At 67.7% G+C, this 54,702-nt stretch carries 54 protein-coding genes (1 of these 54 only partly in view); 25 read left to right on the forward strand and 29 right to left on the reverse strand.

Going from position 1 to position 54,702, the window contains the following annotated elements; translation table 11 throughout:
* Positions 1-233: 233 nt before the first annotated feature.
* Positions 234-1,433, reverse strand: a complete 1,200-nt coding sequence (locus tag BMZ69_RS06970) for an MFS transporter (RefSeq protein ID WP_092155862.1) — start codon at positions 1,431-1,433, stop codon at positions 234-236.
* A gap of 117 nt (positions 1,434-1,550) precedes the next feature.
* Here BMZ69_RS06970 and BMZ69_RS06975 point away from each other — a divergent pair, with 117 nt between their 5' ends.
* Positions 1,551-2,438 carry a LysR family transcriptional regulator gene (locus BMZ69_RS06975; protein WP_092155863.1) on the forward strand — a complete coding sequence of 296 codons (888 nt, stop codon included), beginning with the start codon at positions 1,551-1,553 and terminating at the stop codon, positions 2,436-2,438.
* 31 nt (positions 2,439-2,469) lie between these two features.
* On the opposite strand, the gene metH is transcribed toward BMZ69_RS06975, so the two are convergent.
* The 4 genes from metH to BMZ69_RS06995 all read right to left on the reverse strand — a co-directional run bounded on the left by metH (position 2,470) and on the right by BMZ69_RS06995 (position 9,675).
* Positions 2,470-6,219 (reverse strand): methionine synthase, encoded by a 3,750-nt coding sequence (metH, locus tag BMZ69_RS06980; protein WP_092155864.1) that lies wholly within the window; start codon positions 6,217-6,219, stop codon positions 2,470-2,472.
* A 4-nt stretch (positions 6,220-6,223) separates the two neighbouring features.
* Positions 6,224-7,135: a methylenetetrahydrofolate reductase [NAD(P)H] gene (gene metF, locus BMZ69_RS06985; RefSeq protein ID WP_092155865.1), complete on the reverse strand. Its 912-nt coding sequence runs from the start codon at positions 7,133-7,135 to the stop codon at positions 6,224-6,226.
* Complete coding sequence (locus BMZ69_RS06990) at positions 7,135-8,148, reverse strand: ArsR/SmtB family transcription factor (RefSeq protein WP_175506697.1); 1,014 nt, start codon at positions 8,146-8,148, stop codon at positions 7,135-7,137. Before BMZ69_RS06990 ends, metF begins: the two co-directional genes overlap by 1 nt.
* Positions 8,149-8,307: 159 nt before the next feature.
* Positions 8,308-9,675, reverse strand: coding sequence for an aminotransferase-like domain-containing protein (locus BMZ69_RS06995; RefSeq protein WP_244543253.1), 1,368 nt, complete (start codon positions 9,673-9,675; stop codon positions 8,308-8,310).
* A 316-nt stretch (positions 9,676-9,991) separates the two neighbouring features.
* Between BMZ69_RS06995 and BMZ69_RS07000 the strand changes: the two genes are divergently transcribed.
* Positions 9,992-10,855, forward strand: a complete 864-nt coding sequence (locus BMZ69_RS07000; protein ID WP_092155868.1) for a DMT family transporter — start codon at positions 9,992-9,994, stop codon at positions 10,853-10,855.
* Between the two features lie 169 nt (positions 10,856-11,024).
* Here BMZ69_RS07000 and BMZ69_RS07005 read toward each other — a convergent pair whose 3' ends face one another.
* Together BMZ69_RS07005 and BMZ69_RS07010 are read right to left on the reverse strand one after the other, a co-directional pair.
* Positions 11,025-11,228: a cold-shock protein gene (locus tag BMZ69_RS07005; protein ID WP_057190882.1), complete on the reverse strand. Its 204-nt coding sequence runs from the start codon at positions 11,226-11,228 to the stop codon at positions 11,025-11,027.
* 137 nt (positions 11,229-11,365) lie between these two features.
* Positions 11,366-13,567, reverse strand: coding sequence for a glycoside hydrolase family 3 N-terminal domain-containing protein (locus BMZ69_RS07010; RefSeq protein WP_092155869.1), 2,202 nt, complete (start codon positions 13,565-13,567; stop codon positions 11,366-11,368).
* Positions 13,568-13,765: 198 nt separating this feature from the next.
* Between BMZ69_RS07010 and BMZ69_RS07015 the strand changes: the two genes are divergently transcribed.
* The gene (locus tag BMZ69_RS07015) at positions 13,766-14,911 is read left to right on the forward strand and encodes an alpha-hydroxy acid oxidase (protein ID WP_092155870.1); all 1,146 of its coding nucleotides are present in this window, start codon (positions 13,766-13,768) and stop codon (positions 14,909-14,911) included.
* A 174-nt stretch (positions 14,912-15,085) separates the two neighbouring features.
* Here BMZ69_RS07015 and BMZ69_RS07020 read toward each other — a convergent pair whose 3' ends face one another.
* Both BMZ69_RS07020 and BMZ69_RS07025 read right to left on the reverse strand, forming a co-directional pair.
* Positions 15,086-16,099 carry a DUF2891 domain-containing protein gene (locus BMZ69_RS07020; RefSeq protein ID WP_092155871.1) on the reverse strand — a complete coding sequence of 338 codons (1,014 nt, stop codon included), beginning with the start codon at positions 16,097-16,099 and terminating at the stop codon, positions 15,086-15,088.
* Complete coding sequence (locus tag BMZ69_RS07025; RefSeq protein WP_092155872.1) at positions 16,096-17,019, reverse strand: hypothetical protein; 924 nt, start codon at positions 17,017-17,019, stop codon at positions 16,096-16,098. Before BMZ69_RS07025 ends, BMZ69_RS07020 begins: the two co-directional genes overlap by 4 nt.
* 90 nt (positions 17,020-17,109) lie before the next feature.
* Here BMZ69_RS07025 and BMZ69_RS07030 point away from each other — a divergent pair, with 90 nt between their 5' ends.
* The 3 genes from BMZ69_RS07030 to BMZ69_RS07040 all read left to right on the forward strand — a co-directional run bounded on the left by BMZ69_RS07030 (position 17,110) and on the right by BMZ69_RS07040 (position 19,638).
* Positions 17,110-18,015, forward strand: a complete 906-nt coding sequence (locus BMZ69_RS07030) for a LysR family transcriptional regulator (RefSeq protein ID WP_092155873.1) — start codon at positions 17,110-17,112, stop codon at positions 18,013-18,015.
* A gap of 86 nt (positions 18,016-18,101) precedes the next feature.
* Positions 18,102-18,671: a TetR/AcrR family transcriptional regulator gene (locus tag BMZ69_RS07035; RefSeq protein ID WP_092155874.1), complete on the forward strand. Its 570-nt coding sequence runs from the start codon at positions 18,102-18,104 to the stop codon at positions 18,669-18,671.
* 85 nt (positions 18,672-18,756) lie between these two features.
* Entirely contained in the window at positions 18,757-19,638 is an 882-nt protein-coding gene (locus BMZ69_RS07040; protein WP_092155875.1) for an SDR family NAD(P)-dependent oxidoreductase, read from the forward strand.
* 79 nt (positions 19,639-19,717) lie between these two features.
* Here the strand turns inward: BMZ69_RS07040 and BMZ69_RS07045 are convergent, their stop codons facing one another.
* From BMZ69_RS07045 to ettA, 3 genes are all read right to left on the reverse strand, one after another.
* Positions 19,718-20,095: a type II toxin-antitoxin system VapC family toxin gene (locus tag BMZ69_RS07045; protein WP_175506698.1), complete on the reverse strand. Its 378-nt coding sequence runs from the start codon at positions 20,093-20,095 to the stop codon at positions 19,718-19,720.
* Positions 20,092-20,379 (reverse strand): type II toxin-antitoxin system Phd/YefM family antitoxin, encoded by a 288-nt coding sequence (locus BMZ69_RS07050; protein WP_092155877.1) that lies wholly within the window; start codon positions 20,377-20,379, stop codon positions 20,092-20,094. The genes BMZ69_RS07045 and BMZ69_RS07050 overlap by 4 nt, the downstream gene beginning before the upstream one ends.
* Before the next feature lie 72 nt (positions 20,380-20,451).
* Positions 20,452-22,104 (reverse strand): energy-dependent translational throttle protein EttA, encoded by a 1,653-nt coding sequence (gene ettA / locus BMZ69_RS07055; RefSeq protein WP_092155878.1) that lies wholly within the window; start codon positions 22,102-22,104, stop codon positions 20,452-20,454.
* 195 nt (positions 22,105-22,299) lie between these two features.
* Between ettA and BMZ69_RS07060 the strand changes: the two genes are divergently transcribed.
* Positions 22,300-23,103: an MBL fold metallo-hydrolase gene (locus BMZ69_RS07060; protein WP_092155879.1), complete on the forward strand. Its 804-nt coding sequence runs from the start codon at positions 22,300-22,302 to the stop codon at positions 23,101-23,103.
* 12 nt (positions 23,104-23,115) lie between these two features.
* On the opposite strand, the gene BMZ69_RS07065 is transcribed toward BMZ69_RS07060, so the two are convergent.
* Positions 23,116-23,856, reverse strand: coding sequence for an SDR family NAD(P)-dependent oxidoreductase (locus tag BMZ69_RS07065; RefSeq protein ID WP_092155880.1), 741 nt, complete (start codon positions 23,854-23,856; stop codon positions 23,116-23,118).
* Between the two features lie 100 nt (positions 23,857-23,956).
* On the opposite strand from BMZ69_RS07065, the gene BMZ69_RS07070 reads away from it, so the two are divergent.
* On the forward strand, positions 23,957-24,568 hold the full coding sequence (locus BMZ69_RS07070) for a TetR/AcrR family transcriptional regulator (RefSeq protein ID WP_092155881.1): 612 nt from the start codon (positions 23,957-23,959) through the stop codon (positions 24,566-24,568).
* A gap of 111 nt (positions 24,569-24,679) precedes the next feature.
* Positions 24,680-25,006 (forward strand): hypothetical protein, encoded by a 327-nt coding sequence (locus tag BMZ69_RS07075; RefSeq protein WP_092155882.1) that lies wholly within the window; start codon positions 24,680-24,682, stop codon positions 25,004-25,006.
* 7 nt (positions 25,007-25,013) lie between these two features.
* On the opposite strand, the gene BMZ69_RS07080 is transcribed toward BMZ69_RS07075, so the two are convergent.
* A complete protein-coding gene (locus tag BMZ69_RS07080; protein ID WP_092156133.1) occupies positions 25,014-25,898 on the reverse strand; it encodes an AraC family transcriptional regulator in 885 nt (294 codons plus the stop codon).
* On the opposite strand from BMZ69_RS07080, the gene BMZ69_RS07085 reads away from it, so the two are divergent.
* A complete protein-coding gene (locus BMZ69_RS07085) occupies positions 25,897-26,307 on the forward strand; it encodes a DUF2000 family protein (protein WP_092155883.1) in 411 nt (136 codons plus the stop codon). The two genes, BMZ69_RS07080 and BMZ69_RS07085, sit on opposite strands and share 2 nt — an antisense overlap.
* A 173-nt stretch (positions 26,308-26,480) precedes the next feature.
* On the opposite strand, the gene BMZ69_RS07090 is transcribed toward BMZ69_RS07085, so the two are convergent.
* Positions 26,481-27,491, reverse strand: a complete 1,011-nt coding sequence (locus BMZ69_RS07090; protein WP_092155884.1) for an aldo/keto reductase — start codon at positions 27,489-27,491, stop codon at positions 26,481-26,483.
* 118 nt (positions 27,492-27,609) lie between these two features.
* On the opposite strand from BMZ69_RS07090, the gene BMZ69_RS07095 reads away from it, so the two are divergent.
* From BMZ69_RS07095 to BMZ69_RS07120, 6 genes are all read left to right on the forward strand, one after another.
* Positions 27,610-29,175 (forward strand): flagellar hook-length control protein FliK, encoded by a 1,566-nt coding sequence (locus tag BMZ69_RS07095; protein WP_092155885.1) that lies wholly within the window; start codon positions 27,610-27,612, stop codon positions 29,173-29,175.
* A complete protein-coding gene (locus tag BMZ69_RS07100; RefSeq protein WP_092155886.1) occupies positions 29,172-29,450 on the forward strand; it encodes an EscU/YscU/HrcU family type III secretion system export apparatus switch protein in 279 nt (92 codons plus the stop codon). Before BMZ69_RS07095 ends, BMZ69_RS07100 begins: the two co-directional genes overlap by 4 nt.
* Positions 29,447-30,574 carry a GNAT family N-acetyltransferase gene (locus BMZ69_RS07105; protein WP_092155887.1) on the forward strand — a complete coding sequence of 376 codons (1,128 nt, stop codon included), beginning with the start codon at positions 29,447-29,449 and terminating at the stop codon, positions 30,572-30,574. Before BMZ69_RS07100 ends, BMZ69_RS07105 begins: the two co-directional genes overlap by 4 nt.
* Before the next feature lie 63 nt (positions 30,575-30,637).
* Positions 30,638-31,645, forward strand: a complete 1,008-nt coding sequence (locus tag BMZ69_RS07110; protein WP_092155888.1) for an NAD-dependent epimerase — start codon at positions 30,638-30,640, stop codon at positions 31,643-31,645.
* A gap of 9 nt (positions 31,646-31,654) precedes the next feature.
* Complete coding sequence (mog, locus tag BMZ69_RS07115; RefSeq protein ID WP_092155889.1) at positions 31,655-32,200, forward strand: molybdopterin adenylyltransferase; 546 nt, start codon at positions 31,655-31,657, stop codon at positions 32,198-32,200.
* Between the two features lie 103 nt (positions 32,201-32,303).
* Positions 32,304-33,719 carry a mannose-1-phosphate guanylyltransferase/mannose-6-phosphate isomerase gene (locus tag BMZ69_RS07120; protein WP_092155890.1) on the forward strand — a complete coding sequence of 472 codons (1,416 nt, stop codon included), beginning with the start codon at positions 32,304-32,306 and terminating at the stop codon, positions 33,717-33,719.
* Between the two features lie 140 nt (positions 33,720-33,859).
* Here the strand turns inward: BMZ69_RS07120 and BMZ69_RS07125 are convergent, their stop codons facing one another.
* From BMZ69_RS07125 to BMZ69_RS07180, 12 genes are all read right to left on the reverse strand, one after another.
* Positions 33,860-34,417 carry a glutathione peroxidase gene (locus BMZ69_RS07125; protein ID WP_092155891.1) on the reverse strand — a complete coding sequence of 186 codons (558 nt, stop codon included), beginning with the start codon at positions 34,415-34,417 and terminating at the stop codon, positions 33,860-33,862.
* Positions 34,418-34,548: 131 nt separating this feature from the next.
* The gene (locus BMZ69_RS07130) at positions 34,549-34,935 is read right to left on the reverse strand and encodes a response regulator (protein WP_057190857.1); all 387 of its coding nucleotides are present in this window, start codon (positions 34,933-34,935) and stop codon (positions 34,549-34,551) included.
* A 113-nt stretch (positions 34,936-35,048) separates the two neighbouring features.
* Positions 35,049-36,161, reverse strand: coding sequence for a chemotaxis-specific protein-glutamate methyltransferase CheB (gene cheB, locus BMZ69_RS07135; RefSeq protein ID WP_092155892.1), 1,113 nt, complete (start codon positions 36,159-36,161; stop codon positions 35,049-35,051).
* Positions 36,161-36,754, reverse strand: a complete 594-nt coding sequence (locus BMZ69_RS07140) for a hypothetical protein (RefSeq protein ID WP_092155893.1) — start codon at positions 36,752-36,754, stop codon at positions 36,161-36,163. The genes cheB and BMZ69_RS07140 overlap by 1 nt, the downstream gene beginning before the upstream one ends.
* Positions 36,751-37,608, reverse strand: a complete 858-nt coding sequence (locus BMZ69_RS07145; RefSeq protein ID WP_244543254.1) for a CheR family methyltransferase — start codon at positions 37,606-37,608, stop codon at positions 36,751-36,753. Before BMZ69_RS07145 ends, BMZ69_RS07140 begins: the two co-directional genes overlap by 4 nt.
* Before the next feature lie 15 nt (positions 37,609-37,623).
* Positions 37,624-39,546 carry a methyl-accepting chemotaxis protein gene (locus BMZ69_RS07150; protein ID WP_092155894.1) on the reverse strand — a complete coding sequence of 641 codons (1,923 nt, stop codon included), beginning with the start codon at positions 39,544-39,546 and terminating at the stop codon, positions 37,624-37,626.
* Positions 39,547-39,625: 79 nt separating this feature from the next.
* On the reverse strand, positions 39,626-40,129 hold the full coding sequence (locus BMZ69_RS07155; RefSeq protein WP_057190852.1) for a chemotaxis protein CheW: 504 nt from the start codon (positions 40,127-40,129) through the stop codon (positions 39,626-39,628).
* A gap of 3 nt (positions 40,130-40,132) precedes the next feature.
* On the reverse strand, positions 40,133-42,457 hold the full coding sequence (locus tag BMZ69_RS07160) for a chemotaxis protein CheA (protein WP_092155895.1): 2,325 nt from the start codon (positions 42,455-42,457) through the stop codon (positions 40,133-40,135).
* Between the two features lie 7 nt (positions 42,458-42,464).
* Positions 42,465-42,824: a response regulator gene (locus tag BMZ69_RS07165; RefSeq protein WP_092155896.1), complete on the reverse strand. Its 360-nt coding sequence runs from the start codon at positions 42,822-42,824 to the stop codon at positions 42,465-42,467.
* 7 nt (positions 42,825-42,831) lie between these two features.
* Positions 42,832-43,113 carry an STAS domain-containing protein gene (locus BMZ69_RS07170; protein WP_175506699.1) on the reverse strand — a complete coding sequence of 94 codons (282 nt, stop codon included), beginning with the start codon at positions 43,111-43,113 and terminating at the stop codon, positions 42,832-42,834.
* A gap of 115 nt (positions 43,114-43,228) precedes the next feature.
* Positions 43,229-43,696 (reverse strand): response regulator, encoded by a 468-nt coding sequence (locus BMZ69_RS07175; RefSeq protein WP_092155898.1) that lies wholly within the window; start codon positions 43,694-43,696, stop codon positions 43,229-43,231.
* A gap of 58 nt (positions 43,697-43,754) precedes the next feature.
* Positions 43,755-45,209, reverse strand: coding sequence for a methyl-accepting chemotaxis protein (locus BMZ69_RS07180; RefSeq protein WP_092155899.1), 1,455 nt, complete (start codon positions 45,207-45,209; stop codon positions 43,755-43,757).
* Between the two features lie 241 nt (positions 45,210-45,450).
* Here BMZ69_RS07180 and BMZ69_RS07185 point away from each other — a divergent pair, with 241 nt between their 5' ends.
* The 4 genes from BMZ69_RS07185 to BMZ69_RS07200 all read left to right on the forward strand — a co-directional run bounded on the left by BMZ69_RS07185 (position 45,451) and on the right by BMZ69_RS07200 (position 49,231).
* Positions 45,451-46,326, forward strand: a complete 876-nt coding sequence (locus BMZ69_RS07185; RefSeq protein WP_092155900.1) for a LysR substrate-binding domain-containing protein — start codon at positions 45,451-45,453, stop codon at positions 46,324-46,326.
* An 87-nt stretch (positions 46,327-46,413) separates the two neighbouring features.
* Positions 46,414-47,598 carry a cystathionine beta-lyase gene (metC, locus tag BMZ69_RS07190; RefSeq protein ID WP_092155901.1) on the forward strand — a complete coding sequence of 395 codons (1,185 nt, stop codon included), beginning with the start codon at positions 46,414-46,416 and terminating at the stop codon, positions 47,596-47,598.
* An 89-nt stretch (positions 47,599-47,687) separates the two neighbouring features.
* The gene (locus tag BMZ69_RS07195) at positions 47,688-48,707 is read left to right on the forward strand and encodes an amino acid ABC transporter substrate-binding protein (RefSeq protein WP_092155902.1); all 1,020 of its coding nucleotides are present in this window, start codon (positions 47,688-47,690) and stop codon (positions 48,705-48,707) included.
* Between the two features lie 77 nt (positions 48,708-48,784).
* Positions 48,785-49,231, forward strand: a complete 447-nt coding sequence (locus tag BMZ69_RS07200; protein ID WP_092155903.1) for a hypothetical protein — start codon at positions 48,785-48,787, stop codon at positions 49,229-49,231.
* Positions 49,232-49,243: 12 nt separating this feature from the next.
* On the opposite strand, the gene BMZ69_RS07205 is transcribed toward BMZ69_RS07200, so the two are convergent.
* Entirely contained in the window at positions 49,244-50,155 is a 912-nt protein-coding gene (locus BMZ69_RS07205; RefSeq protein WP_092155904.1) for a LysR family transcriptional regulator, read from the reverse strand.
* Positions 50,156-50,280: 125 nt separating this feature from the next.
* On the opposite strand from BMZ69_RS07205, the gene BMZ69_RS07210 reads away from it, so the two are divergent.
* From BMZ69_RS07210 to BMZ69_RS07230, 5 genes are all read left to right on the forward strand, one after another.
* Positions 50,281-51,162 carry a pirin family protein gene (locus tag BMZ69_RS07210; RefSeq protein ID WP_092155905.1) on the forward strand — a complete coding sequence of 294 codons (882 nt, stop codon included), beginning with the start codon at positions 50,281-50,283 and terminating at the stop codon, positions 51,160-51,162.
* A gap of 62 nt (positions 51,163-51,224) precedes the next feature.
* A complete protein-coding gene (ycaC, locus tag BMZ69_RS07215; protein WP_092155906.1) occupies positions 51,225-51,854 on the forward strand; it encodes an isochorismate family cysteine hydrolase YcaC in 630 nt (209 codons plus the stop codon).
* A 73-nt stretch (positions 51,855-51,927) separates the two neighbouring features.
* The gene (locus tag BMZ69_RS07220; protein ID WP_092155907.1) at positions 51,928-52,608 is read left to right on the forward strand and encodes a hydrolase; all 681 of its coding nucleotides are present in this window, start codon (positions 51,928-51,930) and stop codon (positions 52,606-52,608) included.
* Between the two features lie 101 nt (positions 52,609-52,709).
* Positions 52,710-53,309: an NAD(P)H:quinone oxidoreductase gene (wrbA, locus tag BMZ69_RS07225; RefSeq protein ID WP_092156135.1), complete on the forward strand. Its 600-nt coding sequence runs from the start codon at positions 52,710-52,712 to the stop codon at positions 53,307-53,309.
* Positions 53,310-53,434: 125 nt separating this feature from the next.
* Positions 53,435-53,713, forward strand: a complete 279-nt coding sequence (locus BMZ69_RS07230) for a GNAT family N-acetyltransferase (protein WP_092155908.1) — start codon at positions 53,435-53,437, stop codon at positions 53,711-53,713.
* A gap of 7 nt (positions 53,714-53,720) precedes the next feature.
* Here BMZ69_RS07230 and BMZ69_RS07235 read toward each other — a convergent pair whose 3' ends face one another.
* Positions 53,721-54,702: the 3' portion of a TRAP transporter permease gene (locus BMZ69_RS07235; RefSeq protein WP_092155909.1), read on the reverse strand. 974 nt of this gene lie beyond the right edge of the window; 982 of the gene's 1,956 nt are visible here — the last part of the coding sequence; its start codon lies beyond the right edge, outside the window; it ends in the stop codon at positions 53,721-53,723.

The raw sequence follows: 54,702 nt of genomic DNA on the forward strand, positions 1-54,702 counted from the left end.
TCACCCACGGGCTTGGTGTCCCTCAGGGCTGTCGGTCTTCCACCTGCCACCGCAACCGCTGGTATAGCAGATGAGGCAAAATGAGAGTTACAAGGTGTTCGGAGCGGAAACGTTGGCGTGAACCTCACCGCGCGGTCGGGCCTCGCGGAGCTGGTCAGGCAGCCTACACCTCACCCTGCCCTCTCCTTCCAGGAGAGGGTTCCCCGCGCCTCCCCTTCACGGCGCCAATGGGGTCATCTGGGCGTGGCGGCGCGGAAGCCATGGCTCTTCGCAGCCCACGCAACCGCGAAGGTGGCGATCAGCAGCGCCGCCAGCACCCAGGGGAACGGGGCAACGCCGAACCCGCTCAGCAGCAATCCGCCGAGGATGCCGCCGCCTGCGATGGCGAGATTCCATGTGGTCACCAGCATCGACTGCGCGACGTCGGCGGCATGGCCCGCCGCCTTGGCGGAGGCGGTCTGGAACAGCGTCCCTGCGCCGCCGAAGGCTAGCCCCCAGATGGCGACCGCACCGTAGATCACGGCGGGCATTGTCCCTGCGAGCCCGAGCGCCAGGGCCGAGAAGCCGAACAGCGCGACGCTTGCCAGGACCAGCTCGCGCAGCAAGCGATCGATCAAGGCTCCAGTGATCCAGATGCCGAGCAACGAGGCCAGGCCGAAGACCAGCAGCACGACATCGGTCCGCTCCTTAAGGCCGGCCGGCTCCAGGAAGGGCGCGATATAGGTGTAGAGCGTGTTGTGGGCGAGCACATAGGCGAAGACCACGAACAGGACCGGCCGCACGCCCGGCAGCGTGAAGACCGCCTTCAGCCCGAACTCCTGACCCCGCTTCTGGCCGGGGAAATCCGGCACCTTGGCCAGAACCCAGAAGACGAGCAGCACAGTCAGCCCGCTCATCACGCCGAAGGTCCAGCGCCAGCCCAGCAGCGTGCCGAGGAAGGTTCCCGTCGGAATGCCGAGCGAAAGGGCGAGCGGCGCGCCGACCATGGCGATGGCGATCGCGCGGCCCTGCAGATGGTCTGGCACCATGCGCGCCGCATAGCCGGCCGCCAGCGCCCAGAGCAGCCCGGCGCTCATGCCGGCGACGAAACGGGCAACCAGCGTGACAGCATAACTGTCGGAGATCGCGGTCACCGTGTTGACGACGGCAAAGCCACCTATGGCGAGCAGCAGCAATGTGCGCCGCCGCCAGTTCTGCGTGGCGATCGTCAGGGGGATGGCGGAGAGGAGCGAGCCGACCGCATAGGCGGTAACCAGCTGGCCGATCAACGCCTCGGATCGTCCGAGGCTCTGCGCCATTTGCGGGAGCAGGCCCGACGGCAGGATTTCGGTCAGGAGGGTGATGAAGGCCGCCATGGCGAGCGCCAGCAGGCCGCCCAAGGGTAGCCTCGCTTCGCTCGTGCCGGCCGAGATCGTATCTGTCGCTGATGTCATGGCTATAGCGCCTTCGAAGATGGGTTGGCGCTTCAGGTAGCTGGTTCCCAATGAACGAAAAACAGGACACAACTCATGACACTTTGGACATTTCCGTCATGACCGGGTGACCGCCGCATGGATAGTCTCGGAGCGCTCTTCGCCTTTGTGCATGCGGCCGAAGCCGATGGTTTCACCGAAGCTGGCCGCAAGCTCGGCATCTCCGCCTCGGCCGTCAGCAAGGCGGTGGCGCGGCTGGAGGATCGGCTCGGCGCCAGGCTGTTCCACCGCTCGACCCGCAGCGTCACGCTGACGCCGGAAGGCGCGATGTTCCTCGAACGCTGCCGGCGCATCCTCTGCGAATATGAAGCGGCGGAACTGGAACTCTCTCGCAGCCGGGCGACGCCGCAAGGCAAGCTGCGCGTCAGCCTGCCCTCGATGAGCATGATCCCGATCGCGAAATTCACCGCCTTCAAGCAGCGCCACCCCGAGATCGAGCTCGAGCTCGATGCCACCGACCGAGTGGTCGACGTCATCGGCGAAGGCTTCGATGTGGTGCTCCGCACCGGCGAGCACGCCGATTCCCGGTTGATGACCCGCACCCTCGGCCATTTCCGCCAGGCGCTGGTCGGCTCACCGGACTATTTCCGCCGGATGGGCAAACCGGAGACACCGGAGGACCTCGCCCGGCATGCCTGTCTCGTCTATCGCTATGCCAATACCGGCAAGCTCCACCAATGGCCCCTGTCGAGAGGCGGCGAGCTCGCGCAGGTCGAGATCCGACCCAGCGTGGTGACGAACGCGCTCGAAGCGCAGATCGGCCTCGCCGAAAGCGGGCTCGGCATCGCCTGCGTTCCCGACCTGTCCGTCGCCGAACATCTTCAGCGCGGCTCGCTGGTCCGCATCCTCGCTGGCTATGTCGAGGCGCAGACCAAGTTCAGCGTGATGTGGCCGGCGAGCCGCTACGCCTCGCCGAAGCTGCGCGCCTTCGTCGACTTCGCGGCGGAGGAATTCCTGGCCGCGTGATCCCGCTGCCTTGCCGGCAGCGGGCCAGGGATCACTCCGCCGCCTCCGCATAGGCGCTCGGCTCGTAGTTCAGGATCGGCGCCAGCCAGCGCTCGACCTCGCGGATATCCATGCCCTTGCGGACCGAATAATCCTCGACCTGGTCGCGCTCGACCTTGGCGACGCCGAAGTAATAGGCGTCGGGATGCGAGAGATAGAGGCCGGAAACCGAGGAGCCTGGCCACATCGCGTAGCTCTCGGTCAGCTTGACGCCGACGCGGCGCTCGGCCTGGAGCAGCTCGAACAGGGTCGCTTTCTCGGTATGATCGGGCTGAGCCGGATAGCCCGGCGCCGGGCGGATGCCCTGGTACTCCTCGCGGATCAGCTCCTCGTTCGAGTAGGCCTCGTCCGGCGCATAGGCCCAGAACTCGGTGCGCACGCGCTGGTGCATGCGCTCGGCGAAGGCCTCGGCGATGCGGTCGGCCAGCGCCTTGACCATGATCGAGCGGTAGTCGTCATTGTCACGGGCGAAGCGCTCGGAAATGCGCTCCTCTTCCGCGCCCGAGGTCACCACGAAGGCGCCGATATAGTCCGGCGAACCGCCTTCCGGCGCGACGAAGTCCGAGATGCACATGTTCGGCTTGCCGTCGCGCTTGGAAAGCTGCTGGCGCAGGCCGTGGAAGGTCGCGAGCGTCTCCTGCCGGCTCTCGCCGGTATAGAGGCGGATGTCGTCGCCGACGGCATTGGCCGGCCAGAAGCCGATCACCGCCTTCGGATTGAACCAGCGCTCCTCGACGACGCGCTTCAACATCGCCTGCGCATCGTCCCAGAGCTGGCGCGCCGCCTCGCCCTGCTTCTCGTCCTCCAGGATCGCAGGGTACCGGCCCTTCAGCTCCCAGGTCTGGAAGAAGGGCGTCCAGTCGATCAGCGGCACGAGCTCGGCGAGATCGTAGGTCCGGAAGACGCGGGTGCCGAGGAAGTTCGGCTTCGGCGGCTGGTAGCCGGCCCAGTCCGGCTTGAAGGCGTTGGCGCGCGCCTTGGCGAGCGGCAAACGCTGCTTGTCCGCCTCGGAGCGGCGATGGGCGGCGGCAACCTTCTCGTATTCGGCCTGGACGCCTTCGATATAGGCGGGCTTCTGGTCCTGCGAGAGCAGGCTGGAGACGACGCCGACCGCGCGCGAGGCGTCGGTGACATAGACCGCCTGGCCCTGGTTGTAGGCCGGGTGGATCTTCACCGCGGTGTGGACACGGCTCGTCGTCGCCCCGCCGATCAGCAGCGGGATGTCGAAGCCCTCGCGCTCCATCTCGGAGGCGACGGTGACCATCTCGTCGAGCGAGGGCGTAATCAACCCGGAGAGACCGATGATGTCGACCTTCTCCTTGCGCGCGGTGTCGAGGATCTTCTGGGTCGGCACCATCACGCCGAGGTCGATCACCTCGTAATTGTTGCACTGGAGCACGACGCCGACGATGTTCTTGCCGATGTCGTGGACATCGCCCTTCACCGTCGCCATCAGCACCTTGCCGGCGGCCTGGCGCTCGGCGCCGCCATTGAGGCGTTTCTCCTCTTCCATGTACGGCATCAGATAGGCGACGGCCTGCTTCATCACGCGAGCCGACTTCACAACCTGCGGCAGGAACATCTTGCCGGCGCCGAACAGGTCGCCGACCACGTTCATGCCGGCCATCAGCGGCCCCTCGATGACGTGAAGCGGCTTCTCGGCCTGCGCCCTCGCCTCCTCCGTATCGGCCTCGATGAACTCGGTGATGCCGTTGACCAATGCGTGCTTGAGGCGCTCGTGCACATCGGCCTCGCGCCAGGCGAGATCCTTGCCGGACGAGGCGGTCGAACCGTCGCCCTTGAAGCGCGGCGCCGCATCCAGCAGGCGCTCGGTCGCATCCTTGCGGCGGTTGAGGACGACGTCCTCGCAGAGCTCGCGCAGTTCCGGATCGAGGTCGTCATAGGAGCCGAGCTGGCCGGCATTCACGATGCCCATGTCCATCCCGACCTTGATGCAGTGGTACAGGAAGACCGAATGCATCGCTTCGCGGACCTTCTCATTGCCGCGGAAGGAGAAGGACAGGTTCGAGACGCCGCCGGAAATGTGCGCGTGCGGCAGCGTCTCGCGGATCGTGCGGGTCGCGTTGATGAAGTCGTTGCCGTAGTTGTCGTGTTCCTCGATGCCGGTCGCCACCGCGAAGATGTTCGGATCGAAGATGATGTCCTCGGGCGGGAAGCCCGCGACCTCGGTCAGGAGCTTGTAGGCGCGCGTACAGATCTCGATCTTGCGCTCATAAGTGTCGGCCTGGCCGGTCTCGTCGAAGGCCATGACGACGACGGCCGCGCCATATTGCCGGCAGATGCGGGCATGCTCGAGGAAGGCTTCCTCGCCCTCCTTCATCGAGATCGAGTTGACGATCGGCTTGCCCTGGATCGTCTTCAGGCCCGCCTCGATCACATGGAACTTCGAGGAATCGACCATGATCGGCACGCGGGAGATGTCCGGCTCGGAAGCGATCAGGTTGCAGAACTCGGTCATCGCCTTCTCGGAATCGAGCAGGCCCTCGTCCATGTTGATGTCGATGACCTGCGCGCCGTTGGCGACCTGGTCGCGCGCGACGTCGAGCGCCGCGGCATAATCGCCGGCGGTGACGAGCTTGCGGAACTTGGCCGAGCCGGTGACGTTGGTGCGCTCGCCGACATTGACGAAGGGGATGGTCTCGTCGAGCGTGAACGGCTCGAGGCCGGCGAGTCTGAGATAGGGTTTCGGCGAGGGAATGGCGCGCGGCGCCTTACCGGCGACGGCCTCGGCGATGGCGCGGATATGGCCTGGCGTCGTGCCGCAGCAGCCGCCGACCATATTGACGAAGCCGGCATCGGCGAATTCGGCCAGCATCCTGGCGGTCGCTTCCGGCCGCTCGTCATAGAGGCCGAATTCGTTGGGCAGGCCGGCATTGGGATAGGCGCAGACCAGGGTGCCGGCGACGCGCGACATGTCCTTGATATGGGCGCGCATCTCGCGGGCGCCCAGCGCGCAGTTGAGGCCGATCGTCAGCGGGTCGGCATGGCGCACCGCATTCCAGAAGGCCTCGACCGTCTGGCCCGAGAGCGTGCGGCCGGACAAGTCGGTGATCGTGCCGGAGATCATCACCGGCAGCTTTGTCGCCTTCTCGCGGAAGACCTCCTGGATCGCGACGATCGCCGCCTTGGCGTTGAGCGTGTCGAAGATCGTCTCGATCAGCAGCAATTCGGAGCCGCCATCGATCAGGCCGCGCACCTGCTCGGCGTAGGACTCGCGCACCTGGTCGAAGGTGACGGCGCGGAAGCCGGGATTGTTGACGTCGGGCGAGATCGAGAGCGTGCGGTTGGTCGGGCCGATCGCGCCGGCGACGAAGCGGCGGCGGCCGTCTTCCTTGCGGGCGATCTCGGCCGCCTCGCGCGCGATCCGGGCGCATTCGACGTTGAGCTCGTAGACGATCGCCTCCATGCCGTAATCGGCCTGGGCGATCGAGGTGCCGGAGAATGTGTTGGTTTCGACGATGTCGGCGCCGGCCCGGTAATAGGCGAGATGGATGTCGCGCAGCGCATCCGGCATGGTCAGGGCGATCAGGTCGTTATTGCCCTTGAGATCGTGGTTCCAGCCCTTGAAGCGCTCGCCGCGGAAATCGGCCTCGGTCAGCTTCAGGTCCTGGATCTGCGTCCCCATCGCGCCATCGAGGATGAGGATGCGCTCGGAAGCGGCCTGACGCAGGGCGCGCTCGATCTCGGCGCCGTCGGCGGGTGTGGGCTCGTAGTCGGACATCCGCTTACTCCGCCGCCACCTGCTGCGCCTGCGTCTTCTCCGGCTTCAGGCCAACGAGATGGCAGATCGCATAGACCAGGTCGGCCTTGTTCATCGTGTAGAAGTGCAGGTCGGAGACGCCGCGATCGATCAGGTCGAGCACCTGCTCGGCGCAGACGGCGGCGGCGACCAGCCGGCGCGTCGCCGGATCGTCCTCCAGCCCCTCGAAGCGGTCGGCCAGCCATTGCGGCACGCTCGCCCCGGTCTTGCGGGCAAAGCCGGCGGTCTGCTTGAAGTTCTGCACGGGAACGATGCCCGGCAGGATCGGGATCTCGATGCCGCGCGAGCGGACCTTGTCGAGATAGCGGAAATAGACGTCGTTATCGAAGAAGAACTGGGTGATCGCCCGGGTCGCGCCGGCATCGACCTTCTTCTTCAGCGCGTCGATGTCGGCATCGAGCGAGGCCGCCTCCGGATGCTTCTCCGGATAGGCGGAGACGGTGACCTCGAACTCGCCGATCCTGCGGATGCCTTCGACCAGGTCCGAGGTCTGGTGATAGCCTTCCGGATGCGGCTCATAAGTGGTGCCGAGCCCGCCGGCCGGATCACCGCGCAGCGCCACGATATGGCGCACGCCCGCCGCCCAATAGGAGCGGATCACGTCGTCGACCTCGGCGCAGGACGCCGAAACGCAGGTCAGATGCGCGGCGGGCTTGAGGCCCGTCTCGTCGATCATGCGCTTGACGGTGTTGTGGGTGCGCTCGCGGGTCGAGCCGCCGGCGCCATAGGTCACCGAGACAAAGGCCGGCCCGAGCGGCTCCAGCCGGCGCACGCTGTCCCAGAGATTGACCTCCATCTCCTCGTTCTTCGGCGGGAAGAACTCGAAGGAGACACGCGGGCGGCGCGAGCCGTGGCGGCTGGGACGGAACGCGTTCATCACGCAACCTCACGATCGAACTGGCGAATCGGGAAATCACCCTGGAGGCGCCGGTCGCGCCCGCGCCAGAGCATGACGCCGAGCTGACCGGACGCCCCGTCGGACGCCGTGATCTCCTCGGCGAGATCGCAGTCGAGGCCGGCCTCGGCGAACCAGGCGACGATCTCCTCCTTGTCGAAGCCGAGCCGGCGATGGGCGTGCTCGGTCCGCAGGAATTCCATCTCGTGCGGCGCGAAATCGACCAGGATCAGCCGCCCGCCGGGCGAGAGCAGCGCCGCCGCCTCGCGCAGGGCGCGGGCGGGATCGTCGAGGAAGTGCAGCACCTGGTGCACGATCACGAGGTCGAAGGAGCCGCGCGCGAAGGGCAGCGCGTAGATGTCGCCCTGACGCAGCTCGACCCGGGACAGCCCGGCCTTTTCGAGATTGGCGCGCGCGACCGCCAGCATGGCGTGGCTGGCATCGACACCGACCGCACGGGTCGCCTTGGGCGCAAGGCGCTCCAGCATGCGCCCGGTGCCGGTGCCGAGATCGAGCAGCGCCTGCAGAGGCGTCCCGCCGACGGCGGCCTCGACCGCGGCTTCGACGGCGGCATCGGGAACATGCAGCGTGCGCAGTTGATCCCACTCGCGCGCGACATTGGCGAAATAGGACTGCGCCGCCGCGGCTCGGGTCGCACGGACGGCGGCGAGGCGCTCGCGATCGGCGGCGAGAACCGGATCGGCAGGATCGAGGTCGCGAGCGAGCGCCAGGGCGAGCGCGCCGCCCGGCGTCGCATCGTCGAGCCGGAAGAAGGCGAAGGCGCCCTCGCGCGAGCGGCGCAGCAGGCCGGCCTCGGCCATCAGCTTGAGATGCCGCGAGATGCGCGGCTGCGACTGGCCGAGGATGTCGGTGAGGTCGGACACCGAAAGCTCGCCCTCCGCCAGCAGCGCCAGGATTCGCAGGCGAGTCTCCTCGCCCGCCGCGCGCAGCGAAGCCAGTAGGGTCGGCAGCGAATGGTGGAAGCGGCTGGTCACCGGCAAACGCCTCGAAATTCTGTGAAAGATATAAAGATATCTTTATGTCAGAACGACGGAGATGGCAAGCCTGCTTGTCCGATATTTCAGTCGGAAGCGACGGTTCAAACAAACGCCGGCCTCTCTGCTCCCCGGGGAGAAAGGCTCCGCATACTCTCCTTAAACAGGCTTGCCTGACGGAGCCGCCCGCATTGCCCCGCGCAGCACGCTGAAGATACGCGGATCGGCGCATTGCGCCGCGTTGAAGCGCATGAACTGCCGCGCCGTCCCCGACAGGCTGAAGGCGTTGCCCGGCGCGAGCACGACACCCTCGCCCAAGGCATGCCGCGCAATCGCCCCCGCATCGCGCTCATCAGGCAGACGGCACCACAGGAACAGCCCACCGCGCGGCGTCAGCCAGGGCTCGATGCCGAGCGCTGCGAGCCGGCCACGCGTCTCCGCCATGGCCCGCCCCAGCCGCTGGCGCAGCGTCTCGACATGCCGGCGATAGCTGCCGTCCTTCAGGATATCGAGCACCAGCTCGGCCGCGAGCCGCCCCCCGCCGAAGGAAAGCGCGACCTTGAGATCGGTCAGCCCCTCGACCCAGTCCGGCTTTGCGGCGATGTAGCCGCAGCGCACCGAGGCCGAGAGCGTCTTCGAGAAGCTGCCGATCTGGATCACCCGCTCCAGCCCGTCGAGCCCGGCAAGACGCGGCGCAGTGTCCGGTTCGAGATCGCCGAAGATATCGTCCTCGACGATGGTCAGGCCGGCCTGCTCGGCGAGCTTGAGCAGGCGATGCGCGGTCGCGGCGGAGAGTGTCGCGCCGGTCGGGTTATGCAGGGCTGAATTGGTGACATAGAGCCGCGGCCGGTGCTCGCTCAGCGCCTGCGCGAACAAGGCGAGGTCCGGCCCCGACGGCGTATAGGGCACGCTGACGACACGGGCGCGATGGGCGCTCAGCAGCGCCTGGAAATTGAAATAGCAGGGATCGTCGACCAGCACCGTATCGCCGGGCTCGAGCAGGAAGCGGCAGACGAGGTCGATCGCCTGCGTGCCCGACTCGGTCAGAACGATCTGGTCCGGCGAGGTCTCGACGCCGCGCTCGGCCAGGCGATGGGCGAGCAGATGGCGCAGCCCGGCTAAGCCGAGCGGCGTGCCGTACTCGGCCAGCGTCGCCGCATCGGCCCGGCCGAGCTTGCGCAGCGCCTTGCGGATCGAGGCTTCCGGCATCCAGTCCGGCGGCAGCCAGCCGCAGCCCGGCCTGAGGCTGTCCACGCCGGCATCGAGCGACTGCCGCGAAATCCAGAGCGGGTCGACGGCCCGGTCGAGCCTCGGCGCGACATCGGCGAGGCAGAGCGGCGGCAGGCGCCGGACATAGAAGCCCGAGCCCTGCCGCGCCTGGATCGCGCCTTCCGCCGCCAGCCGCTCATAGGCCTCGACCACCGTCGACTTCGACACGCCCATGCTCTGCGCCAGACCGCGGATCGAGGGCAGCTTGGCGCCCGGCGCCAGCGTCCGCCCGGCGATCCGCTGCCGGATCGTTGCCATGACGCGTCCGACCAGCGTGTCGGCTGCTGCCGCATGATCGGCCGAAGCCTTAATCTGTACGGTTTCCTGCATCAGGACAGTTTGCCGGAACTGTACCGGACTGTCTCTGGAAATCGACCGTGACTCCCCGCAAGCAGAAGGGCGAAAGAGTCTGTCTGCCCTTCCACAACCCTCATCCTGAGGAGCGATCGCAGATCGCGTCTCGAAGGATGCTCCAGTTGGCTCCGGAGCCTCCTGGATCATCCTTCGAGACGGCCGCCGTGCGGCCTCCTCAGGATGAGGGCTGGAGGTGTCGGGCGGGCTCACTGGAGGTATCATGGACAAGACTGCGAACGGCCTGCTCAACGGTTTCATCGGCGTCGTCATCTTCAGCGGCTCACTGCCGGCGACGCGCGTCGCCGTCGCCGATTTCGACCCGGTGTTCCTGACCGTCGCACGCGCCGCCATCGCCGGCCTGCTCGGGCTCGCCTTGCTGCTTGCCCTGCGTGAGAAGCGTCCCGCCACCGCCGACTTGCTGCCGCTCGCCGTGGTCGCGCTCTGCGTCGTCGTCGGCTTCCCGCTGCTGACCGCTCTGGCGCTGAAGCACGTCACCTCCGCCCATTCGATCGTCTTCATCGGCCTCTTGCCGCTCGCGACCGCGATCTTCGGCGTGCTGCGCGGCGGCGAGCGCCCGCGCCCGGCCTTCTGGCTCTTCGCCATTCTCGGCAGCCTCTGCGTCGTCGGCTTCGCCTGGACGCAAGGCATCGCCGCCTCTCCCGTCGGCGACTTGCTGATGCTCGCCGCCGTCATCGTCTGCGGGCTCGGCTATGCCGAAGGCGCGCGGCTCTCGCGCCATCTCGGCGGCTGGCAGGTGATCTCCTGGGCGCTGGTGCTGTCGCTGCCGATCATGGCCGGCCTCTCGCTGGCGACGCTGCCGGCCTCGTTCAGCCAGACAGGCGGGCCCGCCTGGCTCGGCCTCGCCTATGTCTCGCTGTTCAGCATGCTGATCGGCTTCGTGTTCTGGTATCGCGGCCTCGCCCAGGGCGGCATCGCGGCGGTCGGGCAGCTGCAACTGCTACAACCCTTCTTTGGCCTGGCGCTGGCGGGGCTGCTGCTCGGCGAAACCGTCGGCTGGCAGATGATCGCGACCTCGGCCGCCGTCGTGCTCTGCGTCGCGGGCGCACGGCGCTACGCGCGATAGGTTCGGAACGCCGATCACTCGGCATCAAGCATGGCGGCGGGTTTGGTCGCGAACGCGTAGTTGCCGGACCAATGAGGGCCGGATGGAGCGCGCCCTGTCGGCTTAGGGCGCAATGCTTACAACCGCAGGCCTGCAGCCTTCGTCACGCCTACCAGTCCTTCGGCTGCGTTCAGAGCAGCTTCAGGTCGCCTGCAGCGGTCTTGCCGCGCTCGGTCTTCAGGTCGAAGGAGAGCTTCTGTCCCTCGGTCAGGGACATCAGGCCCGCTTCCTTGACGGCAGTGATGTGTACGAACACATCCTTGCCGCCGTCAGCAGGCTGAATGAAGCCGTAGCCCTTCTCGGTATTGAACCATTTGACGGTTCCGGTCGCCATCGCCGCATCCCTTGGAGCATCCGTGGTCGTAACGGAGCCCCTCGGCAACACTGTCGAAAAGGCCCCGCGAAGCTGAGGATTGACCGAAAACGCAAGCTTGTCGAGATGAAACCGCCGGCAGTTGCCGTTACGTCCGCTTAAGGCTTAGCCAGCTCGAATTCCGTCCTTACCGTAGCGAGTGAAGAGCCTCCGAGATAAACCTCGACGATACCCGGATCGAGCTGGTAGCGGCCGTCATCGTCATGACCGCCGAGCGCCTTGCCCTCCAGTTTGAACCGAACCGTCCTGGTCTCGCCGGCCTTGAGCGTGATCTTCTCGAAGCCCTTGAGCAGGCGCAGCGGCCGCGAGCGCTCCGCCACCGGTTGGCGGATATAAAGCTGTACCACCTCCTGGCCGTCGCGATCCCCCTGATTGGTCACGTCGACGGCGACCTCGGTCGCGCCATTGAACGGCACCTTCGCGTTCGTCACCCGCGCATTGGCATAGGCGAAGCGGCTATAGGACAGGCCGAAGCCGAACGGATAGAGCGCCTCATTGGCCTCGTCCATGTAGATCGATTCATAGCGCTGGCGGATCTTCTGCGGCCGCCCCGTCGGCAGCTGGTCGTAATAGACCGGGATCTGCCCGACCGAGCGCGGGAAGCTCATCGGCGTCCGCCCGGCCGGATTGACCTTGCCGGCCAGCACCTCGGCGATCGCGGCGCGTCCCTCGGTGCCGCCATGGAACGTCTGGACGATCGCGGCGACATGCTTGTCGGCCCAGGTCAGGACCAGCGGCCGGCCGGTCGCCAGCACCAGGACGACCGGCTTGCCGGTCGCGACCAGCGCCTCCAGCAGCTCCTGCTGCACGCCGGGCAGCCCGAGATCGGTGCGCGAGGCGCCCTCGCCCATGAACTCGCAATCCTCGCCGAGCATGGTGACGATGAGATCGGCCGCGGCCGCCACCTTCAAGGCGGCATCCTTGTCCTTGAACTCGGTGCCGCAATTCTTGGCGAAGCCCGGCTCGTAGGTGATCGTAACGTCGGACGGCAGCTGCTCGCGCAGCGCCTCCGGCAGCGGCTGCACGACGCGGCGGCCGAGCCCGGCCGGATCAGTCCAGACCCGCTCGTCCTCCGGCACCGCCATGGCGCCGATCACCGCGACCGACTTGACGGACGGCGCGATCGGCAGCGTCTGCCTGTCGTTCCTGAGCAGGATCACACCCTCGCGCGCCGCCTGGCGAGCAACCTTACGGGCCTCCTCCGTCTGCATCAGCGACGGCGCCGCAGCGACGTCGACGTCCTGCCGCTCGAACAGGCCGAGATGGTACTTGACCCGGAGCACACGCCGGACGGCCTCGTCGAGCGCCTTCACCGGCACGCGGCCGGCCTTCACCTCATTGGCGAGGTGCTTGTGGTAGACATCGCCCATCATGTCCATGTCGATGCCGGCGAGCAGCGCCTTGCGCGCCGCCTCGGCGTCGTCCTTGGCGATGCCGTGCAGGCGCAATTCGGTGATCGAACCGAAATCCGAGGTGACGAAGCCGCGGAAGCCCCATTTCCCGCGCAGCAGGTCGGTCAGCATGCCGCGATGGGCCGTGGCCGGCATGCCGTTGAGGGCATTGAAGGCCGCCATCGCCGTCATCGCGCCGGTGTCGAAGGCGGCCTTGAACGGCGGCAGGAAGAGGTCGTGCAGCTGGCTCGTCGGGATCCAGGTCGAATTGTAGTCGCGCCCGCCCTCGGCCGCGCCATAGCCGACGAAGTGCTTGACGCTCGCCGCGACGCCGCCGCGCTGATAGCCGCGCGTCCGTGCAACTGCGATCACACTGGCGAGGTGGGCGTCCTCGCCCGCTCCCTCCAGCACCCGTCCCCAGCGCGGATCACGCGAGATGTCGACCATCGGCGCGAAGGTCCAGTTCACGCCGGCCGCCCGCGCCTCGCGCCCGGTCCAGTAGGCCGCCTGCTCGATCAGCTGCGGATTCCAGCTCGACGCCTGGCCGAGTGGCAGCGGAAAATAGGTCGAGAAGCCGTGGACGGCGTCGAGCCCGATGATCAGCGGAATCTTGAGGCGCGACTGCCGGACCGCCTCCTGGACTTGCCGAACCTCGGCCGGCACGACGAAGTTCATCACCGCGCCCATGCGGCCGGCCTTGACCTGGCTGATGTCGAAGCCCTCGCCGCGGCCGGAGAGGTGGAGCTGGCCGACCTTCTCCTCCAGCGTCATCCTGCCGATCAGCGCGGTGATCTTGCGCTCGATCTGCGCAGCCTCGCGCCCGCTCTTCCAGCCGACGCCCTCCTGCTGGGCGGAGGCGACGGTCGCAAGGCCGCAGAACAGGAATGCAGCGACGAGCCGCAGAAGCATGGAAAGGTCTCGCTGAAGCGTGAGGTAGGAAGGCCGCCCTACAGGATCGGGCCGCCCGGCTCAACCGCCGGCATCGCCGCAGCGCGATGAACAGGGGCTGAAGCAGGGCCGGCATGCCGGGACTCTCGGCCTCCGCGGTTGCCTCCCGCTTCGTTCCATGCGACCGAGCGAACGGAGAAAACGCGGGATTTGGCGACCATGGCCCAGCTTCTGACCATCGAGGATTTGCGTCTGCAGGCGAAGCGCCGCGTCCCGCGCATGTTCTACGACTATGCCGATTCCGGCGCCTGGACCGAGAGCACCTACCGCGCCAACGAGGCCGATTTCGCCAATATCAAGCTGCGCCAGCGCGTCGCGGTCGACATGACCAACCGCACGCTGGCCTCGACCATGATCGGCGAGCAGGTCTCGATGCCGGTCGCCCTCGCCCCGACCGGCATCGCCGGCATGCAGCACGCCGATGGCGAGATCCTCGCGGCCAAAGCGGCAGCCCGGGCCGGCGTTCCCTTTACGCTCTCGACCATGAGCGTCTGCTCGATCGAGGACGTCGCCCAGAACACCGACAAGCCGTTCTGGTTCCAGCTCTATGTGATGCGCGACCGCGCCTTCATCGAGCGCCTGATCGACCGCGCCAAGGCGGCCGGCTGCTCGGCGCTGATGCTGACGCTCGACCTGCAGATCCTCGGCCAGCGCCACAAGGACATCCGCAACGGCCTCTCGGCTCCGCCCAAGCCGACCATCGCCAACCTGATCAACCTCGCCTTGAAGCCGCGCTGGTGCATGGGCATGCTCGGCACCAAGCGGCGCAGCTTCGGCAACATCGTCGGCCACGCCACCGGCGTCGGCGACATGACCTCGCTCTCGGCCTGGACCGCCGAGCAGTTCGACCCGACGCTGAGCTGGGACGACGTCAAATGGATCAAGGATCGCTGGGGCGGCAAGCTGATCCTGAAGGGCATCCTCGACGCCGAAGACGCCGAGCTCGCAGCCCAGAGCGGCGCCGATGCGCTGATCGTCTCCAACCATGGCGGGCGCCAGCTCGACGGCGCGGTCTCCTCGATCGCGGCCCTGCCGGGGATCGTCGAGCAGGTCGGCGGGCGCATGGAGGTCTGGATGGATGGCGGCGTCCGCTCCGGCCAGGACGTGCTCAAGGCGGTGGCGCTCGGCGCCCGCGGCGTGCTGATCGGGCGCCCCTTCCTCTATGGGCTGGGCGCCATGGGCGAAGACGGCGTCAGGCTCGCCCTCGAGATCATCCGCAAGGAGCTGGACATCACCATGGCCCTTTGCGGCAAGCGCGACATCCAGGATGTCGACGCCAGCATCCTGGTGAAGGGCAAGGCCTGAGCCTGTTCAGGCCTACGATAGCCCTCATCCTGAGGAGCCATTCCCTTGGGAATGGCGTCTCGAAGGATGCTCCAGGAAGCTCCGGATCTAGCTGGACCATCCTTCGAGACGGCCCTGCGGGCCTCCTCAGGATGAGGGCAGAGAGTTTCCGAACATCGACGAGCCCCTAAGCGCTCACGGCTCCTCTTCCAGAGCCAGGACCGCGAAGCTCGCCAGCCAGTGCTCGCCCATATAGTCGCCGGCGATATGCGGAATTCCCGCGGCGAGATGCTCGGCTGCGGCGGCCTCCGCCACCGCGCGGCGGGTATCACCTTCCGGCAGCGCCCCGGCCAGCGCCCGCCAGCACCAGGCGCGGCTGAGATTCAGCCCGTCGAGATGCGCGATCTTGCCATCGCTGCGATCGGTTACGGTCGCGGGGCGGAACAAGGTCGCCGGCTCCCGGCGCTCCAGCCTCGGCAGGAAACGGTCGAACCAGGGCAGGAAAGCTTCCGGCGCCAGCAGCCGGCGCATGCACTCGGCTTCGATCAGCGCCGAGGACTGGAAATCATCGCCACTCGGCTCGCCCCAGGCCGGGCAGTCGGCATCCTCGCCATACCAGCGCTGGGCCGTCTCGCGCAGCAGGACGGCGAACGCGTCATCCGCCATCGCGGTGGCATAGTCGGCCGCCATGCGCAGGCCGAAGGCGGTGTTGAAATGCGTCCCGACCCGCACCGGATAGGTCGCGAGCGGCAGGAAATCGCGGAAGCGCTGCGCGAAGGCCTCGGCCAGCGGGGCGATGGTCCCAGACCAGCTCTTGTCGTCGAGCAGACTGAGCTCCGCCGCCAGCTTCAGGAGCCAGCCCCAGCCATAGGGGCGCTTGAAGCCGCGCGCGGTCGGCGCGGCGAGGTAAGCGCATTCGACCGCGACCTTCTCGGGCGTCAGCTGCCCGTCGAACAGCGCGCGGATATCCGCGGCCGCTTCGAAGTTGGGGTAACGCCGCAGCAAGCGCGCCAGCATCCAGTAGCTGTGGACGCAGGAATGCCAGTCATAGCTGCCATAGAAGATCGGATGCAGCTCACGCGGGGTGCGCGCGTCCTCCGGCCCCGCCAGCGTGTGATCCGGCTTGTTCGGGTATTCGCGCCCGACATGCCCGAGCGCGATGCGGGCGAAACGGAGCGCGAGCTCTTCCGTCAGATGGGCTGCGGTCATGATGGCTTCCTTGCTCTGGCGTAGGTGATTAGCAGGTCGATCAGGCGCGGGGTGAGATAGATCGGCAACTGCGTCGCCGCAAAGAACAGCGCCATGCGCGGCGAGGCGGCGGCGCCGAGCGCCGACCAGACCAGCCCGACATTGCGGTTGCCGAGGATGAGGCCGACGGTCAAACGCTCGGCGAGCGTGCCCGGCAGCAGGACCGCACCGACGCCCTGCAGACCAAGATTGCAGGCGAAGGCGAGCGCGAGGCAGAGCAGCGCTCCCTGCCAATCCGCTTCGATCTGCGCGCGCACCCCGGCCATGGTCGCGATCACGAAGACGAGCAGCGCCGCGATCACGATCCTGTCGACCGCTTCGCCATGGCTCTGCAGCTGCGATCCCGCAAAGCGCCGCAGCATTAGGGCGACGCCCTCGGCGCCGCCGACCAGCAGGGCCAGGCGCAAGGCGAGGTCGAAGGCGCTAAGCCCGATCCCGCCGAACCAGCCGGCCAGAAGCGGCACGGTGAGCGGGGCGAGCGCCATGCACAGCAGCGTGACGGCAAGGGGCACCGTGCCGTCGAGCCCGAGCATCCGCGCCACCGCTGCCGTGCCGCTCGATGGTGGAGCTGCGGTGGCCAGCACGAGCGCCAGCGCGAGCTCGGTACCGAGCTCGAGACGGTGGGCGAGCAAACCGACAAGGATCGGACAGGCGACCATCACGGTGACGGGGAGCAGAACGGAAAGCGCGGGGCGCCCGAGCACGGCGATGACGGCCTTGCCATCGGTCCGCAGCAGCGTGCCGAGCACGATGATGAAGATCATCACCGGCATCGATGGCCGAGTCAGCTCGGCCAGCGCCGGTGAGGCCAGGCCGACGAGGACGCCGAGAGCCAGGATGGTCGGGCCGCGCGGCACGAGGCGCGACAGGGATGCTCGCATGCGCCTCGTCCGGTCGTTTCAAGCGCGCCCCTTTCAGCAGTTCGCACGGCATTGTGGAAATCGATTTTTACTATCGGTATTATTGCTCAGATGAATTTGGCTGCCATCGATCTCAACCTCCTCGTCGCCTTCGAGGCGCTGCTGGAGGAGCGCAACGTCACCCGCGCCGGCCAGCGCATCGGGCTGGCGCAGCCTTCGATGAGCAGTGCGCTGACGCGCCTGCGCGCCTTGTTCGGCGACGAGCTCTTCATCCGCACCGCCGCCGGCATGCAGCCGACCGTCAGGGCATTGGAACTCGCCCGGCCGATCGGCGAGGCACTCGCCCGGATCAGGGCGACGCTGGCGCCGGATACCGCCTTCGAGCCCTCGACCGCCTACCGCCGCCTGACCATTGCCGTGACCGACTATGGCGACCTCGTCGTCGTGCCGCCGCTCGTCGCCCTGCTGCGCCAGGACGCGCCCGGCATCGACCTCGTCGTCAGGCCGATCGGCGATGCCGCCGCCAGCCTCGCCGCCCTCGAACGCGGCGATGTCGATGCGCTGATCGGCGGCCATCTGCCGGACTCTCCCCGCATCGTCAGGCGCACGCTGTTCGAGGAGGATTTCGTCTGCATTCGCGACAAGGCGCACGCTACGCCGCTGACGGCCGACGAGTACCTCCGGCTGCCGCATGCGCTGTTCTCCTCCGCCGGCGGCGACGGCTCGCCCGGCGTTGTCGACGCTATCCTCGCCATGGAAGGCCGCAAGCGCCGGGTCGCGGTCACGCTCGCCCATGTCGTCGCCGTGCCCTTCGCCGTCGCCGGCACCGATCTGGTCGCGACCATGGCGCGGCGCGTCGCCGGGCGCTTGGCCGCGATCGCCGGGGTGACGCTCATGCCCCTGCCCTATGACACCCCGCCCTTCGCCATCGACCTGCTGCATGGCCGCCGCGCCACGGCCGATCCGGCCTTGAGATGGTTCCTGACCGCGATCGAGCGGGTCGGACGCTCGCTTTAGAACGCGAGCGCAGGCGGCCTTGACTCCCGCGCCCATCGCATCCAGATAAATGAGCAATCACTCACTCATTCAGATTTGACCCGTTCATGGCCCGCCCCCTCAGCGAAGCAAAGCGCGAAGCAATCCTGGCCGCCGCCTGCAAGCTGGTGGCGGAACATGGCACCGGCGCGCCCACCGCGAAGATCGCGAAGGAGGCAAGGCTCGCCGAGGGCACGCTCTTCACCTATTTCGCCAGCAAGGACGACCTGCTCAACCAGCTCTATCTCGAGCTGAAGACCGACTTCGCCAGGCTCACCGTGCCATCCTACCCGAGCCATGGCAGCGTGCGCGACCGCTTCGAGCATTTCTGGAACGGCTTCATCGACTGGGGCGCGAAGCATCCCGCCAAGCGCAAGGCGCTGCGCCAGCTCGCCGTCTCGGGCCGGATCACCCAGGAGACCCGCGACAAGTCGGCCGTCGCCTTCGCCGAGATCAGCACCATGTTCGAGCAGGGGCGCCGTGACGGCGTGCTCAAAGGCGAGCCGCAGAGCTTCATCGGCGCGGTTCTCGACGCCATCGGCACCATGACGCTCGACCTGATCGCGCAGGAGCCGCACCGGCACGAGCACTACAGGAAGACCGGCTTTACGGTCTTCTGGGACGGCATCTCCGTCTGAACACAAGTCACAGAAGGGGCCGCCTGGGCTCTTTCGACCAATTTAAATGAGCAAGCACTCACTCACAATATCGAGAGGACAGCACATGACGAAAACCTGGCTGATCACCGGCGCCGCCCGCGGCCTAGGCCGCTCGATCACTGAGACCGCCCTCGCCGCCGGTGACACTGTCGTCGCGACCGCGCGCGATCCCGGCCGCCTCGCCGATCTCGAGGCCCGCTACCCCGACACGCTGCTGTCCTTCGCACTCGACGTCACCGACATGGCGGCAGCGAACGTGGCCGTGACCGTCGCAGTCGACACTTTCGGCCGGCTCGACGTGCTCGTGAACAATGCCGGCTATGGCCACGCCGCAGCCTTCGAGCAGACCAGCGAGGACAGCTTCCGCGCCCAGATCGAGACCAATTTCTACGGGGTCGTGAACCTCACCCGCGCCGCCCTGCCGGTGCTGCGGGCCCAGCGTTCCGGCCACGTCATCAACATCTCCTCGGTCGGCGGTCGCACGGCTACGCCGGGCCTCAGCGCCTATCAATCGGCGAAATGGGCGGTCGGCGGCTTCAGCGAGGTGATCGCCAGGGAGGTCGCGCCCTTCGGCGTCAACATCGTCTGCGTCGAGCCCGGCGGCATGCGCACCTCATGGGGCGAGATCGCCCGCGGCAACACCCCGGCCGTGATGCCGGACTACCAGCCCAGCGTCGGCGCCGTGCTCGACCTGCTCAGGACTTACGTCGGCAAGGAGATCGGCGACCCCGAACGCATCGCTGGGATCATCCTCGACCTCAGCCGGCGCGAAAGGCTGCCGGCCCATCTCGTCCTCGGCAGCGACGCCCTCTTCGTCCTCGCCCAGGCGGAGGCCGAGCGGCAGAAGCAGGCGGCGGATTGGGCGCAGGTCGGCCGGTCGTCGGATTTTGAGGGGACGGACCTCGCGGCTTTGCAGAAGCTGCTCGGCGGGGAGGCGCGGGCGTAAGCTGGACCATGGCGCTCTGCGACCACACGCCATCCAGGATAGCGATAGGCGAGATGTTGAAGGCCGAGGGCGCAGTCTGCTACGCCCTAAGGGTCGCCACACCGTAACCGCTCAAAGTCGCGTCGGCCGTAACAAGCGTCAGGCCGCGTCGCATCGTTTGCGCAACGATCATCCGATCGAACGGATCACGATGGACGAGAGGCAGACGGGCCGCAGCGAATGCATCTTCGAGCTCGATCGCCAAAATGGTCATGCCATGGCTTGGCAGAGCCGCCCAATCGAAAAGGCCGGGGTCGAAGCGACCAGCATTGCGCTTGATTTCGAGTTCCCAGGCCGTCGCGACGCTGACGAAAATGTCTTCGGCAGTGCCGATCGCTTCACAGATTACCGGTGGCAAGCGCTCGAGCCGGGCCGTCGCCCACCAGAACAGGATGTGGCTGTCGAGCAGCAGCCTCACCTTGGCTTCTGCCAATTGCCGTCACGGTCTTCGAAGCTTTCGCTGCCCTCGAAAAGATCAGCAAGCCCATCGTCAGGCTTCCACCAGTCCGGATCGATCTCCCTGATCTGGCCGCTCCAGAAGCCGGGCTGGCGCTTCGGCATCGTCTCGGCCTGCGCCTCGACCTGTACCAGCTTGACCGCCGGCACGCCGTTGCGCGCGATGACGACCTCCTCGCCTCGCAGAGCCTGCTCGATCAGACGCGAGAGGTTGGTCTTGGCCTCATGGACGTTAACGACTGGCATCGACGCCTCCGCGGCGGATCGCGAGTTAGCTAGGCTAGCTAACACGAAATCCGCCGAAAAGCGAGCTGAGGCTTAGCGCGTGAACTTCTTGTACTGGATGCGCTTCGGGATTGTTGAGTCGATGCCCAGCCGGCGCTTCTTGTCTTCCTCGTAATCCTGGAAGTTGCCCTCGAACCACTCGACATGGCTGTCGCCCTCGAAGGCGAGGATGTGGGTCGCGATGCGGTCGAGGAACCAGCGATCGTGGCTGATGATCACGGCGCAGCCGGCATAATCCTCCAGCGCCTCTTCGAGCGCGCGCAGCGTGTCGACGTCGAGGTCGTTGGTCGGCTCGTCGAGCAGCAGGACGTTGGCGCCCGATTTCAGCATCTTGGCGAGGTGAACGCGATTGCGCTCGCCGCCCGAGAGCGAGCCGACCTTTTTCTGCTGGTCGCCGCCCTTGAAGTTGAAGGCCGAGCAATAGGCCCGCGAATTGATTTCCTTCTTGCCGAGATAGATGATGTCGTTGCCGCCGGAGATCTCCTCCCAGACATTCTTCTTGTCGTCGAGCGAGTCGCGGCTCTGGTCGACATAGCCGAGCTGGACGCTCTCGCCGATCTTGATCGTGCCGGCATCGGGCTTCTCGACGCCGGTGATCATCTTGAACAGCGTCGTCTTGCCGGCGCCGTTGGGGCCGATCACGCCGACGATGCCGCCCGGTGGCAGCTTGAAGGTGAGCCCGTCGATCAAGAGCTTGTCCTGGAAGCCCTTCGACAGGTCCTCGAAATCGACCACATTGTTGCCGAGCCGCTCGGCGATCGGGATGATGATCTGGGCGGTGTCCGGCCCCTTGTTCGAGGCCTTCTGCACCAGTTCGTCATAGCGCTGGATGCGGGCCTTGCTCTTGGCCTGGCGCGCCTTGGGCGAGGCGGCCATCCACTCGGCCTCGCGCTCCAGCGTCTTCTGGCGCGAGGCGTCCTCGCGGCCTTCCTGGGCGAGGCGCTTCTGCTTCTGCACCGACCAGGCCGAGTAGTTGCCCTCATAGGGGATGCCCTGGCCGCGATCGAGCTCGAGGATCCAGCTGGTGACGTTGTCGAGGAAGTAGCGATCGTGGGTGACGATCAGGATCGCGCCCGGATAGGTCCGCAGATGGCCTTCCAGCCAGGCGGTGGTCTCGGCGTCGAGATGGTTGGTCGGCTCGTCGAGCAGCAGCAGCTCGGGCTGCTCCAGCAGCAGCTTGCAGAGCGCGACGCGGCGGCGCTCGCCGCCCGAGAGCTTGCCGACCGCCCAGTCATCCGGCGGGCAGCGCAGCGCGTCCATCGCCTGGTCGACCTTGGAATCGAGATCCCACAGGCCCTTGGCCTCGATCTCGTCCTGGAGATTGGTCATCTCGTCGGCGGTCTCGTCCGAATAGTTCATGGCGAGCTCGTTGTAGCGGTCGAGGATCGCCTTCTGGGGCGCAACGCCGAGCATGACGTTCTCGCGGACGGTCAGCGCCTCGTCGAGCTTCGGCTCCTGTGGCAGGTAGCCTACGCGCGCGCCCTCGGCGACCCAAGCCTCGCCGGTCCACTCCTTATCGAAGCCGGCCATGATCTTGAGCAGGGTCGACTTACCGGCGCCGTTGACGCCGAGCACGCCGATCTTGGCGTCCGGATAGAACGACAGGTGGATGTTGTTGAGGACCTGCTTGCCGCCCGGATAGGTCTTCGACAGGCCGCGCATATGGTAGATGAACTGACGAGACATGGGGCGTGCGGGCTCCGCTTGCGGCTGGCGTTCGGGCGTTGGGGAAATCTGGCCGCTATGTAGCGGGCCGGATGGCGAGCCGCAACCTTGCGGGGGCACCATCGCTCACAACTCCGCCAGCCTCGCAGATCGGGCCTTCCTCGGGCGCGCTTTTTGCCTCAGCCTGCGGCACTGGAAAAGGGCCGGAGCGGAACGATGGGCATTCTATCCCGAGCCGTGACAGGACTTGCGCTGCTGCTGGCGGCTGCTTTCGCTTCGCCTGCCCTCGCCCAGGCGAACGAGCCCGGTTGCCGGCCGGAAATGGCGAGCTCCCGCCTGCCGATCCAGCGCGCCAACCTCGGCAAGGACGAGGTAAGGCTCACCTTTGTTGGCCATGCCACCTTCCTGATCGAGACGGCCGGCGGCGTGAAGGTCGCGACCGACTACAACGACTATGTCCGCCCGCCGGTGACGCCCGACATCGCAACGATGAACAAGGCGCATTCGACGCATTATTCGCGAGCGCCCGATCCCGCCATCAAGCAGGTGCTGCCGGGCTGGGACCCGTCCGGCAAGGGCGCCGCCCGTCACGACGTCACGATGGGCGACATGCGCGTGCGCAATGTCCCGACCAATATCCGCACCTATGGCGGCGACACCGACTATGACGGCAACTCGATGTTCGTCTTCGAGATCGGCGAGCTCTGCATCGCCCATCTCGGCCATCTCCATCACCCGCTCGAGCCCGGCCATTTGCGGGCGCTCGGGCGTGTCGACATCGTGCTCTTCCCGGTCGACGGCAGCTATACGCTCGACCAGGAGGGCATGCTGGAGGTGCTGAAAGCCGTGCAGGCCCGGGTGATGATTCCCATGCACTTCTTCGGCGGCGGCACGCTAAACCGCTTCCTGGCGCGCTCGCAGGATCTCTGGCCGGTCGAGCGGCGCGAGCGGCCGGAGATCGTGCTGTCGAAGGCGAGCCTGCCGGCCAAGCCGACGATCATCGTCCTGCCCGGGCATTGAACACGTCGGCGCTCACGTATTCACCCCGCCATCGATCGCGATTCCGGCGCCGGTGATGAAGCGCCCCTCCTCGCTGGCGAGATAGGCGATCAGCCCGGCGATGTCCTCGGCCTTGCCGAAGCGCGCGATCGCCATGCGCAGGCGCTGCGCCTCAGCATGATCGCCATCGGCAGGGTTCATGTCGGTGTCGGTCGAGCCGGGATGGACGATGTTGACGGTGATGCCGCGTGGCCCGAGATCGCGAGCGAGGCCCTTGGTGAAGCCGATCAGCGCCGCCTTGCTCATCGCATAGAGCGCGATCCCGGGCTCCATCACGCGCTCGGCCAGGCACGAGCCGGTGGTGATGATCCGCCCGCCATCCGGCAGATGCCTGGCGGCCGCCTGCGAGGCGACGATCACCGCCCGGACATTGACGGCGATGACCTTGTCGATCTCGTCGAGGCCCCAGCTGCCGACCTCGCCATAATGCCAGATCCCGGCATTGTTCACGAGGATGTCGAGACCGCCAAGTTCGGCCACCGCCTTGTCGACGGCAGCCGTCAGCGCCGCCGGATCGGCACTGTCGGCCTGCAACACCACGGCCTTGCGGCCAAGCGCCCGAATCTGGTCCGCCACAGCCTCGGCCTTGTCGCGGGCGCGCTCATAGGTCAGCGTCACATCCGCCCCGTCCTGCGCCAATCTGAGCGCCGTTGCCGCGCCGATACCGCGGCTGCCGCCGGTCACGAGGGCCTTCTTGCCTGCCAGTTTCGTCATGCGTCACCATATCTGTAGTAATTGATACAAATATCGATGCCTCGCTTGCCCCGGAACGTCAAGCGATTTATTTATCGCTTGCTACAGAAAGGTAACAGCCATGGCCGAGCGAGGCCGCCCACGCACCTTCGACCGGGGAGAAGCCCTCCACCGAGCCATGCTGCTATTCTGGGAAAAGGGCTATCAGGGCACCTCGATGAGCGAGCTCACCGCGGCGATGGGCATCAACGCGCCCAGCCTCTACGCCTGCTTCGGCAGCAAGGAGGCGCTCTATCGCGAAACGATGGCGCTCTACGACGACTACGAAGGCGGCGGCTTCGGCTCAGCACTCGCTGCCGCACCGGACGCACGCACGGCGATCGAGACCTATCTGATGGGGTCGGCCAAGCTCTTCACTCGCCCCGGCAAACCGGCAGGCTGCATGGTCGTGCTCTCCGTCATCCAGGCTGCTGGAGTGAGTGAGGAGGCCGCCTGCGAACTGCGCGACGCCCGCGCCGAGATGCAGAGGCTGCTGGAAGCCCGGTTGCAGGCCGAGGCCGCGAAAGGCGCGCTTCCCGCGTCGTGCGACATCTCAGCCATCGCGTCCTTTTACATCACGGTGCAGCAGGGCATGTCGATCCGCGCCCGTGACGGGGCGACCCGCGCCGAGCTTGAAGCCGTGGCGCGGGGGGCGATGGCGGCTTGGACCGGCCTGACCAGGGCCCGCACCTGACACCGCGGCAGCCCGAGGCATCTGCTTAACACCTTGCTCAGGCTGATCTGAGGTCCTGCTGTGCAGGACAGGTCCGTTCAGACACACTCATGCTGTGCAATGGAGCCTGGCATGATCCGTCGTCTCGCTGCAGCCGCCCTCGTCGCCGCTTTGCTGCCGGCGAGCGCCGAAGCCGCCAAGTTCCGCTCGGGCGGTAGCCGCTCGCACACGACCAACGCCAGCCAGCCCCATCGCGACGGCTCGCATGTCGTGGTGACGCCAACTTTGCGTAGCCGCCAGCCGGAAAACGCCGCCGCCATGCCCCAGCCTCTGCGTATCGCATCGCCAGCCTCGATCGCCACCGCTGAAACCGCCAATCTCCGCGGCACGCAGCCGGCAGAACCGCGCGTCTGGTGCCGCTCGCGAGTGGTCGCCGGCGGCTTCTGCGTGATGAACTGAGCGTTGCTCAGGCAGCGTCCGGCCTGTCTCCAACCTGCATCGCCCGCCAGCGCCCCGGGGACTGGCCATAGGCCTTACGGAAATGCCGGGTCATATGGCTCTGGTCGGCAAAACCGCTCGCCGCAGCCGCCTCGGCCAAGGCCTCGCCCTGGCGGATCAGCAATCGCGCCCGTTCGAGCCGGCGCATCACCAGGTAGTGATGCGGGCTGGTGCCGTAGCGGCGTCGGAACTGCCGCGCCAGCGCATAGCGGTCGAGCCCGGTGATCGCCTCCAGCATGCTGGAGTCGATCGCTTCGTCACGGCTCTCGCTGAGGAAATCGCGGGCCCGTTCGCAGGCCTGCATCGCCGGCTTCTCGGCACCCTCAAGCGCGCAGGACGGATCGAGCCTGAGCAGCGCCTCGGCCAGCGCCTCGACAGCCGCATCGCGCTCCAGTGGCTCCAGCCCATGCTCGACATCGCCGAGCAGGCCGACCAGCGCCCGCATCAGGCTGCCGTCGCGGCAGACGGCATTGCCGATGAACGGCATCGCGCCGGCGCGCCCGGCGAGCGCCGCCATGATCAGCCCGGGCTCGACATAGGCCATGCGGTAGCGGAAGCCGTCCTCGATCCCGGCCCGGCCGTTGTGCAGTTCGTCCGGGTGCAGCACGATCAGGTCGCCCGGCGTCGAATCCCGCTGCGCGCCGCGATAATCGAAGCTCTGCACGCCGCTGACCGTGTAGCCGATCGCATAGGTGTCGTGCCGGTGCGTGTCATAGGCATGGCCGCTGAAGAAGGCCTCGATCCGCTCGAGGCCCTCCCCGTCCGGCGCGGTGCGGATCCAGTCGCCGGGCGAGGCGAGCGCGCACGAACGTTCAAGACCCGCCGGGCTGGCGGGCTCTAACGCTATCGGCATGCGCTTCGACACCAAGATTGCCATCATCGTCCATGAAGAGCTCGCCGCCTGGCAGAAGCTCAACGTCACCGCCTTCCTCGCCGGCGGACTGGTCGCCGCCGCACCGGACCTCGGCGGCCAAGCTTACCGCGACGGCTCGGGCAAGGTCTACGGCCCGCTGGTGCGCCAGCCTATCCTGATCTTCGCCGCGACCTCCGCCGACCTCACTCGCGTCCTGCGCCGGGCGGGCGAAGCTGGGCTGACGCCCTCGCTTTACACCCGGGAACTGTTCGCGACCGGCCATGACGAGGCCAATCGCGCCGCGGTCGAGGCTGTCGCGACCGAGGCGCTCGACCTTGTCGGCATCGCCCTGCATGGCGAGCGCAAGGCGGTCGACAAGGCGATCAAGGGGCTGAAGCTGCATCCGTAGAGCGGCGGCAGTACCTCTGCCTTTGCGCGAGGGTTAGGATGAGGGGGGGGCGCGCTGACCTCTCCGTCATGCTCGCCCTTGTGGCGAGCATCCACGTCTTGAACACCGCATTGCACGAAGGAAGACGTGGCTGGTCGGGACAAGCCCGATCATGACGCGGGAAGGCCGCCGCCTCAGCCCGTCTGCGCCAGCCGCCCCTCCAGCGGATAAGCCGGATCGCTGTAACCCGGCGTCGAGGGATGGCCCGCCGGCACCAGGCTATCGACAAGCGCTTCGTCCTCGGCGGTGAAATCGGCCGAGAGCGCCGAGAGATAGCCCTGCCATTGCTCCATAGTGCGCGGCCCGGCCACGGCCGCAGTCAGCAGCTTGTTGTTCAGCACCCAGCGGACCGCGAACTGCACCGGCGTCAGGCCGCGCGCCGCCGCATGGTCTCGGATCGTGCGGGCGATGACCAGCGATTCCTCGCGCCATTCCGTCTGCATCAGCCGCTTGTCGGCGCGCCCTGCCCGCGTGCCTTCCGGCGGCACCTGGCCGGGCTCGTATTTCGCCGTCAGCACACCGCGCGCCAGCGGCGAATAGCTGGCGACGCCGAGGCCGTAATAGCCACAGGCCGGCAGGTGCTCGACCTCGGGCATGCGGTTCATCGCGTTGTAATAGGGCTGGCTGACCACCGGGCGGTCGATGCCGAGTTCGTCGCAGAGCCGGCAGATCTCGGCGACGCGCCAGCCGCGATAATTGGAGACACCGAAATAGCGGATCTTGCCGGCCCGCACGAGGTCGGCGATCGCCCGGATCGTCTCGGCGAGCGGCGTCGCATGGTCTTCCTTGTGCAGGTAGTAGATGTCGATGAAATCGGTGCCGAGCCGCTTCAGGCTGGCGTCGCAGGCATCGAGCAGCCATTTGCGCGAGAGTCCGCGCTGGTTCGGCCCCTCGCCCATCGCATTCGCCGCCTTGGTCGCCAGCACCCAGTCGTGGCGGTTGCCGGCGATGGCGCGGCCGGTGATCTCCTCCGAGCGCCCCTCGGCATAGACGTCGGCGGTGTCGATGAAGTTGATCCCGGCGGCCGCGGCATTGTCGATGATCGCCCGCGCATCGGCCTCGTCCGTCTGCGCCCCGAACATCATCGTGCCCAGGCACAGCGGCGAGACCTTGAGGCCGGAGCGGCCGAGCGCGCGATAATCCATGACGATCTCTCCAGAATGGGTGGGCAACCTGCCGCAGGGCCGGCGCCCGCACCAGCCCAGCTGACGCAACGCTGCCCGGCGCAAGAGAATCCTTAACATTTCGTGCCAGCCTGCGCGGATGGCAGCCATCCCGTCCGATCCGGCGCAGCTCGCGGCGCTCATCAAGAGCCAGAATCTCGCGACCCTGCTCGCGACGATGACCGGCAATGGCGGCCTTGCCGCGGGCAAGACGGTCGAGGCCAAACTCGTTGCGCTCGACAACGAGGGCAACGCCACGGCCCTGGTCAACGGCGTCAAGATCGCGCTCGTGCTTGCCGGCCCCGAGGCCAAACAGGCGGCACTTCAGCCGGGCGCCGCGCTGATGCTCAAGCTCGCCGCCCCCGAGCAGCCTGGCGGGCCGCTGCAGGCGACGCTGGTCGGCATCCGCCCGGCGCAGGCGGGCAGCGCCAATATTCCGACGACGCCCGCACAACAGGCGGCCGGCACCGCGCCCCCGGCGCCACAGCCGATGCCGGCGACGCCCACCACGATCGCATCCCCGGGCGGTTCGCCGCCGTCGACGATTCCGACCGCTCTGCCTGCAACCGCCACCGCCCTGCAGGCCGGCCGCACGCTTCCCGCAGCGGCAGCCGCCGCACCGATCGTCCCCCAGCCTGCCCCCGTTGCTCCGCGCGCGATCGCTGGCCCCCTGCTCGGCGCGGCGCTCGGGCGGCAGGACAGCCTCGCCCCGCTCTTCGCCAATCTCGGCAGCCTGGCGCAGGGTACGGTCGCTCTGACCTTGCCCAAGCCGCTGATGGCGCTCGTCGACCAGATCCTCGCTCAGCGCTTGCCCGTAGCCGAGACCAGGCCCGTCACGGCCGAGGCGCTGAAGGCCGCCGTCGCCCGCTCCGGTGTCTTCCTCGAAGCCAGGCAGGCGGCCGGAGAGGCGCCGACGCCGCAGACCGACCTCAAGGCGGCCTTGCAGAGCCTGCGCGACCTGCTGAAACCGGCGGTCGAAGGCACGCCGACCGCACGGCTGCCGCTCCCCGGCGAGCCCGCGAACGAAACTGCGCCGCAGCCCGGGCGCCCGGCCGTGCGCAGCACGCCAGAGCAGGACGCGGCCGCCTCGACGCCGGCCAAGGCCCGTCCGGCGCCGCCACGCGACGGCCTGCTGACGCCGCAACCGGCCAGCGAGCCGAGCCTCAACAACGCCGCCCGGCCGGCCATGATCGCGCAGACCTTGTTCGGCCAGGCGGAAGCGGCGCTCGATCGCATCGCGCTCGCCCAGTACGCCTCGCTGCCGCAGGAGGCCGCGCGCCTCGACCAGCAACCGCCGGCGCGCTGGCTCACCGAGATCCCGCTGGCCTTGCCGAACGGCACCGCCGTGCTGCCACTCGAGATCGAGCGCGACCCGCCGCAATCGGGCTCCGCCGCGCCCGACGCACCGCTCTGGCGCGTGCGCTTCGCGCTCGACGTCGAGCCGCTCGGGGCGCTGCAGGGCGTGGTGACCTTGCAGGGCCGCGCCATCGGCGTCTCGTTCTGGGCCGAGCGCGAGGATACCAGCCGCCTGTTGCGCCAGGCGACGCCGGATCTGGAGACTTCTCTGCTCCGATCTCGCTTCGACAGCGCCGAGTTCGAGGTCTTCACGGGCCATCCGCAGCAGGCCAAGGCGGCGGCCGGCCAGTTCCTGGACCGCCGCTCATGAGCCAATCGCAGCCCCTACCGCTCGCCGTCGCGCTGGAATATGACGGCCAGGGCGCGCCGCGCGTCACCGCCAAGGGCCATGGCGTCGTCGCCGAAAAGATCATCGAGACCGCGCGCGAACACGACATCGCGATCGAGCAGAACGCAATGCTGGCGCAGGCACTCTCGGCCGTCGAGCTCGAAGACAGCATCCCCGAGGAGCTCTATCTCGCCACCGCGCAGGTGATCGCCTTCGTGCTCGGCCTGCGCCGCCGCGGTGGCCCATCGCTCCCATGACCGCTCCGATCGCGGTCCGCCGCCTGCCGGCCGGGACCTATGGCGCAGCTTACGCCGAGGCCTTCGTCGATCTCTGCCGGCGCGCCGAGGCGCCCAATCTGCATCTGGCTCCGGCGGCCGTCGCGGCGGCGATGAGCTTCGGCATAGCGAGCGACGACATCGTCGTGCTCGCGGCACAGGAGCAAGACGACGAACGCCTGCTCGGCCTCTGGGCGCTGCGCCGGACGCGCGACCTTCAAAGCGGTCTGGCGGCGGTCCTCAGAGCGCCGCTGATGCCGCTCTACGAGGTCTCATCGGCTCCGGTGCTCGATCGCGACCGCGCTGGCGATGTCGCTGTTGCGCTTCTCGCAGCCATCATCGAGGCGGCCGATTTGCCGAAGGTGCTGAAGCTGCCTCTGCTTCCCCTGAAAAGCAGTGTCTTCGTCGCTCTTGAAGCCGCGCTGATGGCGACCGGCGGGAGCATCGCGACCTTCGAACTCTGGCAGCGGCCGATGCTGGTCCCCGAGCCCGGTGACGATGCCGAGCGCTATCTGCGCCGCGCCCTCGGCCAGGGCTACAAGAAACGGATGCAGCAGCATCGCCAGCTGGAGAGGGCCGGCGCGCTCGCCTATCAGCGCCATCGCGGCGCTGATGCCATCACCGCCTTGGAAGCGTTCCTGACGCTCGAAGCCGCCGGCTGGAAAGGCCGCAGCGGGACCGCCCTCGCCAGCCTGCCGCAGCATGGCGCCTATATCCGCGAGCTCATCCGGAACCTCGCCGCAACCGACGCCGCCCGCATCGACCTGCTCCGGCTCGATGGCGTCCCGATCGCCGGCGGCCTGCTGCTCGACCTCGCCGGCCAATCGCATTTCCTCAAGATCGCCTATGACGAGGGCAAGGCTCGGCTCTCGCCCGGCCGGGCGCTCGCGATCGAGATGCTCCGGGCCGATTTTGCCACCGGCCGTCCTTTCCGGCTCGACAGCGGTGCCGGCGACCGGATCGATCCGTCAGCCTATCCCTGGGGCGAGCGGCAGGAGATGGCCAACACGATCGTCGCGCTCGCCGACAGCTCCGCCGCCCTGCCCCGGCTCGCCGCGGCCGCACGCATGCGGCTGCGAGGCTGGCGCGACCGCAGCCCGCGTTGACCGAGACGGCAAGCTGCTCGATAGACGTTTGGACGAAACGCCGCGTCTGGCGCGAGGAGGATCATGCGCGTTCTGGTGACGGGGGCTGCCGGCTTCATCGGCAATGAGACAGCCCGGGTTCTGCTCGAACGCGGTGACGAGGTCGTCGGCATCGACAATCTCAACGACTACTATGATCCCGCCTTGAAGCAGGCGCGCCTCGCCCGCCTCGACGGCCATAACCGCTTCAGCTTCGAACGGCTCGACCTCGCCGATCGCGACGGCATGGCCCGGCTCTTCGCGGAAGGGCGTTTCGAGCGCGTCGTCCATCTCGGCGCCCAGGCCGGCGTGCGCTTCTCGATCGAGAATCCGCAGGCCTATCTCGATTCCAACCTCACCGGCTTCGGCCATGTGCTCGAGGGCTGCCGCCGGGGCGGTGTCGCGCACCTCGTCTACGCCTCCTCCAGCTCGGTCTACGGCGCCAACACCCGCACGCCCTTCCGCGTCGAGGACAATGTCGACCACCCCGTCAGCCTCTACGCCGCGACCAAGAAGGCGAACGAGGGCATGGCCCATGCCTACAGCCATCTCTACGGCTTGCCGACCACGGGCCTGCGCTTCTTCACCGTCTATGGCCCCTGGGGCCGGCCCGACATGGCGCCGATGATCTTCACGAAGAAGATCCTCGCCGGCGAGCCGATCGAGGTCTTCAACGAAGGCAGGCATGAGCGGGACTTCACCTATGTCGACGATATCGTCGAGGGCGTGGTGCGCGTACTCGATCAGGTCGCTGCGCCCGATCCCGCCTGGTCGAGCGACGAGCCCGGCCCCGCCACCTCCTCGGCACCCTGGCGGCTCTACAATATCGGCAATTCCGATCCGGTGCCGCTGATGCAGTTCATCGCCACGATCGAGCAGGCGCTCGGCAGGAAGGCGGTGATGGAGATGAAGCCGCGCCAGCCCGGCGACGTCCTGCGCACCGCGGCCGACGTCTCGGCGCTGGAGGCGGCCGTCGGCTTCCGCCCGCACACCCCGCTCGCCGAGGGCATCGGCCGGATGGTGCGCTGGTACCGCGACTTCTATCGGGTTTGAGGACTGGTCATGGCTGCCCCCGCGAAGATCGGCATCGTCACCATCTCCGACCGCGCCTCGGCCGGCGTCTATGCCGATGAGGGCGGCCCGGCGATCCTCGATTATTTCAGCAAGGCGCTCACCAGCCCCTGGCAGGCGATCACGCGCATCATCCCCGACGAGCGCGCCGGCATCGCCCAGACGCTGGTCGAGCTCGCCGACAAGGAAGGCTGCTGCCTGATCGTCACGACGGGCGGCACCGGCCCGGCCCCGCGCGACGTCACGCCGGAGGCGACGCAGGACGTGATCGAGAAGCTGATGCCCGGCTTCGGCGAGCTTATGCGCCAGGTCAGCCTGACCAAGGTCCCGACCGCGATCCTCTCGCGCCAGCTCGCCGGCATCCGCGGCAAGTCGCTGATCGTCAACCTGCCCGGCCGGCCGCGCGCCATCGCCGAATGCCTCGACGCGGTGATGCCGGCGATCCCCTACTGCATCGACCTGATCGAGGGCCCCTATCTGGAAACCGATCCGGCCGTGATCGTGGCGTTCCGGCCGGGGCAGAAGCCGAAAGGGTGAACAATACCTCGACCGATACCACCCGCCTCTCCTTATGAGCGTTTATCGGATGGTAGCTTCGCTGCTGTAGGACTAGGGGACCAGTTTCCGCCGGAAAACCGATATGGTTGCAAAGATCGTTCCCCTCATCATGGCCGGCGGCTCCGGCACCCGCTTGTGGCCGCTGTCGCGCGACACCATGCCGAAGCAGTTCATCGCGCTGCTGGAGGACGGCCTCTCGACCTTCCAGGCGACGCTGCAGCGCCTCGTCGATCCGGCCTTCGGCGCGCCGATCGTCATCACCAACAACGATTTCCGCTTCATCGTCGCCGAGCAGATGCTGGCGCTCGGCATCAAGGGCGAGATCGTGCTGGAGCCCGAGCGGCGCGATTCCGCCGCGGCCATCGCGGTCGGCACGGTCATGGCCGGCAGGCGCGATCCCGAGGCCGTCTGCATCGCGCTCGCCTCCGACCATGTCGTCGGCGATGCCGAAGCCTTCCGCGAGGACTGCAAGCGCGCGGCGAAGCTGGCCGCGACCGGGCTGATCATGACGCTCGGCATCAAGCCGACGCATCCTTCGACCGCCTATGGCTATCTCGCCCCCGGCGAGGCCCTGCCCGAGTCAGGCGCCAATCGCCTCTCGCGCTTCGTCGAGAAGCCGAAGCGCGATGTCGCCGAAACATACGTCGCCGAAGGCTATCTCTGGAACAGCGGCAATTTCCTGTTCTCGGCCAAGACCATGCGCGACGAGCTCTCGCGCCATGCGCCGGACGTGCTCTCCGCCGCAGAGGCCGCGGTCGACAAGGCGAGCCGCGATCTCGACTTCCTGCGACTCGATCCGGAGAGCTTCGGCAAGGCCACCAAGATCTCGATCGACTATGCCGTGATGGAACGCACCGCCCATGCCGGCATGCTCGCCGCCTCCTTCGACTGGTCGGATGTCGGCTCCTGGGATTCGATCCACGCGATCAAGCCGCAGGACGGCGACGGCAACGTGCTGGAGGGGCCGGCGGTCGCGCTCGACACCCGCCGCTCGCTGATCCGCAGCGAGGAGGTGCTGACCACCGTGGTCGGGCTCGACGACGTCGTCGTGGTCTCGACCCGCGACGCCGTGCTGGTCGCCTCGATGGCGGCAGCCGGCAAGGTCAAGACCCTGGTCGAGCAGATGAAGGCCGAGGGGCGCCCCGAGGCCAGCGAGCATCTGCGCATCTACCGGCCCTGGGGCTGGTATCAGCGCATCGACATCGGCGCCCGCTTCCAGGTCAAGCACATCCACGTCAAGGAAGGCGGCCAGCTCAGCCTGCAGAAGCATTTCCACCGCGCCGAGCACTGGGTCGTGGTCCGCGGCACCGCCGAGGTCACGCTCGACGGCACGGTCCGCTTCGTCCACGAGAACGAGTCGGTCTATCTGCCGATCGGCTGCACGCACCGGCTGAAGAATCCCGGCAAGATAGGGCTGGAGCTGATCGAGGTCCAGGTCGGCAGCTATACCGGCGAGGACGACATCGTCCGCATCGAGGACATCTACGCGCGCAGCTGAGGGTAGACGCAGCGACGTGATATCCGCTCGTCATGCTCGCCCTTGTGGCGAGCATCCACGTCTTGAACACAGCACTCGACGAAAGAAGAGGTGGATGGTCGGGACAAGCCCGACCATGACGGCGTAGGTGGCCTTTCGGCTCAAGCCTTCGCCAACTCCTGCCCGATCGCCCGGATCAGCTCCGGGGAGAGCGGGTCCATCCGCGAGCTGAAGCTGCCGACGAGGCTGCCGTCGCGGCCGATCAGGTATTTGTGGAAGTTCCAGCTCGGCAATTCGCTCGGGCGCTGGTTCGCCGCCCAGCGATAGAACGGATGCGCATCCGGCCCACGCACCACGTTCTTCTGCGTGATCGGATAGTTCGCGCCATGGCTCTGGCGGACCGCCTCGGCGATCGCCGCGCCGTCGAGCGGCTCCTGCCCGCCGAAATCGTTGCTCGGCACCGCGATCAGGACGAGGCCGCGCTCGCGATAGCGCTCCCAGAGCTGCTCCAGCCCCGCGAACTGCCCGGCAAGTCCACATTGCGTCGCGGTATTGACGATCAGGATCGGCTTGCCGCGATAGGCCGAAAGCGGGATGCGCCCGCCTTCCGCCCGGTCGAAGCTGAAGGCATAGGCATTGCCCTCTCCCTGCGCAGCGAGCGCCGGGGCAGCCGGTGCGAGCGCAAGCAAGGCGAGGATCTGGCGGCGATGGAAGCGCATGGGCAAGCTCCGCGATGCTGCGAGGCTAAGGCCGGCAGAGCCTACTCGCAAAGTAAGATATCCGCGAGCGAAAACGAAAAACGCCCCGGCGCGGGCCGGGGCGTCGATCATTCGCCAAGGCCGCCGGCTTCTCAGCAGGCGAGCACCTTCTTCACGCGCACCTCGAGATCGCGCAGCTCATAGGGCTTCACGACATAATGGTCGGCGCCGTTGCTGGTCGCCTCGTCCATCTTGTCGACCGAGCGTTCCGAGGTCGCCATGATGATCTTGATCTGGTTGAGCTCCGGCACCGAGCGGATGGCACGCAGGAGGTCGATGCCGCTCATCCCGTCCATGTTCCAGTCGAGCAGCAGCAGATCGTAGCGCTTGGTCTGCATCTTCATCAGGGCCTCGCGGGCGTTCTCCGCCTCGTCGATGTCCTGGAACTCGATCTGCTTGAGGAAATAGGTGGCAAGGCCGCGCATGCTCTTCTGGTCGTCGACCACGAGGATGCGGTAGTCGCTTCTCGCCTTTGACATGGCACTCTCCTTACGGCTTCTGGCCGAAAAGTGGAGTCCACTTTTCGGAAGAATCCGATGCGATAACAATGCGATAGATCGTCGTGACCGCGTCCGTTCGGACGCGCGATGATCTATGCGGTGCGCTGCTGCGGGCGTTCGCCCAGCAGCCCCGCGATGGCGCCTCCGATCTGGTCGAGCGGTACGACCCGGTCGGCGGCGCCCAACTCGAACGCGGCTTTCGGCATCCCGTTTACCACACAGGTCTCGCCACTTTGGATTAACGTGGCGGCGCCGGCTTTGCGCATGGCTAACAAACCGTCAGCGCCATCGCGACCCATGCCGGTGAGCAGGACGCCGATCGCATGGCTGCCGAGCGCGCGGGCGACCGAATGGAACATCACGTCGACCGAGGGACAGTGCCCGCTGACCAGTGGCGCTTCCTTGAGATGGCAGATGAGTTCGCCGCGGCGCTCCTCGATCTCGAGATGTTTCGTTCCACCCGGCGCGACCACCGCCATGCCCGGCCGCAGCCGGTCGCCATCGGCGGCCTCGCGCACGTCGAGCCCGGTCGCGGCCGAGAGCCGCGCCGCGAACTTGGCCGTGTAGCCGGCCGGCATGTGCTGGACCACGGCGATCGGCAGGCGCAGATGCGCGGCGTCGCGCATCACCGTCTGCACCGCCGGCACGCCGCCGGTCGAGGCGCCGATCGCGATCAGCGAGACCTTGCCATGCGCGGCGGGAGCAGGCGCGGCCAGCGGCCGGACCGGCGCAGCCATAGCCGGCCGTTGCTGGGCGGCAAGCTCCTTGGCGGCGGCGAGCATGCGCCGGCTGGCCGAGGCGCGCTGCAGCGCCGCGGCGACATGCTTCATGAAGCCTTCGAGCGTGTGTGTCGCCCCGTCCGGCTTCTCGATAAAATCAATGGCGCCGAGCTCCAGCGCCTGGATGGTGTTGTCTGCGCCAGGCCCGCCGAAGGCCGAGACGATCAGAACCGGCAGGGGGTCCTGCTTCAGCACCCGCGCCAGCAGCTTGAGCCCGTGCCTTCCGGGCAGCTCGAGATCGAGTGTCAGGATGTCCGGGCGCAGCTCCTGGATCGCGTCCCAGCCTTCCTCGGCGCTGCCGGCGACGCCGATCACCTGGAAGCCGGGCGTCGAGTTGATGATCTGCGTCATCAGCTTCTGCATCAGCACGGAATCGTCGACGACGAGGACCTTTACCGGGCCGGCGGACGAGGTCAGCGGACTCATCACCAGATCTCCACTTCGCCAGCCACCGGCTGGGTCTTGAGACGGTTGAGGTAGGCGATTTCCTGCTCGCGCTCAGGATCGCGCGCGGCCTGCTGGACGTGCTGGACCCAAGCGCGCCCGGTCGCGGGCTGGTAGTGGATGCGGCGCGAACGTGTGCCGCCGACATCCCTCGATACCACTGGAATCCCCTCGCGGGCGAGGAACTCGTTGACGAAGGTGATGTTGCCCTCGCCGATCGCCAGCATGGTGGCGCCCGAAAGCACGCGCGCCCCGCCGAAGACCTTGGCTTCGAGCTGGCTGCGCCGGGCCCCGCGCTTCATCAGCCCGTTGATCAGCACCTCCATGGCGGTGTCGCCATAGCGCTCGCCGGCGCTGGCGTCGGTGCCGCCATTGTTCTTCGGCAGCAGGAAATGATTGAGTCCGCCGACGCCGATTTGCGGGTCGCGCATGCAGACCGAGACGCAGGAGCCGAGCACGGTGGCGACGATCTCGTCCTTGGCCGAGGTGATCTCATGCTCGCCCGGCGCGACCGTGATGATGGTCGCTTCGAAGCGCGGATCGAAATAGCGCCGTGAGGATCGGTTCAGGCTCATGGCGTGCGCTCGTAGATGGTGCGGCCGATCAGCCTGAGCTGGGGATGCGGCTGCGGCAGGGATTCGGAGTGGCCGAGATAGAGGAAGCCGCCGGGCTGCAGCAAAGCGACATAGCGGTCGAGGATCGCGGCCTTGGTCGGCGTGTCGAAGTAGATGAAGACGTTGCGGCAGAAGATCACGTCGAACGGCCCCTTCATCGGCCAGCGCTCGATCAGGTTGAGCCGCTTGAAGGCGATCAGCCGCTTCAGGTCCTCGGCGATGCGGGCTTCGCCGCGGGAGCTCTGGCCTTCCAGCCTGAGCAGCGGGCGCAGGTCCGGCGGCAGCCGGTCGAACTGCTCGGCGGGATACTGTCCGGCCGCCGCCCGGTCGAGGATGTCGGTGTCGATGTCGGTCGCCAGAATCTTGAAGTCGAGGTCGCTGCGATGGCCGATCACGTCGCGCGAGATCGCCGCGGCGCTGTAGGGCTCCTCGCCCGAGGAGCAGGCCGCCGACCAGATCCGGATGCGCCCGCGCCGCCCTGCCCGCTCCTGGACCAGGCGCGGCAGCACGTCCTTGCGCAGATGGTCGAAATGATGACGCTCGCGAAAGAAGGCGGTGTGGTTGGTGGTGACCGCGTTGATCAGCTCGGGGATCTCGTCGACTGCGGCGGCTGTGCGCAGATAGGCGCAATATTCGGCGATCGAGTTGAGGCCGAGCACCTTGACGCGCCGCGCCAGCCGCCCGCGCGCCATCGCCTCCTTGTGCTCGCGGATGACGATGCCGGCATGCTCGTAGACGAGCTTGGCCACCAGGGCCATGTCGTCCCGGCTGAGCGTCGTGTCCGACTGGACGGGTTGCGGCGCAAGCATGCTCATGCCCTGCAAAACCAATTAGTGCTCGGCCCACTCATCCATCCGGCCGCCGCCGGCGATGCGGCGGCGCGGAAGGACGGGGCGGGTTTCGGTTGAACGATGATGGTCCTGACGGGCCGGCACGCGGCGCGGCTCGCTGGGTGACAGTGCGGGCAGTGGCCGGGCATGGGCCGTCGGCCGCTCGAGGCGGAAGACGTCGGCGAGCTCGCGCAGCGCCTGCGTCTGTTCGGCAAGGCTCGCGGCCGCGCCGGCGCTCTGCTCGGCCAGTGCCGCGTTCTGCTGCGTCGCCTCGTCCATCGCCGCGACGGAGCGGCTCATCGCGGCGATGTCGCCGGCCTGCCCGGCGCTCGCCTGCGAGATCTCCGACACGGTCGCCGAGACCTGCTCGACCGCCGTGACGATCTTGCCGAGCGTCTCGCCGGTCCGGCGCACCAGCCGCACGCCTTCGGCGACCTGCGCATTGGAGTTGGCGATCACGCCCTTGATGTCCTTGGCAGCCGTCGCCGAGCGCTGCGCCAAAGTGCGCACTTCGGATGCGACGACCGCGAAGCCCTTCCCGGCCTCACCGGCGCGGGCAGCCTCGACCGCGGCATTCAGCGCCAGAAGGTTGGTCTGGAAGGCGATGCCGTCGATCACGGTGACGATCTCGGCGATGCGCGCCGATGACTCCTCCATTCGCCCGATCGCCGCGATCGTCTCGGCCACGGCCTGCTGACCGCTGCCTGCAACCGACATCGCCTCGTCCGCGAGCTCGGTCGCGGCGCGCGAGCGACTGGCGCTCCCGGTGATCGAGGCCGCGAGCTGAGCGGTGGTCTGTGCCGTCTCTTCCAGGCCGGCGGCCGACTGTTCGGTACGTCCGGCAAGATCGACCGCCCCCGCCTTGATCTCGACCGCTGTCGCCGCGACATGGGCCGCCGCCAGCTGGATGCCGGAGACGGTCTGCGTCAGCCGCGCCAAGGTCTGGTTGAGCCCGGCTTTCAGTTCGCCGAGCCGCCCGTCATAGGCCCCGTCGATGCGACCGGTCAGGTCGCCTTCGCTGAGACCAGCCAGCACGGTGGCGAACTCGTCGGTGGCGGCCTCGACGATCGCATTGATCTCGTTGACGCCGGTGGCAATGCGCTGCAGCGCCTCGGGCTTGCCGGCGAGCGGCACGCGCCGCGAGAAGTCGCCCTCCGCCGCGGCGGCAACCACGGCCGCGACCTCGTCGGCGGCCCGCATTTCTTCGGTCAGCTCGCGCCACTCGATCGTCGAGCCCAGCCTCTGGCCATCGGGCTGCGTCGTGACGGTCAGCGTCAGCGCGACCATGCGCTTCCCGAGCGCGACACGCATGCTGCGCGCCTCGGGGACGCCTTGCGGGCCGGCGAACAGCTCCAGCACCTTGCCGAGCATGTCCTTGGCCGAAACGCCCGGAAAGGCGGCGCGAAAATCCTCCTGCGCCCCGCTGAAGAAGGCGAGCAGCGACTTGTTGACGTAGACGACCTGGCCTTTCGCGTCACAGACCATGACGGCGGTGCGGCAGCCATCGAGCGCGGCCTTGATCCGCGCTGCCTCGACCGAGCTTTCCTGGACCTGGCGCAGCGCCCGCGAGAGCTCGCCGATCTCGTCGCGGCGGTCGAGTTCCGGTACGGCGCCGGGCGCGCCTTCCGAGAGCCTCTCCATGCCCTCGCGTAGCGCGGTGACCGGCCGGGCCAGCGAACGGGCCGCGAGCCAGCCGAAGCCGGCGGCGAGAGCGACACCGGCGACGCCGAACGACAAGGCTGTGCCGGCAAAGCCCGACAGCGCCGCTTCGACCTGCTGGCTGGACAGGCCGAGGGCGCCGAGCCGGGCGCTTGCGCTCTGCTGGACCGCATAAGCGACGAGCGCGCTCGAAACGGCAGCGCCGCCGGCGAACAGTGCCGGCAGCTTGACCGAGAGTTTCGAGAAGGCGCCCAGCTGAGTCATCGGCTCTTTTTGTCTCTCAGGCGGTCCTGATCATCATTCGGCATTCCGGCTGGGCGCCACCGGGCAAGGCCGATCGACGTCAGGCGACGCGCAGTTGCTTGTCCTGGTTGTCGCCACCGTCGCGGATCACCGCGGCGAGGTCGAGCAAGGCGACGATCTCGGTGTCGAGCAGGACGAGGCCTTCGATCAGCCCGTGCTCGTCGCGCTCGAGGTCCGGCGCCGGGCGGACCGCGCTGACGGGCACGTCGACGATGTCCGAAACCGAGTCGACCAGCAGGCCGGCGGTCTTGTCCTCGACGTCGACGACGACGATCACATGGGTCGCGGTCGCCTCGGTGGAGCCCAGCCCGATCGCGGTGCGCAGATCGTAGACCGCCAGGATCACGCCGCGCAGGTTGAGCACGCCGCGGACATGCGGGGCCGCGTGCGGCAGCGGCGTCGTCGCCTGCCAGCCCTTGATCTCGCGGACCATGCCGACATCGATGCCGAAGGTGCGGTCGCCGACCCGGAAGGTGACGATCCGACGCGCCGCGGACTCAGGCTGCGCCGAGGTGAAGTGCTTTTCGCTGAGCTGCAGGGACATGGTTCATCCAGCCAGTTTGAGTTCGGGAGCGGGTTGGCGGGTACCCGAAGCCGCCACGCGCAGCATCGAGTCGACGTCGAGGATCAGCGCGACCAGGCCGTCGCCGAGAATCGTCGCAGCCGAGGCGCCGGCGACAGCGCCATAGTTCGACTCGAGGCTCTTCACGACGACCTGCTGCTGGCCGACGATCTCGTCGACCGCAATGCCGACATTGCCGCCGCGCTCGGTCTCCGCGATGATGATGATGTTCTCGTCGCGCGTCCCAGCCGAGCCCATCACGGCCCCGAGCCGGTGCAGCGGCGTGATCTCGCCGCGCCAGCGCAGCACTTCCTGGCCGAAGGTCAGGTGCTCGATCGGCGTGTTGGCGAGATGCTGTGTCTCGATCACGCTGGCGATCGGGATCACGTAGCGGTCGTCGCCGCAGCGGATCACCATGCCCTCGAGCACGGCGAGCGTCAGCGGCAAAGCGAGCGTGAACTTGCAGCCGCGGCCGGGCTCGGAATCGACGCTGATGCGCCCACCGAGCGATTCGACATTGCGGCGCACCACGTCCATGCCGACGCCGCGGCCGGAGATGTCGCTGACCGCGTCCGCCGTCGACAGGCCGGCGGCGAAGATCAGCTGGTCGATCTCCTCCGGCGCGAGCTTCTCGTCGGCGCCGACCAGCCCGCGGGATCTCGCCTTGGCGAGCAGCCTGTCGCGACCGATGCCGCGCCCGTCATCTGTCACGCTGATGACGATGCGGCCGGCCCGGTGCTCGGCGATCAGCTTGATCGTGCCTTCCGGGTTCTTGCCGGCGGCGATGCGCTCCTCCGGCGTCTCGACGCCGTGATCCATCGAGTTGCGGATCATGTGGGTGAGCGGATCGGCCAGCTCCTCGATGATCGTCTTGTCGACCTCGGTATTCTCGCCTTCGAGGACGAGCTTCACTTCCTTGCCGAGCGTCTGGGCGAGCTCGCGCACCAGGCGCGGCATGCGCTGGAACACCGCCTTTACCGGCTGGGCCCGCACCGCCATGACATGGTCCTGCAATTCGCGCGTCTGGCGCGACAGGGTCAGGATCCCCTCGGCGGTCTTGGCGTAGACGTCGTAGGGCAGCGAGCGCACGCACTCGACCAGCATGGACTGGGTGATGACGATCTCGCCGACCAGGTTCATCAGCCGGTCGATACGGTCGAGATCGACGCGGACGCTGACCGCCTGGCGCTGGCGCGCGGCGGCCTCGTTGGCGACGGGCCGCGCAGCCGCACGCGCCGCCGCCGGAGCAGCCGGGACCGCGGGCGCGGCAGCGGCCGGGGCGGCCGCAGGCGCAGCGGCGGGCTGGATATCGGGCTGCGGCGCAGCCTCAGTTGCCGGCCCGAGCCGGGCAAGGATCGCCGACAGGTCGGCGGCGACAGTCTGCGGCACCTCCGGAACAGCGGCAGGAGCCGCCTCGGCAACAAGCTCAAGCTCGGCTTCCGGCAGGACCTCGACCTCGAACTCCTCATTGGCGAGGGTGAAGTCGAATTTCGAGACGATCTCGTCGGCCGAGAGCTCGGTGCGCATCATCACCGTGAAGCGCATATGGCAGTCGGTGACGTCGAGCGTCTCGAGCGGTGGCACATGGCTGAGATCGCAAGCGACCGAGACGATCTCGTCGGCGGGCAGGATACCGATCGCGACGCGTGGCTCGATCACCCGGCGGAACAGGTCGGCTTCCGGCGTGATCTTGATGCAGACGTCGTGACCGGGCTTGCGGATCGGAGCAGCCGCTGCGACGCCGGGCGCGTCATCGTCCCAGCCGTCATTGGCCGCGGCCGGCGCTGCGGGAGCGAGCGCGCCCATCTTGGCGTCGACCATGGCGAGCAGGTTGCCGAGCGCGGCGATGCCGGGCGGTCCGTCGGAGGCCGGCGCGGCGGCAGCCACCGGCGGCGCGACTGGAGCAGCCGGAGCCGCGGGTGCAACGGGCTTGGCCTGGCCGACCTGTTCGAGCGCAGCGAGAAGGTCCGGGCGAACCGGCGCAGCCTCGTCGTTGCGGGCCGCAGCGACCAGGTCGGCGACGGCGTCCGAGCAGCGCAGGAACAGGGTGAAGGGCGCATCCTCGAGCGCGACCCGGCCGGAGCGCAGATGGTCGAGCGCCGCCTCGAAGACATGGGCGAAGCCGACGAGCTCGGTGCAGCCGAAGGCGCCGGCGCCACCCTTGATCGAGTGGATGGCGCGGAAGGCCGCATTGACGTCCTCGGAATCGGTCGAGCCCTCGTCGAGCGCCTGGAGCTTCTGCTCCAGCGCGCCGAGGAGTTCCTCGCACTCCTGGAAGAAGGTTTGCTTGAGTTCCGCCAGGGGATCCATGGACGCCTCAGTTCTGGTAGCGCGCGACGAGGCCGAGCAGGGTGTTGGGCTCGAACGGCTTGACCATCCAGGCGCTGGCGCCGGCGCGGCGGCCTTCCGCCTTGATCTCGGCGCCGTTCTCGGTGGTCAGCACGATGATCGGCGTGTTCTGCCCGGCCGGGCGGGCCCGGCAGGCGCGCGTGAACTCGATGCCGTCCATGATCGGCATGTTGAGGTCTGTGATGACGAGATCGGGCTTGAACTGGTCGAAGCGCGTCAGCCCCTCTTCGCCGTTCTCCGCCTCGGCCACTTCGTGCCCGGCGTTGCGCAGCGTCATGCTGAGCAGGCTGAGCAGCGTCTTGGTATCGTCGATCGCGAGGATCTTCATCGCGGGATCACTCCAGAACGAGGGCGCTTTGCGCCGGGTCGAACCCGATCGCTTGAAAGGACTGGCGGCACTCGTCCGAGACCGCCTTGAGGGTGACGCTGAGCCCGCGCGCCTTGGCGCTGGTGGCAGCCGCGTGCATAAGCTGGATCCACAGGCTCGGGAACGGCCCGGCCTCCGCGCACTCGACCGCGATGCTTTCCTTCTGCTCCAGCGCGACGAGCAGCTGATTGCGGAAAGCCGCGGCCTCTGACCGGCCGAGGAAAGGCGGAAGTGAGACGGTGATGACCACGGCGGCGCGCCCTGTGTTTGTTGACTGGGAAGCATCCCGGGGATTGGTAAAAATTTCGCTAACCACGCGGTCCACCGGCAAGGATTGTGGCCGTTCCGCGGCACCATTCTTCGCTTTAGAACAGGTTGTTGCTGATCGCGCGCGGCACGAGCGAGATGCTGCCGTTCACTTCCTTGTACTTGCGTGGGATGTTGATGATCCCCGACAGGTGCAGCCAGAGATTGTTCGGCGAGATCGGCTTGACGATGATCTCGTGCGCGCCGAGCTTGGCGGCCTGCACCACCGCGCGCCGATCCGGCTTTTCCATCATCACCAGCACCGGCGCCTTGGCGAAGGGCGAGGTCTTGAACGAGCGGATCGCGGCCAGGCATTTGACGCTGTCGCCATCCGGGAGATCCCAATCGAGCATGACGATGTTCGGCTGCTTCTGGATGAAGGTCGTCGCCGCCGTGGCGAGATCGGCCGCCTCGAACACGCGCTGCAGCTGCGCCTGGTAGAGCATGGTGCGAATGATGCGCCGATAGTGCGGGCTGGGGTCGATCAGCAGCACCGAGAGATTGGGGAAGGATGGCGCGATATGCATGTCCGCAACTCGATACTCAACTGAACTCTGGACGCGACGGCTTCAGCCCCTCCGGCCCTCAGACGCTGAGTCCGAACCGGACGCCGCCCCAGTGCCGGCCCCTGACGAAGATCGGTGCCGACAGATCCTCCATCACCAGAAAATTTCCGCCGCCCATGTCGCGCCGATAGGTCTGCAGCAGGAACGGCTTCTGGTTGCGCGCCGCGGCGAGGCCGGTGCGATCGTTGAAGATGCGCCGGTTGCGGCAATTGGCGTTGTTCCAGACCGGGTCCGGCCCTTGCGGCTGCGAATATTTGCGGTTGTGCGTCGGCAGGTAGCCGTTGCGGTCGACCGCTGCGCAGAAGACGATGCGCTTGTTCGCCGTGAGCATCTTCTCCTGCACCGATGGCAGGAGCCGGTCGGTCAGCTCGGTGAAGCGGCTCGTGAACTGCTGGGGATCGCTGCCCGGGATCGGCCGATAGGCCTCGTCGAACAATTCGGCCTGACCGATCTCGCCCTTCGCCAGCGCCCGCTCGAACAGCTCCGCCATCGTGGCAGCCGCCTCGGCCGCGAGCTCGATCATGTCGGATTGCGGCGTCCGCACGCCCGAGCCTGCGATCGCGCCGAGGATCGCCTCGCTGGTCGAGACCAGGGAGGCCCCGCGCCGTGCCGCGACCTCGAGATTGCGGGCCGATTGGTCGACGCCGTTGACCAGCCCCTTCAGCTCGCCCCCGACCTGCGCGAAGGCGACGGCATTCTCGCGCGCCGGCGCCGAGATTGAGTCGATTTCGCCGATCAGGCCGACGACCGAACGGCCGAAATGGTCGAGCTCGCCGATCTGCTGGGAAATGCCCTGGCTCTCCTCGCTGGCGCGGCGCGCCGCCTGCGCGTTCGCCTCGCTCTGCTTCGCCAGCTGGTCGACGGTTGCGACCAGAGCGTCGAGCTGCTTGGCACTGGCAGCGGTCGCGTCGCGCGTCTGTTCGGCGAGCTGCTTCACGGCCGCGGCGATGACGGCAAAGCCGCGCCCGGCGGCGCCGCTGCGCGCAGCCTCGACGCCGGCATTGATCGAGAGCAGCTGGATTTCGCGCGTGATCGTCTGGATCGCCTCGCTGGCCTCGCGCGCCTTGTGGGCGCGCCCGACGGCCTCGTTCAGGGCCTGCGAGATCGATTGCGCCCCGTCGGACAATTCGGCGATGTCGCTCTGTGCCGCATTCAGCCCCTGCCGGACCGCGCCGGTAACGCGCTCCAGCCCGCTCTTGACCACGGACGCTGCTTCCTGCGCCGTGTCGGCCGCCTGCTGGATCGCCTGGTTGGAGCGCGAGACCTGCTCGACCGAGCTGACGACGCGGTGCAAACCGTCGGTCTGCCGATCGAGCTCGGCATTGACGTCGCCGATGCGGCCGGACATGTCGGTGATCTCGGCGCTGAGCTTGCCGAAGCGCTCGGCGATCTCGCGGACGGCATGGGCCGCCGCCTCTGCGCCCGGCGCATCCTCATTGGCGGGATCAGGCAGCTTCAGGGCCTGGGCGTGCATCGCTCGGCGCTTCCATCTTGGAGTTCTGCCAGCGGAAGTTAAACGAACGCAGTAAAGCCGCGGTTAATGCCGCGGCAGCCCGGGTGATCGGCGGCAGTTCTTTGGTATAATCCGGCGTACAACTAGGGCTTGCTGCAATCGTAAAGCGCCCTCTCGTTAACCTCTGCGCGTGCCGCTTCCAGTTCCCACGACGCTGCATCCGATTTACCCTCCTCCCGTCACGTCATCCCATGGACGCCGCTTGAACAGCCGACAGCTCGAAACCTTCGCCGCGGTGATGAAGGCCGGCACGATCTCGCGCGCCGCCGAGTTGCTCGGCGTCACCCAGCCCGGCGTCAGCCGCGCTATCGCCGAGCTGGAGAAATCGCTCGGCTTCCTGCTGTTCGACCGCATCCGCAACCGCATCGTCGCGACGCCCGAGGCCAAGCTGTTCTACGCCCAGGTCCAGGCCTCCTTTCTCGGCATGGACACGCTGCGCGCCACCGCCGCCCGCATCCGCGACCATGGCGCCGGCCAGTTGCGCATCGGCTCGCTCTCGGCGCTCGGCTCTTCGCTGGTGCCGCGGGCGGTGCGCCGCTTCCGCGACCGGCGCCCGGAGATCGCGGTGACGCTGATGGTCCTGCCCTCGCGCGACGTCCGCGACGGCGTCGCGTCGGGCGCCTTCGACATCGGCCTCGCCGCCGACGAGATCGACGTCTCCGGTGTCCTGCATCAGCTCTTCGTCCAGCCGCGCGTGCTCTGCGCCCTGCCGCTCGGCCACCCGCTCGCCGAGAAGGAGCTGATCGGCCCGGCCGACCTGCACGACCTGCCCTTCGTCGCCTATGTGCCCGAGGATCGCGCCCGCCAGCGGCTCGACCGCATCTTCGCGCAGGCCGGCGTCAAGCCGCGCATCGTCGTCGAGACCATCTACGCCGCGACCGTCTGCGCGCTCGTCGCCGAAGGCGTCGGCGTCGGCCTGGTCAGCCCCTATGCGGTCGCCGGCGCCGATCCGACGCGGCTGGTGCTGCGCCCCTTCGAGCCGGAGGTGCAAAGCCGCAGCCTGCTGATCCTGCCGCTCGACCGGCCGAAATCGCAATTGGTGCGCGACTTCATCGACTGCCTGATGGAAGTGCGCTGACCATAACGTCCCGGCATCGAGTCATGAGTTCTGGCTGATTGCCGGCGGCGCCTCGCGGAGGGAATCTCCCCTTCGAAGGAGCCCCTTATGCACGACGCGACCCGCACCGTTCACCATCCAGCTGTCAACGAGGAGGGCTATGCCAGCCTGACCGTGCCGACGCACCGCGCCTCGACCATCGTCTACCCCGACGCAGCGAGCTTCTTCGCCCGCAGGCATCGCGGCTTCGATGGCTACACCTACGGCCTGCACGGCACCCCGACGCACCGCACGCTCGAAGCGCAGCTCACCGCGCTGCATGGCGGCGTGCGCACCGTGCTCGTCCCCTCCGGCCAGGCGGCGGTCACCATCGTCCTGCTCTCGGTGCTGCTGCCGGGCGACAAGGTGCTGATCCCGGATCAGGTCTACCAGCCGGTGCGCAGCTTCTGCGAGGAGTACCTGAAGCCGCGCGGCATCGACTATGGCGTCTATGATCCTATGATCGGGGCCAGCATCTCCGGTCTGATCGACGACACGGTCAAGCTGGTCTGGGTCGAGTCGCCGGGCTCCAACACGATGGAGGTCCAGGATATCCCCGCCATCGTGAAAGCGGCAAAGGCCAAGGGCGTGCTCGTCGGCTGCGACAACACCTGGGCGACGCCGCTGATTTTCAAGCCGCTGGCCCATGGCGTCGATTTCGCTTGCGAGGCGCTGACCAAATATGTCGGCGGCCATTCCGACCTGCTGCTCGGCTCGATCACCGTCGCCGATCTCGGCCTGCGCGAGATGCTGAAGGTGACGCTGCGCGGCCTGGGCGTCGGCGTCTCGCCCGACGAAGTCCAGCTCGCTCTGCGCGGCCTCGAAACCCTCGCGCTGCGCCTTGCCCATATGGGCACGGTCTCCGAGGATTTTGCCCGGCGCCTGACCCGTTCGCCCGCGGTCGAGACCGTGCTGCATCCGGCCCTGCCCTCCTGCCCCGGCCATGAATTCTGGAAGCGCGACATGGGCCGCTCGTCAGGCGTGTTCAGCGTGGTCCTGAAGCCAGTGCCGCATGCTCAGCTGGAACAGGCGCTCTCTGCGCTCGAGGTCTTCGCCATCGGCGCCTCCTGGGGCGGCACGCGCAGCCTGATCGCGCCGCTGGCGCCGGAGGGCGAGCGCACCGTCGTGCCCTGGCCGCATCAGGGTCCGTCGCTGCGCATCAGCATCGGCCTCGAGGACCAGGACGACCTCTGGAACGATCTCGACGCCTTGCTGATCGCGCTCGAACAGCCGGCGGCCGCCAAGGTCGCCTGAGACGGAAGACCCGGAATGACGAACGCGGCGGAGCAGGCCTCCGCCGCGGCGGGAGAGCTTTGCCTGAAAACAACAACAGGGGATCAACGATGAAACGGACCTTGCTTCGCCTGACTGCTGCACTCGCGCTCGCCGCCGGCTTCGCAGCGCCCGCCGATGCCAATACGCTCAAGATGATCCGCGACCGCGGCAAGATCATCTGCGGCACCAGCCCCGGAGTCGCCGGCTTCTCGACCCAGGATGCCAATGGCCGCTGGGAAGGCTTCGACATCGACATTTGCCGCGCACTCGCCGCGATCATCTTCAACGACACCGAGAAGGCCGGCTTCGTCCCGCTCACCTCGAAGGACAGGCTGATCGCTCTGCAGGCCGGCGAGATCGACGTCTTGCCGCGCACCACGACCTGGACCTTGTCGCGCAATGCCGGCCAGGGCGTCACCTTCACCACCGTCAACTATTATGACGGCCAGGGCTTCATGGTCTCGAAGAAACTCGGCGTTTCCTCGGCGGCCCAGCTCGGCGGCGCCTCGGTCTGCGTCGCGCAGGGCACGACCAGCGAGCTCAACCTCGCCGACTACTTCCGCAAGCTAGGCAAGAAATACGAGGCCGCCGCCTTCGGCACTTCGGAGGAAGCGCTGAAAGCCTATGAATCCGGCCGCTGCGACGCCTACACCACCGACATCTCGGCGCTCTCGGCCGTCCGGCTGAAGCTTCAGGACCTCGACAGTCACGTCATCCTGCCGGAGGTGGTCTCGAAGGAGCCGCTCGGCCCCTGGGTCCGCACCGGCGACGAGAGCTGGTTCAACCTGGTGCGCTGGACCGTGCTTGCCCTGATCAACGCCGAGGAACTCGGCATCACCAAGGCCAACGTCAAGGAGATGCTGAAATCCTCCAATCCCGAGGTGAAGCGCTTCCTCGGCCTCGACGGCAAGATGGGCGAGGCGATGGGCGTCAGCAACGACTGGGTCGTGCGCATCATCTCGGCCGTCGGCAATTACGGCGAGAGCTTCGAGCAGCATCTCGGCGAGAGCTCGCGCCTGAAGCTGTCGCGTGGCCCGAACGAGCTCTGGAACAAGGGTGGCATCCAGTACAGCCCGCCCTTCCGGTAGGCAGCGAGCGGGCGTGATGGAACTGCCGGGCGTTCCGGCGGTTCCTAACTCCGTTGCCTCACCAAGGAGTACCGCCCGTGCCTGCCATCAAATCCCTCTTCGCCGGCGCCGCTGCGCTTGCTTTCGTCACCGGCACGGCCGTCGCCCAGCCGCGAACGCTGGGTCCGCAGACCGGTACGATCAAGATCGAGCAGATCTCGGTGGCCTTCATCGCCTCCGGCGAACTCGGCGGCGGCACCTTCACCTATCGCGGCCGCTCCTATCCGATCTCGGTCGGCGGCCTCGGCATCGGCGGCATCGGCGCCTCGCGCGTCCTCGCCAGCGGGCGCGTCTACGGCCTGACGACCCGCAACGACCTCGCCGGTCCTTATGTCCAGCTCAAGGAAGGCTGGGCCGTCGGCCGCGCCGGCCAGGGTCGCGTCTGGCTCAAGAACGACAAGGGCGTGACGATCAGCCTCGACACCCGCCGCCAGGGCCTGCAGGCGACGATCGGCGCCGACGGCGTGGTGATCGCGTTCAAGTAGCGCGCAAGACCGCTATCGGCTTTCGGCATCGAGCCTAGCGTATTCCCGTCCGAGGAAGTCGAGCAAGGTCCTGACCGAGGGCAGCAGGCCGCGTCGCGACGGGAACACGGCATGGATGATGCCGGCGCGCGGTGCCCAGTCAGGCAGGACCTCGACCAGCCGCCCGGCTCTGATGTCGTCGATCACCACCATGGTCGGCATCTGAACGATGCCGACGCCCTGCAGTGCGGCATGGCGCAGCGCCACCATGTCTTCGGTGACGAAGCGCGGTTGATGGCGGATGTTCGCCTCGGCGCCACCGGGCCCTTTGAGCTGCCAGTCATGGCTCTGATGCGGGCCGCCCCATGACAGGCTCGGCAGCGCCCCCACATCGGCGGGAACCAGCGGCCTGTCGATCCCCGCCAGCAAGGGCGGCGCCACCACCAGCCGCTGCGTGCTCTCGGCCAGCACCTTCATCACCAGCTCATTCTCCTCCAGCGGCGGGAAACGCACCCTGATCGCGATGTCAAAGCCCTCGCGGATCACGTCGACGCGCCGGTTGGTGCTCTCCAATTGCACCTCGACCTTCGGATGCGCCGCGAGGAAGCGGGCGATCATCGGCCCGACCTGGAAATAGAGCACCGCCGAGGGGCAGGCGACACGCACCACGCCCTGCGGCGCCGCCCTGACCCGGTCGATCGCCTCCTGCGCCGCCTCCGCCTCGACCAGCATGGCGAGGCAGTGCCGGTGGTACTCACGGCCGATCTCGGTGACGGCGAAGCGCCGTGTCGAGCGCTGCACCAGCCTGACCCCGAGCCGGTCCTCCAGCAATGCGAGCCGCCGGCTCAGGCGCGAGCGCGGCATGCCCATGGCGCGGGCGGCCGCCGCGAAGCCTTGATGCTCCACCACCTGGGCGAAGAAATAGAGATCGTTCAGATCCTGCATCGCATCACCATTGTCCTATCAGTAGGACAGAGTGACTGGATTATGCCGGCTACCGCACTCGCTGTCCCGCTCATAATCTCCTTGGCAACACGGCGTCGCACCGGCGCAGCCGAGGAGACAAGGCCATGCGACAGGTTCGCGGCATCTACGGCAGCCCCGCCGCCAATTGGGTCGGCGACGGATTTCCCGTCCGCTCGATGTTCTCGCACGCCGCCCAAGGCGAGCATGTCAGTCCCTTCCTGCTGCTCGACCATGCCGGCCCCGCCGAGTTCGCCCCGGCGCAGAAGCCGCGCGGCGTCGGCGTCCATCCGCATCGCGGCTTCGAGACCGTCACCATCGTCTATCAGGGCGAGGTCGAGCACCGCGATTCCACCGGCCAGGGCGGCCTGATCGGGCCCGGCGATGTGCAGTGGATGACCGCCGCCTCCGGCATCCTGCACGAGGAATTCCACTCGCAGGCCTTCACCCGCTCGGGCGGCACGCTCGACATGGTGCAGCTCTGGGTCAACCTGCCGGCCAGGGACAAGAGCGCCGCGCCCGGCTACCAGACCCTGCTCGACAAGGACATTCCCGCAGTCGCGCTGGATGGAGGCGCCGGCACGCTGCGCGTCATCGCCGGCGATTATCAGGGCCATGCCGGCCCGGCCCGGACCTTCACCCCGATCGACATCTGGGACCTCCGTCTGAAGCGCGACGGGCAGGTGTCGCTCGCTCTGCCGGAAGGGCACACGCTCGGCCTTGTCGTCCTGCGCGGCAATGTTCTGATCAACGGCGCCGACAAGGCCCGCGAGGCGCAGTTCGTGCTGTTCGACCGCGCCGGCGGCGAGATCGCGATCGAAGCGGAGACCGACGCCAGCGTGCTCGTCCTCAGCGGCGAGCCGATCGACGAGCCGGTCGCCATGCACGGCCCCTTCGTCATGAACACCCGCGAGGAGATCCGCCAGGCCATGGCCGATTTCCAGAGCGGCCGCTTCGGCAAGATTCCGACCAAAGAGATCCCGGCCTGAGCGCCGGCACCGGCGCCGTCCGCCGCCGCAATGCCGGACGCATCTCTGACAGGAGAAAGACCATGACCAAGCCCTATACCCGCCTCGACAAGGACAAGGCCGCCGTCCTGCTGGTCGACCACCAGACCGGCCTGCTCTCGCTCGTCCGCGACATCGACCCGGACAAGTTCAAGAACAACGTGCTGGCGCTGGCCGACCTCGCCAAATACTTCAAGCTGCCGACGATCCTGACGACCAGCTTCGAGGATGGCCCGAACGGCCCGCTCGTGCCCGAGCTGAAGCAGACCTTCCCGGATGCGCCGTTCATCCCGCGCCCCGGCCAGATCAATGCCTGGGACAATGAGGACTTCGTCAAGGCGGTGAAGGCGACCGGGCGCAAGCAGCTCCTCATCGCCGGCGTCGTCACCGAGGTCTGCGTCGCCTTCCCGGCGCTGGCCGCGATCGAGGCCGGTTTCGAGGTCTTCGTCGTCACCGACGCCTCCGGCACCTTCAACGAGATCACCCGCCATTCCGCCTGGCAGCGCATGTCGGATGCCGGCGCCCAGCTGATGACCTGGTTCGGCGTCGCCTGCGAACTGCATCGCGACTGGCGCAACGATGTCGAGGGCCTGGGCGCGCTCTTCTCGAACCACATCCCCGACTACCGCAACCTGATCACCAGCTACAGCACCGTCTCGGCGAAGAAGGCCTGATCGGCGTGGAGCGCGGCGCAAACGACGCCTGCGCTCCAGCTTCTCCTTCACGCGAACACCAGGGAGACCTCTTATGACGACCCCCGCCAATTTCAACGGCCAGCGCCCGGTCATCGACCCCAGCGACGCGGTCATGCTGCTGATCGACCACCAGAGCGGCCTGTTCCAAACCGTCGCCGACATGCCGATGCCGGTGTTGCGCAATCATGCGGCCGCCCTCGCCCGCATGGCGAGCCTCAGCAAGATGCCGGTGATCACCACGGCCTCGGTGCCGCAGGGCCCGAACGGCCCGCTGATCCCCGAGATCCACGAGAATGCGCCCCACGCGAAATACGTGGCGCGCCGGGGCGAGATCAACGCCTGGGACAATCCCGACTTCGTCGCGGCGGTGAAGGCGACCGGCCGCAAGACCCTGATCATCGCCGGCACCATCACCTCGGTCTGCATGGCCTTCCCCGCGATCGCCGCCGCCCATGACGGCTACAAGGTCTTCGCCGTGGTCGATGCGTCGGGCACCTATTCGAAGATGGCGCAGGAGATCACCCTCGCCCGGGTGGTCCAGGCCGGCGTCGTGCCGATGGACACCGCCGCCGTCGCCTCCGAGCTGCAGAAGACCTGGCATCGCGACGACGCCCAGGAGTGGGCAGAGGTCTATACGAAGATCTTCCCGCCCTATCAGCTCCTGATCGAAAGCTACATGAAGGCGCAGCAGGTCCAGAAGGACCATGAGCAGCTCGACTCGCAGCGCGGCTGACCTGCCACGCTCGTGAGTGGACACTGCGCTGCTCCCCGTACGATCCTTGCCGCCGGAGCCACGCGCTCCGACGGCTCGCCCCCCGAAAGAGGATGTTTGCGATGACGAAGGTCCTGGTTCTCTACTATTCCAGCTATGGCCATATCGAGACGATGGCGCAGGCCGTCGCCGAGGGCGCGCGCGAGGGCGGCGCCGAGGTGGTGATCAAGCGCGTGCCCGAGCTCGTGCCCGAGGAGGTCGCCCGCAAATCCGGCTTCAAGCTCGATCAGGCGGCCCCGATCGCCACGGTCGACGAATTGCCCGACTACGACGCGATCATCCTCGGCGTGCCCACCCGCTTCGGCAACATGCCGGCGCAGATGAAGAACTTCCTCGACCAGACCGGCGGCCTCTGGTTCCAGGGCAAGCTGATCGGCAAGGTCGGGAGCGTCTTCACCTCGACCGCGACCCAGCATGGCGGCCAGGAAAGCACGATCCTCTCGACCCACACCGTGCTGCTCCATCAGGGCATGGTCATCGTCGGCCTGCCCTATAGCTTCCAGGGCCAGATGTCGCTGAGCGAGATCACCGGCGGCTCGCCCTATGGCGCCAGCACCATCGCCGCCGGCGACGGCTCGCGCCAGCCCTCCGAAAACGAGCTCGCCGGCGCGCGCTATCAGGGCAAGCATGTCGCCGGCATCGCGGCCAAGCTGGCCGGCTGAGGTCACCCGGCCCCGTGGTCCGGCAGCGATGCCGGACCAGCTTGCTTTGAATCGCGTTGCTGCCTCAGACTGCCGGTGTGCCGGCTTCCGTAGCCGCGGTAGCGGCAGCCAGCAAGGATTGCCCAATGGATACCGGCATCGTCGACCGCCCCGACCAGAACCGCTTCGAGCTCGACATCGATGGCGAGCTCGCCCTCGCCTATTACAAGCTCGACGGCGACCGCATCGTGCTGACCCATACGGAGGTGCCGCAGGCCTTGTCCGGCCAGGGCATCGGCTCGCGGCTGGCCAAGGGCGTCTTCGAGCAGATCCGGGCGTCGGGCCGCAAGGTCGTGCCACGCTGCTCCTTCATGGCCGGCTGGGTCAGCCGGCACAAGGAGTATGACGACCTCGTCGTAGGCTGAGTCAGCGCTACTTCACAGCGTCCGGCCGTGCCGTGGTCGCCTCCGCGATCGGCCCGGCACTCTTGGTCGCCAGCGGCCGGTCGCGCTGCGGCCACTGCAGCGCCAGCACCGCCGCGGCCAGCCCGATCCCGAGCAGGTCGGTCAGCCAGTCCGGCTTCACCAGGCAGAAGGCGGTCGCCACGAGGAGCGCGCGCTCCCACATGGCGCAGCGTCGCAGCAGATAGCCGTGCAGCCCCGCCGCGAGCAGGCCGATGCCGACGCAGGAGCAGAGGAAGCGCCAGATGATCGTCGGCCAGTCGCCGATCATCAGCAGCGCCGGCTCGTAGACGAACATGAACGGCACGATGAAGCCGGCCGCGCCGATCTTCACCGCCGCCCAGCCGCTGCTCCAGAGATCGGCCTTGGCCAGCCCTGCCGCGGCATAGACCGCGAGCGCGACCGGCGGCGTGATCGCCGACAGGATGGCGAAGTAGAAGGCGAACATGTGCGCAGCCGGCATCATCACGCCGAGCTTGATCAGCGCCGGCACCAGCAGCGACGTCATCACGATATAGGCCGGGGTGGTCGGCATGCCCATGCCGAGCACGATGCCGGCGACCGCGGTCAGCAACAGCGCCAGCAGCAGATAGTTCTGCGACAGGCCGATCACCGCCTGCGTGAAGACGATGCCGGCCCCGGTCAGCGCCACCACGCCGATCACGATGCCGGCGCAGGCGCAGGCGAGCGCCACCGCGAGCGCATTGCGGGCGCCGTCGATCATCGCGTCGATGATGATCGGGATGCGGACATTGCCGCGGGTCGAGGCGCGCAGCGCCGCGACCGGAAAGCAGAGCAGCGTCCCCGCCAGCGCGGCGAGCGGCGCGCTGTAGCCGGAATAGAGCACGGCGAGGATGGTCGCCACCGGCAGGAAGAGATGGCCGCGCTCGCGCAGCGTCGTCCCGAGCCTCGGCAGTTCGCTGCGCGGCACGCCCATGATGCCGTGGCGCTTG

The organism is Allobosea sp. CRIB-10 (assembly GCF_900112185.1).
Taxonomy (GTDB): Bacteria; Pseudomonadota; Alphaproteobacteria; order Rhizobiales; family Beijerinckiaceae; genus Allobosea.

What these genes read in the sequence shown, in the direction of transcription:
- BMZ69_RS06970 (WP_092155862.1), bottom strand. Translation starts at nt 1,433, where the DNA reads ATGACATCAGCGACAGATACGATCTCGGCCGGCACGAGCGAAGCGAGG.
- BMZ69_RS06975 (WP_092155863.1), top strand. Translation starts at nt 1,551, where the DNA reads ATGGATAGTCTCGGAGCGCTCTTCGCCTTTGTGCATGCGGCCGAAGCC.
- metH (WP_092155864.1), bottom strand. Translation starts at nt 6,219, where the DNA reads ATGTCCGACTACGAGCCCACACCCGCCGACGGCGCCGAGATCGAGCGC.
- metF (WP_092155865.1), bottom strand. Translation starts at nt 7,135, where the DNA reads ATGAACGCGTTCCGTCCCAGCCGCCACGGCTCGCGCCGCCCGCGTGTC.
- BMZ69_RS06995 (WP_244543253.1), bottom strand. Translation starts at nt 9,675, where the DNA reads ATGGCAACGATCCGGCAGCGGATCGCCGGGCGGACGCTGGCGCCGGGC.
- BMZ69_RS07000 (WP_092155868.1), top strand. Translation starts at nt 9,992, where the DNA reads ATGGACAAGACTGCGAACGGCCTGCTCAACGGTTTCATCGGCGTCGTC.
- BMZ69_RS07005 (WP_057190882.1), bottom strand. Translation starts at nt 11,228, where the DNA reads ATGGCGACCGGAACCGTCAAATGGTTCAATACCGAGAAGGGCTACGGC.
- BMZ69_RS07010 (WP_092155869.1), bottom strand. Translation starts at nt 13,567, where the DNA reads ATGCTTCTGCGGCTCGTCGCTGCATTCCTGTTCTGCGGCCTTGCGACC.
- BMZ69_RS07015 (WP_092155870.1), top strand. Translation starts at nt 13,766, where the DNA reads ATGGCCCAGCTTCTGACCATCGAGGATTTGCGTCTGCAGGCGAAGCGC.
- BMZ69_RS07020 (WP_092155871.1), bottom strand. Translation starts at nt 16,099, where the DNA reads ATGACCGCAGCCCATCTGACGGAAGAGCTCGCGCTCCGTTTCGCCCGC.
- BMZ69_RS07025 (WP_092155872.1), bottom strand. Translation starts at nt 17,019, where the DNA reads ATGCGAGCATCCCTGTCGCGCCTCGTGCCGCGCGGCCCGACCATCCTG.
- BMZ69_RS07030 (WP_092155873.1), top strand. Translation starts at nt 17,110, where the DNA reads ATGAATTTGGCTGCCATCGATCTCAACCTCCTCGTCGCCTTCGAGGCG.
- BMZ69_RS07035 (WP_092155874.1), top strand. Translation starts at nt 18,102, where the DNA reads ATGGCCCGCCCCCTCAGCGAAGCAAAGCGCGAAGCAATCCTGGCCGCC.
- BMZ69_RS07040 (WP_092155875.1), top strand. Translation starts at nt 18,757, where the DNA reads ATGACGAAAACCTGGCTGATCACCGGCGCCGCCCGCGGCCTAGGCCGC.
- BMZ69_RS07050 (WP_092155877.1), bottom strand. Translation starts at nt 20,379, where the DNA reads ATGCCAGTCGTTAACGTCCATGAGGCCAAGACCAACCTCTCGCGTCTG.
- ettA (WP_092155878.1), bottom strand. Translation starts at nt 22,104, where the DNA reads ATGTCTCGTCAGTTCATCTACCATATGCGCGGCCTGTCGAAGACCTAT.
- BMZ69_RS07060 (WP_092155879.1), top strand. Translation starts at nt 22,300, where the DNA reads ATGGGCATTCTATCCCGAGCCGTGACAGGACTTGCGCTGCTGCTGGCG.
- BMZ69_RS07065 (WP_092155880.1), bottom strand. Translation starts at nt 23,856, where the DNA reads ATGACGAAACTGGCAGGCAAGAAGGCCCTCGTGACCGGCGGCAGCCGC.
- BMZ69_RS07070 (WP_092155881.1), top strand. Translation starts at nt 23,957, where the DNA reads ATGGCCGAGCGAGGCCGCCCACGCACCTTCGACCGGGGAGAAGCCCTC.
- BMZ69_RS07075 (WP_092155882.1), top strand. Translation starts at nt 24,680, where the DNA reads ATGATCCGTCGTCTCGCTGCAGCCGCCCTCGTCGCCGCTTTGCTGCCG.
- BMZ69_RS07085 (WP_092155883.1), top strand. Translation starts at nt 25,897, where the DNA reads ATGCGCTTCGACACCAAGATTGCCATCATCGTCCATGAAGAGCTCGCC.
- BMZ69_RS07080 (WP_092156133.1), bottom strand. Translation starts at nt 25,898, where the DNA reads ATGCCGATAGCGTTAGAGCCCGCCAGCCCGGCGGGTCTTGAACGTTCG.
- BMZ69_RS07090 (WP_092155884.1), bottom strand. Translation starts at nt 27,491, where the DNA reads ATGGATTATCGCGCGCTCGGCCGCTCCGGCCTCAAGGTCTCGCCGCTG.
- BMZ69_RS07095 (WP_092155885.1), top strand. Translation starts at nt 27,610, where the DNA reads ATGGCAGCCATCCCGTCCGATCCGGCGCAGCTCGCGGCGCTCATCAAG.
- BMZ69_RS07100 (WP_092155886.1), top strand. Translation starts at nt 29,172, where the DNA reads ATGAGCCAATCGCAGCCCCTACCGCTCGCCGTCGCGCTGGAATATGAC.
- BMZ69_RS07105 (WP_092155887.1), top strand. Translation starts at nt 29,447, where the DNA reads ATGACCGCTCCGATCGCGGTCCGCCGCCTGCCGGCCGGGACCTATGGC.
- BMZ69_RS07110 (WP_092155888.1), top strand. Translation starts at nt 30,638, where the DNA reads ATGCGCGTTCTGGTGACGGGGGCTGCCGGCTTCATCGGCAATGAGACA.
- mog (WP_092155889.1), top strand. Translation starts at nt 31,655, where the DNA reads ATGGCTGCCCCCGCGAAGATCGGCATCGTCACCATCTCCGACCGCGCC.
- BMZ69_RS07120 (WP_092155890.1), top strand. Translation starts at nt 32,304, where the DNA reads ATGGTTGCAAAGATCGTTCCCCTCATCATGGCCGGCGGCTCCGGCACC.
- BMZ69_RS07125 (WP_092155891.1), bottom strand. Translation starts at nt 34,417, where the DNA reads ATGCGCTTCCATCGCCGCCAGATCCTCGCCTTGCTTGCGCTCGCACCG.
- BMZ69_RS07130 (WP_057190857.1), bottom strand. Translation starts at nt 34,935, where the DNA reads ATGTCAAAGGCGAGAAGCGACTACCGCATCCTCGTGGTCGACGACCAG.
- cheB (WP_092155892.1), bottom strand. Translation starts at nt 36,161, where the DNA reads ATGAGTCCGCTGACCTCGTCCGCCGGCCCGGTAAAGGTCCTCGTCGTC.
- BMZ69_RS07140 (WP_092155893.1), bottom strand. Translation starts at nt 36,754, where the DNA reads ATGAGCCTGAACCGATCCTCACGGCGCTATTTCGATCCGCGCTTCGAA.
- BMZ69_RS07145 (WP_244543254.1), bottom strand. Translation starts at nt 37,608, where the DNA reads ATGAGCATGCTTGCGCCGCAACCCGTCCAGTCGGACACGACGCTCAGC.
- BMZ69_RS07150 (WP_092155894.1), bottom strand. Translation starts at nt 39,546, where the DNA reads ATGACTCAGCTGGGCGCCTTCTCGAAACTCTCGGTCAAGCTGCCGGCA.
- BMZ69_RS07155 (WP_057190852.1), bottom strand. Translation starts at nt 40,129, where the DNA reads ATGTCCCTGCAGCTCAGCGAAAAGCACTTCACCTCGGCGCAGCCTGAG.
- BMZ69_RS07160 (WP_092155895.1), bottom strand. Translation starts at nt 42,457, where the DNA reads ATGGATCCCCTGGCGGAACTCAAGCAAACCTTCTTCCAGGAGTGCGAG.
- BMZ69_RS07165 (WP_092155896.1), bottom strand. Translation starts at nt 42,824, where the DNA reads ATGAAGATCCTCGCGATCGACGATACCAAGACGCTGCTCAGCCTGCTC.
- BMZ69_RS07175 (WP_092155898.1), bottom strand. Translation starts at nt 43,696, where the DNA reads ATGCATATCGCGCCATCCTTCCCCAATCTCTCGGTGCTGCTGATCGAC.
- BMZ69_RS07180 (WP_092155899.1), bottom strand. Translation starts at nt 45,209, where the DNA reads ATGCACGCCCAGGCCCTGAAGCTGCCTGATCCCGCCAATGAGGATGCG.
- metC (WP_092155901.1), top strand. Translation starts at nt 46,414, where the DNA reads ATGCACGACGCGACCCGCACCGTTCACCATCCAGCTGTCAACGAGGAG.
- BMZ69_RS07195 (WP_092155902.1), top strand. Translation starts at nt 47,688, where the DNA reads ATGAAACGGACCTTGCTTCGCCTGACTGCTGCACTCGCGCTCGCCGCC.
- BMZ69_RS07205 (WP_092155904.1), bottom strand. Translation starts at nt 50,155, where the DNA reads ATGCAGGATCTGAACGATCTCTATTTCTTCGCCCAGGTGGTGGAGCAT.
- BMZ69_RS07210 (WP_092155905.1), top strand. Translation starts at nt 50,281, where the DNA reads ATGCGACAGGTTCGCGGCATCTACGGCAGCCCCGCCGCCAATTGGGTC.
- ycaC (WP_092155906.1), top strand. Translation starts at nt 51,225, where the DNA reads ATGACCAAGCCCTATACCCGCCTCGACAAGGACAAGGCCGCCGTCCTG.
- BMZ69_RS07220 (WP_092155907.1), top strand. Translation starts at nt 51,928, where the DNA reads ATGACGACCCCCGCCAATTTCAACGGCCAGCGCCCGGTCATCGACCCC.
- wrbA (WP_092156135.1), top strand. Translation starts at nt 52,710, where the DNA reads ATGACGAAGGTCCTGGTTCTCTACTATTCCAGCTATGGCCATATCGAG.
- BMZ69_RS07230 (WP_092155908.1), top strand. Translation starts at nt 53,435, where the DNA reads ATGGATACCGGCATCGTCGACCGCCCCGACCAGAACCGCTTCGAGCTC.